The organism is Cellulosimicrobium composti (genome assembly GCF_009711085.1).
GTDB lineage: Bacteria > Actinomycetota > Actinomycetes > Actinomycetales > Cellulomonadaceae > Cellulosimicrobium > Cellulosimicrobium composti.
This window is the reverse complement of the sequence record NZ_WMKA01000026.1, coordinates 1-51,765: the sequence shown is the minus strand read 5'-3', so window position 1 is coordinate 51,765 and position 51,765 is coordinate 1. Positions and strand designations below refer to the sequence as shown.

45 protein-coding genes are annotated in these 51,765 nt (G+C 75.9%); 21 read left to right on the top strand and 24 right to left on the bottom strand.

Annotated features, from left to right (window positions below):
- The 3 genes from GJV82_RS11935 to GJV82_RS11925 form a co-directional block, all read right to left on the bottom strand.
- Positions 1 to 1,183 (bottom strand): ATP-binding protein (locus GJV82_RS11935; protein WP_155099381.1); only part of this gene is annotated, 1,183 nt, incomplete at its 3' end.
- Positions 1,183 to 1,899, bottom strand: a complete 717-nt coding sequence (locus GJV82_RS11930) for a DUF4194 domain-containing protein (RefSeq protein WP_024838936.1) — start codon at positions 1,897 to 1,899, stop codon at positions 1,183 to 1,185. The genes GJV82_RS11930 and GJV82_RS11935, both read right to left, overlap by 1 nt.
- The gene (locus GJV82_RS11925; protein ID WP_162290150.1) at positions 1,896 to 3,536 is read right to left on the bottom strand and encodes a DUF3375 domain-containing protein; all 1,641 of its coding nucleotides are present in this window, start codon (positions 3,534 to 3,536) and stop codon (positions 1,896 to 1,898) included. Before GJV82_RS11925 ends, GJV82_RS11930 begins: the two co-directional genes overlap by 4 nt.
- A 311-nt stretch (positions 3,537 to 3,847) precedes the next feature.
- On the opposite strand from GJV82_RS11925, the gene GJV82_RS11920 reads away from it, so the two are divergent.
- On the top strand, positions 3,848 to 4,546 hold the full coding sequence (locus GJV82_RS11920; protein WP_024838938.1) for a vitamin K epoxide reductase family protein: 699 nt from the start codon (positions 3,848 to 3,850) through the stop codon (positions 4,544 to 4,546).
- 64 nt (positions 4,547 to 4,610) lie between these two features.
- On the opposite strand, the gene GJV82_RS11915 is transcribed toward GJV82_RS11920, so the two are convergent.
- From GJV82_RS11915 to GJV82_RS11895, 5 genes are all read right to left on the bottom strand, one after another.
- Positions 4,611 to 6,104 carry a S1 family peptidase gene (locus GJV82_RS11915; protein ID WP_155099379.1) on the bottom strand — a complete coding sequence of 498 codons (1,494 nt, stop codon included), beginning with the start codon at positions 6,102 to 6,104 and terminating at the stop codon, positions 4,611 to 4,613.
- A gap of 117 nt (positions 6,105 to 6,221) precedes the next feature.
- Complete coding sequence (locus GJV82_RS11910) at positions 6,222 to 7,193, bottom strand: LysR family transcriptional regulator (RefSeq protein WP_155099378.1); 972 nt, start codon at positions 7,191 to 7,193, stop codon at positions 6,222 to 6,224.
- Between the two features lie 125 nt (positions 7,194 to 7,318).
- Positions 7,319 to 8,950, bottom strand: a complete 1,632-nt coding sequence (locus tag GJV82_RS11905; RefSeq protein ID WP_155099377.1) for a DUF7059 domain-containing protein — start codon at positions 8,948 to 8,950, stop codon at positions 7,319 to 7,321.
- A 155-nt stretch (positions 8,951 to 9,105) separates the two neighbouring features.
- The gene (locus GJV82_RS11900) at positions 9,106 to 9,630 is read right to left on the bottom strand and encodes a hypothetical protein (protein ID WP_155099376.1); all 525 of its coding nucleotides are present in this window, start codon (positions 9,628 to 9,630) and stop codon (positions 9,106 to 9,108) included.
- A gap of 119 nt (positions 9,631 to 9,749) precedes the next feature.
- Complete coding sequence (locus GJV82_RS11895; RefSeq protein WP_155099375.1) at positions 9,750 to 10,394, bottom strand: hypothetical protein; 645 nt, start codon at positions 10,392 to 10,394, stop codon at positions 9,750 to 9,752.
- Between the two features lie 225 nt (positions 10,395 to 10,619).
- Here GJV82_RS11895 and GJV82_RS11890 point away from each other — a divergent pair, with 225 nt between their 5' ends.
- The 3 genes from GJV82_RS11890 to GJV82_RS11880 all read left to right on the top strand — a co-directional run bounded on the left by GJV82_RS11890 (position 10,620) and on the right by GJV82_RS11880 (position 13,336).
- Positions 10,620 to 11,591 carry a hypothetical protein gene (locus GJV82_RS11890; RefSeq protein ID WP_024838944.1) on the top strand — a complete coding sequence of 324 codons (972 nt, stop codon included), beginning with the start codon at positions 10,620 to 10,622 and terminating at the stop codon, positions 11,589 to 11,591.
- On the top strand, positions 11,588 to 11,833 hold the full coding sequence (locus GJV82_RS11885; protein ID WP_024838945.1) for a hypothetical protein: 246 nt from the start codon (positions 11,588 to 11,590) through the stop codon (positions 11,831 to 11,833). The genes GJV82_RS11890 and GJV82_RS11885 overlap by 4 nt, the downstream gene beginning before the upstream one ends.
- Before the next feature lie 165 nt (positions 11,834 to 11,998).
- Positions 11,999 to 13,336, top strand: a complete 1,338-nt coding sequence (locus tag GJV82_RS11880; protein WP_155099374.1) for a hypothetical protein — start codon at positions 11,999 to 12,001, stop codon at positions 13,334 to 13,336.
- Positions 13,337 to 13,533: 197 nt separating this feature from the next.
- On the opposite strand, the gene GJV82_RS11875 is transcribed toward GJV82_RS11880, so the two are convergent.
- Positions 13,534 to 15,849 (bottom strand): sodium-translocating pyrophosphatase, encoded by a 2,316-nt coding sequence (locus tag GJV82_RS11875; RefSeq protein ID WP_155099373.1) that lies wholly within the window; start codon positions 15,847 to 15,849, stop codon positions 13,534 to 13,536.
- 249 nt (positions 15,850 to 16,098) lie between these two features.
- Here GJV82_RS11875 and GJV82_RS11870 point away from each other — a divergent pair, with 249 nt between their 5' ends.
- The 3 genes from GJV82_RS11870 to GJV82_RS11860 all read left to right on the top strand — a co-directional run bounded on the left by GJV82_RS11870 (position 16,099) and on the right by GJV82_RS11860 (position 19,128).
- Positions 16,099 to 16,716: a sigma-70 family RNA polymerase sigma factor gene (locus GJV82_RS11870; protein WP_155099372.1), complete on the top strand. Its 618-nt coding sequence runs from the start codon at positions 16,099 to 16,101 to the stop codon at positions 16,714 to 16,716.
- Positions 16,713 to 17,600: a hypothetical protein gene (locus GJV82_RS11865; RefSeq protein ID WP_155099371.1), complete on the top strand. Its 888-nt coding sequence runs from the start codon at positions 16,713 to 16,715 to the stop codon at positions 17,598 to 17,600. The genes GJV82_RS11870 and GJV82_RS11865 overlap by 4 nt, the downstream gene beginning before the upstream one ends.
- A 139-nt stretch (positions 17,601 to 17,739) precedes the next feature.
- On the top strand, positions 17,740 to 19,128 hold the full coding sequence (locus GJV82_RS11860; RefSeq protein ID WP_404812971.1) for a M18 family aminopeptidase: 1,389 nt from the start codon (positions 17,740 to 17,742) through the stop codon (positions 19,126 to 19,128).
- Between the two features lie 106 nt (positions 19,129 to 19,234).
- Here the strand turns inward: GJV82_RS11860 and GJV82_RS11855 are convergent, their stop codons facing one another.
- Positions 19,235 to 19,882, bottom strand: coding sequence for an SRPBCC family protein (locus GJV82_RS11855; RefSeq protein ID WP_115941937.1), 648 nt, complete (start codon positions 19,880 to 19,882; stop codon positions 19,235 to 19,237).
- A 103-nt stretch (positions 19,883 to 19,985) separates the two neighbouring features.
- Here GJV82_RS11855 and GJV82_RS11850 point away from each other — a divergent pair, with 103 nt between their 5' ends.
- On the top strand, positions 19,986 to 22,478 hold the full coding sequence (locus GJV82_RS11850; protein ID WP_318657574.1) for a DEAD/DEAH box helicase: 2,493 nt from the start codon (positions 19,986 to 19,988) through the stop codon (positions 22,476 to 22,478).
- A gap of 123 nt (positions 22,479 to 22,601) precedes the next feature.
- Here GJV82_RS11850 and GJV82_RS11845 read toward each other — a convergent pair whose 3' ends face one another.
- The 7 genes from GJV82_RS11845 to ssd form a co-directional block, all read right to left on the bottom strand.
- The gene (locus GJV82_RS11845; RefSeq protein ID WP_024838953.1) at positions 22,602 to 23,114 is read right to left on the bottom strand and encodes an Rv3654c family TadE-like protein; all 513 of its coding nucleotides are present in this window, start codon (positions 23,112 to 23,114) and stop codon (positions 22,602 to 22,604) included.
- Entirely contained in the window at positions 23,111 to 23,491 is a 381-nt protein-coding gene (locus tag GJV82_RS11840) for a TadE family type IV pilus minor pilin (protein ID WP_318657573.1), read from the bottom strand. Before GJV82_RS11840 ends, GJV82_RS11845 begins: the two co-directional genes overlap by 4 nt.
- 132 nt (positions 23,492 to 23,623) lie before the next feature.
- On the bottom strand, positions 23,624 to 23,830 hold the full coding sequence (locus GJV82_RS11835) for a DUF4244 domain-containing protein (RefSeq protein WP_024838955.1): 207 nt from the start codon (positions 23,828 to 23,830) through the stop codon (positions 23,624 to 23,626).
- A gap of 177 nt (positions 23,831 to 24,007) precedes the next feature.
- Positions 24,008 to 24,622, bottom strand: a complete 615-nt coding sequence (locus GJV82_RS11830) for a type II secretion system F family protein (RefSeq protein ID WP_155099369.1) — start codon at positions 24,620 to 24,622, stop codon at positions 24,008 to 24,010.
- Positions 24,619 to 25,269 carry a hypothetical protein gene (locus tag GJV82_RS11825; RefSeq protein WP_155099368.1) on the bottom strand — a complete coding sequence of 217 codons (651 nt, stop codon included), beginning with the start codon at positions 25,267 to 25,269 and terminating at the stop codon, positions 24,619 to 24,621. The genes GJV82_RS11830 and GJV82_RS11825 overlap by 4 nt, the downstream gene beginning before the upstream one ends.
- Positions 25,260 to 26,501 carry a TadA family conjugal transfer-associated ATPase gene (locus tag GJV82_RS11820; protein WP_318657572.1) on the bottom strand — a complete coding sequence of 414 codons (1,242 nt, stop codon included), beginning with the start codon at positions 26,499 to 26,501 and terminating at the stop codon, positions 25,260 to 25,262. Before GJV82_RS11820 ends, GJV82_RS11825 begins: the two co-directional genes overlap by 10 nt.
- The gene (gene ssd, locus GJV82_RS11815) at positions 26,498 to 27,214 is read right to left on the bottom strand and encodes a septum site-determining protein Ssd (RefSeq protein ID WP_155099367.1); all 717 of its coding nucleotides are present in this window, start codon (positions 27,212 to 27,214) and stop codon (positions 26,498 to 26,500) included. Before ssd ends, GJV82_RS11820 begins: the two co-directional genes overlap by 4 nt.
- A gap of 212 nt (positions 27,215 to 27,426) precedes the next feature.
- Here ssd and GJV82_RS11810 point away from each other — a divergent pair, with 212 nt between their 5' ends.
- The 5 genes from GJV82_RS11810 (at position 27,427) to GJV82_RS11790 (ending at position 34,216) form a co-directional block, all read left to right on the top strand.
- A complete protein-coding gene (locus tag GJV82_RS11810; RefSeq protein ID WP_231492759.1) occupies positions 27,427 to 28,245 on the top strand; it encodes an HAD family hydrolase in 819 nt (272 codons plus the stop codon).
- 383 nt (positions 28,246 to 28,628) lie between these two features.
- Entirely contained in the window at positions 28,629 to 30,086 is a 1,458-nt protein-coding gene (locus tag GJV82_RS11805) for an NAD-dependent malic enzyme (protein WP_155099366.1), read from the top strand.
- A gap of 11 nt (positions 30,087 to 30,097) precedes the next feature.
- A complete protein-coding gene (locus GJV82_RS11800; protein ID WP_318657571.1) occupies positions 30,098 to 30,913 on the top strand; it encodes a TrmH family RNA methyltransferase in 816 nt (271 codons plus the stop codon).
- A 241-nt stretch (positions 30,914 to 31,154) separates the two neighbouring features.
- The gene (acs, locus tag GJV82_RS11795; RefSeq protein WP_318657570.1) at positions 31,155 to 33,173 is read left to right on the top strand and encodes an acetate--CoA ligase; all 2,019 of its coding nucleotides are present in this window, start codon (positions 31,155 to 31,157) and stop codon (positions 33,171 to 33,173) included.
- A gap of 119 nt (positions 33,174 to 33,292) precedes the next feature.
- Positions 33,293 to 34,216: a pentapeptide repeat-containing protein gene (locus GJV82_RS11790; protein ID WP_318657569.1), complete on the top strand. Its 924-nt coding sequence runs from the start codon at positions 33,293 to 33,295 to the stop codon at positions 34,214 to 34,216.
- Positions 34,217 to 34,264: 48 nt separating this feature from the next.
- On the opposite strand, the gene GJV82_RS11785 is transcribed toward GJV82_RS11790, so the two are convergent.
- The 3 genes from GJV82_RS11785 to GJV82_RS11775 form a co-directional block, all read right to left on the bottom strand.
- Positions 34,265 to 35,677 (bottom strand): MFS transporter, encoded by a 1,413-nt coding sequence (locus tag GJV82_RS11785; protein ID WP_196217240.1) that lies wholly within the window; start codon positions 35,675 to 35,677, stop codon positions 34,265 to 34,267.
- A 40-nt stretch (positions 35,678 to 35,717) separates the two neighbouring features.
- Positions 35,718 to 36,938 (bottom strand): FAD-dependent oxidoreductase, encoded by a 1,221-nt coding sequence (locus GJV82_RS11780; RefSeq protein WP_318657568.1) that lies wholly within the window; start codon positions 36,936 to 36,938, stop codon positions 35,718 to 35,720.
- A 153-nt stretch (positions 36,939 to 37,091) separates the two neighbouring features.
- Positions 37,092 to 38,423: an MFS transporter gene (locus tag GJV82_RS11775; protein WP_155099364.1), complete on the bottom strand. Its 1,332-nt coding sequence runs from the start codon at positions 38,421 to 38,423 to the stop codon at positions 37,092 to 37,094.
- Between the two features lie 223 nt (positions 38,424 to 38,646).
- Between GJV82_RS11775 and mshD the strand changes: the two genes are divergently transcribed.
- Genes mshD through GJV82_RS11760 form a run of 3 tightly spaced genes read left to right on the top strand, consistent with a single transcriptional unit; the run spans position 38,647 to position 43,031 of the window.
- A complete protein-coding gene (mshD, locus tag GJV82_RS11770) occupies positions 38,647 to 39,666 on the top strand; it encodes a mycothiol synthase (protein WP_318657567.1) in 1,020 nt (339 codons plus the stop codon).
- Between the two features lie 59 nt (positions 39,667 to 39,725).
- Positions 39,726 to 41,990: an RNA degradosome polyphosphate kinase gene (locus tag GJV82_RS11765; RefSeq protein WP_155099363.1), complete on the top strand. Its 2,265-nt coding sequence runs from the start codon at positions 39,726 to 39,728 to the stop codon at positions 41,988 to 41,990.
- A 3-nt stretch (positions 41,991 to 41,993) separates the two neighbouring features.
- The gene (locus GJV82_RS11760) at positions 41,994 to 43,031 is read left to right on the top strand and encodes an NUDIX hydrolase (protein WP_155099362.1); all 1,038 of its coding nucleotides are present in this window, start codon (positions 41,994 to 41,996) and stop codon (positions 43,029 to 43,031) included.
- A 6-nt stretch (positions 43,032 to 43,037) separates the two neighbouring features.
- Here GJV82_RS11760 and GJV82_RS11755 read toward each other — a convergent pair whose 3' ends face one another.
- From GJV82_RS11755 to GJV82_RS11745, 3 genes are all read right to left on the bottom strand, one after another.
- Positions 43,038 to 44,039, bottom strand: a complete 1,002-nt coding sequence (locus tag GJV82_RS11755) for an inorganic phosphate transporter (RefSeq protein ID WP_024838969.1) — start codon at positions 44,037 to 44,039, stop codon at positions 43,038 to 43,040.
- 5 nt (positions 44,040 to 44,044) lie between these two features.
- Positions 44,045 to 44,665 (bottom strand): DUF47 domain-containing protein, encoded by a 621-nt coding sequence (locus tag GJV82_RS11750; RefSeq protein WP_021482999.1) that lies wholly within the window; start codon positions 44,663 to 44,665, stop codon positions 44,045 to 44,047.
- A gap of 548 nt (positions 44,666 to 45,213) precedes the next feature.
- Entirely contained in the window at positions 45,214 to 45,813 is a 600-nt protein-coding gene (locus GJV82_RS11745; RefSeq protein WP_024838970.1) for a hypothetical protein, read from the bottom strand.
- A gap of 226 nt (positions 45,814 to 46,039) precedes the next feature.
- On the opposite strand from GJV82_RS11745, the gene GJV82_RS11740 reads away from it, so the two are divergent.
- The 5 genes from GJV82_RS11740 (at position 46,040) to GJV82_RS11720 (ending at position 51,125) form a co-directional block, all read left to right on the top strand.
- Positions 46,040 to 47,488 carry a sugar porter family MFS transporter gene (locus tag GJV82_RS11740; protein ID WP_155099361.1) on the top strand — a complete coding sequence of 483 codons (1,449 nt, stop codon included), beginning with the start codon at positions 46,040 to 46,042 and terminating at the stop codon, positions 47,486 to 47,488.
- A 145-nt stretch (positions 47,489 to 47,633) separates the two neighbouring features.
- Entirely contained in the window at positions 47,634 to 48,134 is a 501-nt protein-coding gene (locus GJV82_RS11735; protein WP_187308621.1) for a MarR family winged helix-turn-helix transcriptional regulator, read from the top strand.
- Positions 48,135 to 48,266: 132 nt separating this feature from the next.
- On the top strand, positions 48,267 to 49,982 hold the full coding sequence (locus tag GJV82_RS11730) for an MDR family MFS transporter (RefSeq protein ID WP_225873303.1): 1,716 nt from the start codon (positions 48,267 to 48,269) through the stop codon (positions 49,980 to 49,982).
- Between the two features lie 148 nt (positions 49,983 to 50,130).
- Positions 50,131 to 50,631, top strand: a complete 501-nt coding sequence (locus GJV82_RS11725) for a MarR family winged helix-turn-helix transcriptional regulator (protein WP_162289034.1) — start codon at positions 50,131 to 50,133, stop codon at positions 50,629 to 50,631.
- Entirely contained in the window at positions 50,628 to 51,125 is a 498-nt protein-coding gene (locus GJV82_RS11720) for a DUF2809 domain-containing protein (RefSeq protein ID WP_196217238.1), read from the top strand. The genes GJV82_RS11725 and GJV82_RS11720 overlap by 4 nt, the downstream gene beginning before the upstream one ends.
- Here GJV82_RS11720 and msrB read toward each other — a convergent pair.
- A complete protein-coding gene (gene msrB / locus GJV82_RS11715) occupies positions 51,097 to 51,522 on the bottom strand; it encodes a peptide-methionine (R)-S-oxide reductase MsrB (protein WP_155099359.1) in 426 nt (141 codons plus the stop codon). The genes GJV82_RS11720 and msrB overlap by 29 nt on opposite strands.
- Positions 51,523 to 51,765 lie beyond the last annotated feature (243 nt).

Below are 51,765 nucleotides of genomic sequence, written 5' to 3'. Positions count from 1 at the left end.
TGAGGCCCGCCGCGGCGGCGTACCCCGCGAGCTGGGCGACGCGGCGCTCGCGCGCGGCCCGCTCGACCTCGCGGCGCGCGACCTCGCCCTCGATCGCGGCGAGCCGGTCGCCGCCGTGGCCCGCGCGCTCGAGCTCGAGCCGCTGCCGCTCGGCCGCGAGGACGCCGAGCTCGTCGCCCACCCGGCGGCGGCGTGCCTCGCCGTCGGCGACGCGCTCGTCGAGCGCGCCGATGAGCCCGTCGAGGTCCGCGACGCGACGCGACGCGGTGAAGGCGCGCAGGGCGTCACGGCGCGCGACGAGGGCTGCGGCCCGCTCCCCCAGCGCGTCGTGCGCGTCGCAGTCCGCGAGCAGCGGCGCGAGGCGCTCGATCTGCGCGGTCGCGCGCACGACGGCGTCGTGCGCGCTCGTGAGGTCGTCGAAGTGGGCGACGAGCCGGTCCGTCCAGCGGTCGGCGTCGAACGGCTCGAGCATGTGCTCGCGCACGAACTCGCCGAGGTCGCCGACGGACTTCATGGACACCGTCTGGTGGAACAGGTCCATCGCCTGCTCCGACGGGATGCCGAGGAGGCGGCGGAAGTCGCGCCCGTACTCGGGGAAGTGGTCGCGCACCTGCGCGCCGGACTCGCGCAGCCGCCGTCGCAGGGCCGCGACGTCGCCGCCGAAGCCCGCGAAGTCCTCGGTGATCGTGAGCGGCCGGTCGGCCGTGACGAAGAACCGGTCCGGCTGGCCCGCCTGGCCCTGCGCGAGCCAGAACACCTGCGCGAGCGTGACCTCCTGGTCGAACCCGCGGTTGGAGAACCGGCCGAGCACCACGGAGTACGTGCCGCGCTCGCGCAGCCCCACGTGGCGCGTCGTGCCGGTCGCCTCGTCGCGCTCGGACTTGTAGTGCCCCGCGACGTACGACCGCAGCGACCGCTCGCGCGCCCCGGCGCCGGCGGCCTTGTTGTAGGAGATGCGGTGCGACGGCACGAGCAGCGTCGTCACCGCGTCGACGATCGTGGACTTGCCCGAGCCGATGTCGCCCGTGAGGAGCGCGTTGCGCCCGTCGAGGTCGAACGCCCACACGCGCTGGTCGAACGTGCCCCAGTTGAGCACCTCGAGCCGTTCGAGCCGGAAGCCGGCCCGGGCGTCGTCGTCCGCCGCCGGGTCGTGCAGCTCGACCGCGCTGAACAGGCCCTCCATCACGCCACCGTCCTCGTCGTCGTGCCGGTCGTGGCGGGCGCGCCGAGGGTGCCGCGCGGCCCGCCCTCCGCGGCGAGCTCCAGGTACTGCGCGAGCCGCGCGTCGAGGTCCGCGAGCCACTGTGCGTCGACGAACGCCTTGAGGATGCGCCGCACCTCGTAGCGGCGGACGTCGCCGCCCGCGGGGTCGTCCGCCGCCGCGCCGTCGGGCGCGGCGTCGGGGTCGGGGCGGCCCGCGGGGCGCAGGAACCCGAGCTCGACGACGCGCCGCACGAGCCCGTCCACGCGGTCCACGAGACGCGCCTCGTTCGCGGCGGCGCCCGCGTCCTGGGCGAGGAAGACGCGCAGCAGGTCGACGATCTCCGCGCGCGTCAGCACGAGGCGCGTGTCCCCGCCCTCGGAGTCCGCCTGCGCGAGCCGTTTGCGCAGCAGCGCGAGGAGCAGGCTGACGTCGAACGGCAGCTCGCGGCGCGGGACGAGCCGCGGCACGCGCTCGTCGCGCTCGTGCTCGGGCTGCGAGCGCAGGTACGCGTAGCCGTCGCCCTCGTCGACGACGACCTGCAGCCCGAGCATCGCGACGGCGTCGCGCACCTGGGCCTCGCGCGCGAGCAGGTCGCGCCACAGCGCCTCGCCGGACTCGCGGTAGACGACGCCCTTGAGCAGCGACGTGACGACGACGGACAGCTCCGGGTCGCGCGCGGTGCGGGTCGTGCTCACGGGGTCTCCTCCGGGGCGTGGTCGGGGGCGGGTCGGTGGTCGGTGACGAGGTCGGGCGGCGCGGGCGGGCCGGGCGGTGCGCCGGACCCGGTCCGCCGCGCGTACGTCACGCGCGGCAGGCGCGCGACGCGCACCACGGGCTCGGGCGCGCCGTCGTCGACCACCGGGCCGGCGGGCGCCTCGCCCTCCCACCGGACCTCGTCGGTGCGCTCGTCGTCGTGCACGACGACGAACCGCGGGTCGTCGAGCGACAGGTACGTCACGAGCTCGGCGAGGCCGTGCTCCAGCGGGGCCTCGGCGAGCAGGTCGGCGAGCGCGACCTCGCCGGGCCCGCCCGGGGCCGAGAGCGTCGCGCGGACGGTGCGCGCGAGCCGCTCGGGGTCGACGTGCACCTGGTCGTAGAGCGCGTCGACCTCGAAGTCGTCGTCACCGACCTCGACGTGGTCGGAGTCCAGCCGCGCGGTGGGGCGGGGCGCGAAGAGCGGCCGCTCCGTGGGCAGCACGACCTCCGGAGCGACGGCGTCGACCGCCATGCCCGGCGGGTCGCCCGCCCCGGGACGCAGGGCGACGTCGCGTGCGGCGAGCGCCTTGGCCTCGACGCCGCGCAGGATGTCCATGACGCGCCGGTTCTCGAGCCAGACCTGGTCGTCGAGGAACCGGCGCAGCTGCTCCGAGAGCGTGCGCACCGTGGCCTGCGTGCGCTCGCCCGCGTCGAGCCAGTCGTAGTGCACGCGCCGCAGGCGCCGGTGCTCGTGCTCGGCCGTGCCCCGCGGGGCGCCCGGCACGACGTCGGGCGCGATCGCGTCGAGCGCCTGCACGCGCTCGACGAGCGCCGCGAACTCCTCCTGGCGGCGGCGGTCGAGCAGGAAGTCGTAGAACGCGTGGAAGGACCGGCCCTGGTCGGACTCGGCGATGGCGGTGCGCGACCGCACGACCTCCTCGAGCAGCTCGCCCTTCGCGCCGTCCCACCCGGTGATGCGCTCGCGCAGCTCGCGGTCGAGGGCGCGGAAGTTCGCCTCGACCTCGCGGAAGTCCGAGAGCAGGTCGGCCGCGGTCTGCGTGAGCTGCTGGTAGCGGTCGCGCTGCGCGGCGGCGTCGAGCACCGCGACGCGGCCCGCGCGCACCTGCGCGATCTCCTCGTCGATCGCGGCCCGGCGCTCCTCGAGCTCGCGCAGGCGCTCGGCCGGGTCGGTCTGCGTGCCCACGGCGAGCTGGCGTAGGAGCTCGAACACCGTGTTGAGCCGCGACTCGGTGCCCACGAACCCGCGCCCGCGCAGCGACGCGACCCAGCGCACCGCCTGCTCGACGGCGGGCGTCGCGTCGTAGTGCGGCTCGGCCGAGCCCGGCGGGTACCAGGCGCGCAGCCAGCCCTGGTCCGGGTGCGCCCAGTGGTCGACGTACGCCTGCGGCGCGCGCGGGTACCGCGGCTCGGTGCCGGCGCTGCGGGCGGCCCGGCCGTCGACCGCCCAGAGGTGGTCGTCGAGGCGCGCCACGAGGTCGCTCTCCGGGATCGCCCGGACGTTCTCCTCGACGAACAGCGTCCCGAGGAACGAGAGCACGAGCGGGGCCGTGTCCGCGCGCAGGAGCCGCCACGCCGCGCTCGACCGTCGCAGGGAGTCGACGTCGTCGTGCTGCACGCAGGTCCTCTCGGGCGGGTCGGGCGGGCGCCCGGGGTGCCCGGGCCGCGCCCCGGGGAGCGGGCGCCCCCAGATCTTAGGTCGGGCGACCCGCACCGCCCCCGCGACCCACCGGGCGGTGCTCTCCTCGCACCGGTCCGCGGGCCCCGGATCCGGGACCATGGTCCCTGTCGGCGCCGGTCCGGGCCTCCGTAGCCTGAGTGCGGCGCCGGGCCGGCAGCGCGCCCACCCTGCCGGGCCGGCGCCACCTTCTGCCCGCCCGCCGGCGCGGCCCCCGAGCCGGCGGGACCCCGCGGACCCGAGGACCGCCCGTGACCGGATCGACCACCGCCGTGGCGGACGACGCACGCCCGGGCGGGCGCCCGGCGTCGGGCACCGCGCAGGACACCGCGTACGACCCGTTCGCCCGGCCGACGGGGTGGTCGCACTCCCGCGGCCTGCTGTTCGGCGAGATGCTCGTGTTCGGGCTGCTCAGCCTCACCGCGGCGTTCGTGCTGTCCTACGACGCCGTGGTCCTCGCCGCGAACCCCGCCGCGGTGCTCTCGTGCGACGTCAGCACGGTGCTGTCGTGCGGGACCGTCGCGCAGTCGTGGCAGGCGCAGGTGTTCGGCTTCCCCAACGCGTTCCTGGGCCTCGTGGCGGAGCCCGTGGTCATCACGACGGCGGTCGCGGCCCTCGGCGGCACGCGCTTCCCCCGGTGGTTCCTCTTCGCCGCGCAGTGCGTGTACTTCCTCGGCGTCGTGTTCGCCTACTGGCTCTTCTACCAGTCGATGGTCGTCATCGGGGCCCTGTGCCCGTGGTGCCTGCTCATCACCGTCTCCACGACGCTCGTCTTCGCGTCGCTCCTGCACTGGAACGTGCTGGAGGACAACCTCTACCTGCCGCGCGGCGCGCAGGCGCGGCTGCTCGGGTTCGTGCGCTCGGGCGCGTACGGCTACCTCGTCGCGGCCTGGCTCGTGGGGCTCGCGGCCCTCGTCGTGCTGAGGTACGGCCCGGCGCTGCTCGCCTGACGGCCGAGCACGAGGCCGCCGGGGCGTCCGGGGACGACGGCGACCTCGTGCTCGACCGGACAGGTCAGGGCGTGGTGAGCCCCACCGAGTACGCGCCCGAGCCGGAGTACGCGTGCACGACGACCCGGTAGTACCCGGCCGAGCCGCTGTACGTCACCGACTCGTTCGCCCCCGGCGACGTCGACTGCGCGACCGTCGCCCACGACGCCCCGTTCCAGCGCTGGAGGTAGAGGTCGTAGTCGCTGCCGCTCGGTCCGGTCACGCACGCGCGGTGCGTCCCGGCCGACCCGGCCGTGTAGTACGAGCCGTTCGGCTGGACGGCGGTGCCGCCCGCCGAGAGCGAGCCCGAGTACGTCCGGGCGTACCCGGAGCAGCCCGTCGGCGGCTCGGGGTCCTGGCCCCCGCCGTCGCTCGTGACGAGCGTCAGCCCGTACGCGGAGAGGATCTCCCCGACCGGCTGGAAGTACGTCGTCCCGCCGGAGCGGCAGTTCCCGGACCCGCCCGACGTGACGCCCTGGGCCTGGTTGCCCGCGAGGAGCGAGCCGCCCGAGTCGCCGGGCTCGGCGCACACCGTCGTGCGGATGAGCCCCGTGACCGTGCCCTGCGGGTACGTGACCGACGCGTTGTACGCCTGCACGGTGCCGCAGTGCCAGCCCGTGGTCGAGCCCGAGCGGCACACGGACGCGCCGACCGGAGCCTGCGTGGCGCCCGCGACGGCGACGCGGCCACCGGCGTAGTTGTTCACCGCGCCCACGGGCGTGTTGCCGGCGTCCACCCGCACCCACGCGTAGTCGTTGCCGGGGAAGCTCGACCCGCGGAACGTGCCCGACGGTCCGGACGTGCGCGCGCCGGTCGAGCCGCAGTGCCCGGCCGTGACGAACCCGCCCTGGACCGCGAAGCCCACGGAGCACCGGCTGCTGCCGATCGTGTAGGCGTTGCCGCCGACGACGTCGATCAGCGGGCGCGGCGCCTCCGTCGTCTCCTCGTACGCGACCGCGTCGGCGGGCACGCCCGCGGCGGCGACGCGTGCGGCGACGTCGGCCTGGCCGCCGTCGCGCACTCCGACGACGACGCGGTTGCGCGTGACGTCCACGTACCAGCCCGGCAGCGCCGCCGGGTCGTCCGCGAGCGCGTCGTCGAGCGTCGCGCGCCAGGACTCGAGGTCGGCGAGCGTGTGGTCCACGTCGACCACGGTCGCGCCCTCGGCCCGCGCCGCGCGAGCACCGGCGGCGTCCGTGACGCCGGCGTAGAGGACGTTCGCGGACTCGTCGACCCACGTGCCGGCGAAGTCGTCGCCGAGACGGCGCTCGAGCGCCGCCTCGACGCCCGCCGCGTCGGACTGGAACGCGAGACGCACCTGGGCGTCGCGCGCGCTGAGGCCCAGGTCGCGCTGCAGCGCGCGCTGCAGGCCGGGGGCCGTCTTGGTGACCGCGCGCACCGTCGCGCGCTGGTCCTCGGGTGCGGGCGTGGCGGCGACGGCGTGCGCCTGGGCCGCGCCCACCAGGAGCGTCGCGGCGGCGGTGACCGCGGCGAGCCTCCTGCGGAGTGGTCGTGTCATGTCGTCCATTCCCTTCGCCGGGCCGGGCGGCCCGGTCGAGGGTCACGCTAGGGAGGCGTCCAGCGCGCGCCCAGATCACGATCAGGTCATACGCGGGCGCTATGTGCGGGTGGACCCCTACGCGGTCTCCACGGGGTGCTCGGCCCGCCAGCGCCGGTACCGCGGCGAGCGCTGCACCGCCGTGCGATGGGCGCTGCTCGCGGCGCGCGCGATGACGTCGACCGGGAGCCGGTCGGCCGCGTCGCGGCGCCAGCCCAGGTGGTGGGTCCAGCGCAGCGGGGCGCCGTCGAGCGCGACGGTGCGCACGCCCGGCGCGTCGAGCAGCACGGGCTGGACGAGCGCGACCGCGTGACCCCCGCGGACCTGGTCGATGCACGACGTGCGGTCCGACTCGCCCATCGCCCGCGGCGTGAACCCCGCCCGCGCGCACGCCCCCACGAAGCAGCGCTCGAAGCACCCGCTGCCCGGCGCCGTCAGCCACAGCGCGTCGGCGAGCTCCTCCAGCCCGACGGCCTCGCGCGCCGCCACCGGGTGGTACTCGTCGACCAGGACGAACACGGGGTCCGTCGACACCGGCGTCCACACGAGGCCGCCGTCGGCGGGCGGGGACGCGTCGTCGCACATCCCCACGAGCGCGACGTCGAGCGTCCCGCCGGCCAGCCGCTCCGCCGTCTCCTCGACGGACCACGACGTGGCCGTCGTGACGAGCAGGTCGTCCGCGCCGAGCGCGCCGGGCAGCGCCGAGTGCAGGCGGCTCGCGAACAGCCCGCCGATCGCGGAGCTCACCGTGCCCACCCGCACGACCCGCGCGGCGCCGCGGTCGCTCACGAGCCGCCGCGCGTCGTCGACGAGCGTCGCCATCGCGGGCAGCACGACGCGCGCGTGGCGCAGCACGAGCTCGCCGAGCTCTGTCGGGCGGGCGCCCTGGCGGTCGCGCGTGAAGACGCACCCGCCGAGCGCGCGGTCGATCCGGTTGAGCTGCGCGGTGAGGGCGGGCTGCGCGAGCCCGAGCGCCGCGGCCGCCTTGGTCACGCTGCCGGACTCGGCGACCGTGACGATCATGCGCAGGTGACGCACCTCGAGGTCCATGCCTCCCGAACGTATCGGTGCGGCCCCGCCGTGTCTTGCCGCGGTCCCCGCCCGTGCGCTGCCGTCGTGAGCGCGGACGACGACGCGGCCGGCGCCCGGCGCGGTGGCGGTCCGAGGGCCGCCGGTCAGGGCGCGGGCGCGAGGAAGCCGTCGCGCACGAGGCCCCGCACGGCCGGGAGGAGGTCGCCCGCGAGGTCGTCGGCCGGGACCTCGAAGAGCGCGGCGATCGCGCCCACGAGCTGCCCGACGGTGAGCTCGCCGTCGCTCGCGCCCACGAGCGCCGCGAGACCCGTCGACGCCTGGACGGCCCGGCCGAGCCCGTCGCCCTGCCGCAGCAGCACGACCCTCGGGTCCGGCGCGCCGGGGGCGTGGAACCGCTCCTCCGTCACGTCCGCCGCGACGGCGAGCCGCTCCGCCGCGAGCGCCGCGTCGTCGCGGGCCGCGAGCCAGTCGTGCGCCGCGAGCGAGGCCGCGAGGTGCCCGCCGAGCGGCTGCCGCACGGAGCCCGTGTGCTCCTCGAGCCGGCGCAGCGTCGGGCGGCCGCCGTCGAGCGGCCGGCGCAGGGTCACGATCCCGAACCCGACGCCCTCGACGTCGCGCGTCGCGAAGTCGTCGAGCCACGCGCCGTACGCGGCGGCCCACGCGTCGGGCTCGCGCTCCGGGGTCGTGCCCCCGTCGCGGATCCACGTCTCCGCGTACTGGGTCGGGTCCTGCACCTCGCGCTGCACGACCCACCCGTCGAGGCCCGCCTCGTCGAGCCACGCGCCCACGCGCTCGTCCCACGGCACGCCCCGGCGGTGCTCCCAGTTGCCGAGGAGCTGGGCCACGCCCCCGGGCGCGAGCACCGCCCCGACGCCCGTCACGAGGTCGCGGACGACGTCGTCGCCCGCGCGCCCGCCGTCGCGGTACTCGTACTCGGGCAGCGCGCCGCCCGCGGCGCGCGGCGTGATGACGAACGGCGGGTTGGAGACGACGAGGTCGAACCGCTCGCCCGCGACGGGCTCGAGCATCGACCCCTCACGCAGCTCGATCGCCGCGCCGTGCTCGCCGTCGGCCGGGGCGGGCGCGTCGAGCGCGGCGTTGAACGCGGCGAAGCCGAGCGCGCGGCGCGAGATGTCGGTCGCGACGACGGCGCGGGAGTGCCGGGCGGCGTGCAGCGCCTGGATGCCGCAGCCCGTCCCGAGGTCGAGCACGCGCCCGACCGGGGTGCGGACCGTCACCTGCGCGAGCGTGAGCGACGCCCCGCCCGCGCCGAGCACGTGGTCGGGCGCGAGCCGCCGCCCCGTCGCGAGCTCGCCGAGGTCGGACGAGAGCCACCACGTGACCGGCCCCGCCGCGTCGGACGCCGCGTAGGGGCGCAGGTCGACGACGGCCCGCACGGCGTCGTCGTCCCCCGCACCCGCGGCCTCGACGATCCCGAGGCGGTGCGCGCCGTCGGATCCCGTCCTCGCGAGCGCGGCGTCGAGCGCGCGCCGCGGGATCTCCCCGCCGAGGAGGAAGAGCGTCGCGAGCGCGGCCGCCGGGTCGCCGTGGCGGTCCCGCAGCGCACGGCGCGCGGGCACGGCCTGCTCGCGGTGGAGCGCGGCCGCGGCGACCGGGCCGAGCACGCGCTCGACGCCGTCGACCGTGAAGCCGGCCTCGGCGAGGTCGTCGCGGAGCGTCGCCGCCGCCGCCGCGAGGTCGGCGGGCGCGAGCCCGGCACCGGGCGGCGTCGGGCCGGCGGGCGGGGACGAGGTGGGGGCGGCGTCGGCAGGCATGGGTCCATCCTGGCCGATGCGCGCGGGTCGGGCCGGTCGGCGAGGAGGCGGGCGCGCTCGGTCGCGCGGGGCGCCCCGGACGGCACCGGACGGCACCGGACGCACCGGACCCCGGCGCGCCGAGGCGGGCCGGGGTCCGGGGTGCGGTCGGGACGTCAGCAGTTCTGCGTGCCGTACACCGCGACGTTCTGCGCCGAGGTCTGGAACTCCTCGTCGGTCATGATCGACGTGATCCCGGACATGTCGGCGTTCGCCGGGTCCTCCTGCGCCGCCTCCAGGGTGTCGGAGAGCTGGCGGAACGCGCCCGTCACCGTGTCCCAGTCGGCGCTGATCTCGGCCGGCGCCTCGGCGGCCTCGAGCGACGCGGTGAACGTCTCGAACTGGACGACGGCCGCGTCGGGGTCGCTCGTGTCGATCGCGCCCAGGGTGCTCTGCGCGTCGAGCAGCGCCTGGTAGGCGGTGCAGAAGTCGCCCGACGCCTCGACGTCGCCGGACTCCTCCTCGGTCGGCTCGTCGGACGCCGAGGACTCGTCCTCGGTCGGGGTCGACTCCTCGGTCGTGGTCTCGGTGTCGGTGCTCGCGTCGTCGCCCGAGCCGCCGCACGCGGCGAGGCCCAGCACGAGCAGGGCGCTCGTCGCCAGGGCGGTCGTGGTCTTCAGGGTCGTCAGTCGGTTGCTCATGACACCCATCGTTTCCTACCGCGGAGCCGCGCGCTCCCCCGAACCGCCCAGGTGGGGACCGCTCCCCATGTGTCGCACGCCACGGCGGCCCCGCGGCACGCGGGTGGTGGTCGGGCCGCTCAGCGCGTGCAGCCCGCCCGGAAGAAGTCCGTCACGGCCTGGGACGACGACGTCAGCGCGCCCGTGTCGATACGTCGCCCGACGCGGTCGATCGCCCGGGACAGCTCGTCCGTGTCGCCCGACCCGGTCGCCTCGACCTCGTCCGCGATCATCGTCAGGTAGGTCGTCACGACGGCCCAGTCCCGCGCGATCTCGTCGGGCGGCGACGCCCCGGCGAGCGTGTCGCGCGCCGTCGTGAACCCGTCCACGAGCGCCTCGGGGTGCTCGACGGTCAGGTTCACCTGCGCCTTGGCCGCGGCGCCCCACGCGACCTCGGCCTCGCGGCACCGAGGGTCGGGCTCCGTGGGGTCCGCCGCGCCGTCACCGTCGTCGTCCGCGGTGCCGTCGTCGACACCCGTGCCGTCGTCCGCGCCGGGGTCGCCCCCGGAGGTCCCGTCGTCCGCGCCGGCCTCGGTGTCCGGACCGGTGCCGGCCGGGGCGGCGTCGTCGCCCGGTCCCGCGCTCGGTGCGGGCGGCGCGGCGGCGGGCGCGGCCGCGGGGAGCGACACGACGTCGAACGCCCCGCTCGCGACGACGGCCAGGCACGTCCCCGCGACGACGGCGAGGACCGCGGCGTGGGCCACGACGCGCACCGGAGATCGCATGGTCCCCATGATGACGCCTCCGGCGCCCGGGACGAACCACCCGAACCGCACTTTCCGCCATACCGCCCTCGCCGACCATGCGGTTGTCTCCCGGCTCGCGGCCTGGTCGGGCTACCACGACATGCTCGGCACCGGGCGGGCGACCGTGATGCTACTTTTACGTAGCACGAACCGACGGGGGCACCAGCCCGGTGCCTCCGCACTCACGCACCCAGGGGGAAACACATGCCTGCTCGTCCTGCCACCTCCGTCGTCGCCGTCGGACTCAGTACCGCCCTGCTGCTCTCCGTCGGGGCGACGAGCGCCTCGGCGGGCGCGGTCCGGCCCGGACACCCCGCCCCGGACCGCACCGAGGCCACCGCCGACCTCATCGCGGACGTCGCGCCCGACCAGGGCCGGGTCCTGTCCGGGACGCGGGAGGACGCGACGGTCGTCGCCCGGGCCTCCAGCGTCGACGCCACCGTCCCGCTCGACGCGGACCGGCCCGTGCTCCTGGAGTCCGCGTCGGAGCCGTCGCCCGCGCTCGAGGTGTCGCTCCCGGCGGAGGTCACCACCGGCGACGGCGAGGTCGCCTCGGACGGCACGATCGTCTACCCCGCCGTCGACGGCGGGGCCCACGCCGCGGTGCAGGTCCTCGACGACGGCTCGGTCCGCATCCAGACCATCACGCCGGGCCCCGACGACCCGCACGAGTTCACCTACGCGTTCGGGGACGGCGTCACGCCGGTCCCGGGTCCGGACGGCACCGTCGAGCTCGTGCAGGAGGTCGCCCCGGGCGTCGCCGTGACCGTCGGCGAGGTCGGCGCGCCGTGGGCGACCGACGCCGACGGCGCACCGCTGAGCACGGCGTACACCGTCCGCGGGGACACGATCGTCCAGACGATCACGACCGGTCCCGGCACGACCTACCCCGTCGTCGCGGACCCGAAGGTGACCAAGACCTGGTGGAACACCACCGTGTACTTCAACCGCAACGAGACGCGCCGGCTCGCCGACGGAGCGCAGGTCGTGGCGCTCGTCGGAGGGCTGGTCCCGCACGCCGTCGCCAAGGCGATCGGCGCCATGGCGCAGGCGGGCTCGCTCTACGCGCGCCTCTGGTACAACGAGGGACGGTGCATCAAGTTCGTGTACTACGTCGACCGTGTGAACGTGTGGCAGCCGTACGCGGGCTCCGAGGCGGGGAGGTACTGCCGATGACCGAGACCAACCTGTGGCTCCTGCTGTGCGGCGCGCTCGGGATCCTCGTCGCGTGGTCGCAGCACGCGGCCGAGCAGCGGGAGGAGCCGAGGTCGGTCACGACCGTCACCACGTCCGGCGCCGTCGCCGCCGCGGCGCTGTGCGCCGCCGCGGAGGGGCAGTGGCTCGCCGCGGGAGGGGCCGTGCTCCTGCCGTACGTCGTCCTGCGCGTCCTCCTGGGGCGCCGGCGCGGGTCCTCGTAGCACCGGACCGACGCCGCACCGTCGGGGCTGCACCCCACGGTGGCGCAGCTGACAGCGACGCACCCGACGGCGGCGCACCCGACGGCCCCGGGAGCGACGACGGCCCTCGGGCGCGGGTCCCCGCCCCCGCGCCCGAGGGCCGTCGCCGTCTCGTAGGCTCGCGGGATGCGTACGCGAACCCCGAGGAAGCGCGCCGTCCCGGTCGGCGCGGCGGCGGCCGTCCTCGCGGGCTGCGCGGTCAACGCGGGCACCGCGAAGGCACGGCAGTTCGAGGCGGACTGGGAGGGCACGCCCGACGTGTCCGACGTCTCGGCGTCCGGCGCCAACAACCTGCCCTTCTCCGGGACCGCGGACGGGACGGTCGTCGTCGCGGCCGGCACGCCCGACGAGCGGGTCGCCGAGCTCCTCCACGCGCTCGGCGGGTACGTGCGCGAGCACGGCGGCGTCGACGCGACGCTCGAGGTCGGGCACGTGCGGCTCGGGGCGCGCCCGGACCGCGAGGCCAACGACGCGGTCCTCGACCTGTGGCACGGCCTGCGCGTCGAGCCCGGCCTCGTCTCGGCGGAGCTCGGCGTGCGCGGCGTGGACGTCGACCTGGACGACCCGACCCGTTTCGCGGACCTCGTCGAGGACCTCGCGACGCCCGGTGGTGACCTGGAGCCGCTCGCGGACGCGGCCGTCGACGTGCGGGCCGGGTCGTTCGCCGCCGTGGTCGGCGCGGGCGACGACCCGACGGACGCGCTCGCCGCGTTCCGTGCCGTCGACGAGCGGTTCGGCGTCACGGGGGCGCATCTCGAGACGACGCCCCCGCGCGTCGAGCTCCGCGTGGCGGACTCTGCCGACATCGCCGACGCGCGGGCCCTCGCGCGCCGCGCCGCGCCGCGTCTCGCGCGCGAGCTCGTGGTCGAGGGCGGCGGCGTCGCGGTCGACGGGACGGACGCGCAGACTTCCGCGCGCGTGCTCGACCTCGCGCGGACCCTCGAGGCGCGCCCCGACGTCGTGGCCGTCACGGTCGGCGCGGACGGGATCGAGGTCCGCACGCGCGACGTGGAGGCGGCCGCCGCGCTCGAGCACGACCTCGCCGACGACCCGGACGCCGCCGCCCTGGGGTCGGTCGTGGCGACGAGCGACGCCGCGGCACCCGCGGACGTGCCGGCCCCGCGCGTCTTCCGGGCGGTCGTCGCCGGGCACGAGACGGGCGCGCTCACCGCGGCCCAGGTGCGCGACCTCGGCGCCGCCGTGCCGGCCCTCGTGCGCCTCGCCACGCAGGACCGGGTCGACGCCGAGCTCGCCGAGTCGACGCTGACGGAGGACGACGTCGCGACGCTCGCGCGCGAGCTCGCCGTCCGGGTGCCCGCCGGGACGCCGGTGCAGGTCCGGGCGGGCGGCGCGTTCGCGGTGCGGTTCGCCGCGGGGCCGGACCCCGAGCCGGAGGAGATCACGTACCCGACCCGGATCGACGGCGACGTGTTCCTCGCCGCCTGGCGCGACGCCTGGCCCTGACCGGCGCGGCCGCGGTCGGCCGCGGTCAGGGCGAGGACGAGGACGAGGACGAGCGCTCACGCGGGGCGAGCGCGAGGACGAGCGCTGACGCGGGACGTATGCGAGGACGCGTGAGCGCGGGGCGTGTGCGAGGACGAGCGCGAGAGAGGGCGCCCGGGGTGTCCCGGGCGCCCTCCGTCGCGCAGGTCGGGGACCGGTCAGGCTCCCGTGACGACCCTCTCCGGCTCGACCGTCGTCTGCTCGCGGTCGACGCGCGCGGCGCGCAGCCGGGACATGACGACCGCGCCGAACGCGATCGCCGCCGCGACCACGGCGATGCCGATGCGCAGCGCGTGGTTCGCGTCCGCCGGGACGCTCATGAGCACCACGGCGGGCGCGATGAGCACGGACACGAGGTTCATCACCTTGATGAGCGGGTTGATCGCCGGGCCCGCGGTGTCCTTGAACGGGTCGCCCACGGTGTCGCCGATGACGGTCGCGGCGTGCGCCTCGGAGCCCTTGCCGCCGTACGCGCCGTCCTCGACGATCTTCTTCGCGTTGTCCCACGCACCGCCCGAGTTCGCGAGGAACACCGCCATGAGCACGCCTGCGCCGATCGCGCCCGCGAGGAACCCGGCGAGCGGCCCGACGCCGAGGCCGAAGCCCACGGCGATGGGCGCGAACGCGGCGAGCAGGCCCGGCGTGGCGAGCTCGCGCAGCGAGTCGCGCGTGCAGATGTCCACGACCTTGCCGTACTCGGGACGCTCCTGGAACGTCATGATGCCCGGGTGCTCGCGGAACTGGCGGCGCACCTCGAACACGATCGCGCCGGCCGCGCGCGTCACGGCGTCGATCGCGAGGCCCGAGAAGAGGAACACGGTCGCAGCGCCGAGGATCACGCCGACGAGGGTGATCGGCGAGATGATCTGGTAGTCGAGCATCGCCGTGACGAGGCCGCTGCCGCGCTCGGTGACGTCGGCGAGCGCGTGGCTCACGGCGTCGGCGTACGAGCCGAACAGCGCGGTCGCCGCGAGGACGGCGGTCGTGATCGCGATGCCCTTCGTGATCGCCTTCGTCGTGTTCCCGACGGCGTCGAGGTCGGTGAGGATCTGCGCGGCCTCCGCGTCGCCGTCGCCAGCCTCGCCCACCGACATCTCGTAGATGCCCTGCGCGTTGTCCGAGACGGGGCCGAACGTGTCCATCGCGACGATGACGCCGACCGTGGTGAGCAGGCCGCAGCCCGCGAGCGCCACGAGGAACAGCGCGAGCCACACCGAGCCCCCGGCGAGGAGGAACAGACCGCAGATCGCGGCGGCGATGACGCCCGCCGTGTACACCGCGGACTCGAACCCGACGCCGATGCCGGACAGGACGACGGTCGCCGCACCCGTGCGCGACGTGGCGGCGACGTGGAGGGTGGGCTTCGACGTCGTGCCGGTGAAGTAGCCCGTGATCCACAGGATGATGCCCGCGAGGACGATCCCGATGACGACCGCGAGACTCGCGACGACGCGCGGGTCGGCCGCGATCCCCGAGAGGTCGCCGAGGTCCGCGGTCCCGTCGAGCGCCGCGAACGACGACGGCAGGTAGACGAACGCGGCGACCGCCGCGAGGACCGCGCCGATGAGCGCCGAGAGGTAGAAGCCGCGGTAGATCGCCTTGAGCCCGTTCTCCTGGCCGCGCACGCGCGTGATGAAGACGCCGAGGACGGCGACGAGCGCGCCGAGCGCGGTGACGACGAGCGGGAAGACGAGGCCCTCCTCGCCCATCGCGGCCTTGCCGAGGATGAGCGCCGCGACGAGCGTCACGGCGTACGACTCGAAGAGGTCGGCCGCCATGCCCGCGCAGTCGCCGACGTTGTCGCCCACGTTGTCCGCGATCGTCGCGGCGTTGCGGGGGTCGTCCTCGGGGATGCCCTGCTCGACCTTGCCCACGAGGTCGGCGCCGACGTCGGCCGCCTTGGTGAAGATGCCGCCGCCGACGCGCATGAACATCGCGAGCAGCGCGGCGCCGAAGCCGAAGCCCTCGAGCACTGCCGGAGCGTCGCCCTTGTAGACGAGCACGACGCCTGCCGCGCCGAGCAGGCCGAGGCCCACGACCGACATGCCGACGACGCCGCCCGTGCGGAACGCGATGCGCGCGCCCTCGGTGCGGCCGCCCGGCCGGGTCGCGGCGGACGCGACGCGCACGTTGGCGCGGACCGCGAGCCACATGCCGAGGTAGCCGATCGCCGCGGAGAACCCCGCGCCCACGAGGAACGCGACCGAGCGCCCCACGCGGATCCCGCCGTCACCCGGCAGGAGGAACAGCAGACCGAACACGATGACGGCGAACAGCGCGAGCGTGCGGAACTGGCGGTTCAGGTAGGCCCCGGCGCCCTCCTGCACGGCGTGGGCGATGTCCTGCATCTTCGCCGTCCCGTCGTCCGCGGCGAGGACCTGTCTGCGCAGCACGAACGCGAAGACGAGAGCCACGAGCGCGATCACCGCGATGACGGCGACGATGGTGAGACTGTCCGAACCGAGCGTGAGCATCCGTCCTCCTTGACGACTGCGACGACCACCGCACCGGGCCCCTGCCGGAGCGATGGGGGTGAGTCTACGCACGTGTGAGACACGTCACGACCACTCGTGCGCGATGTCACAAGCGCGCCACTGGCGCGCGGTGCCGCGCGCGATCCGGGGCCCCGGGCGCACCGGGGTGGAGACTTCACCCCCAACCGGACCCGCGACCCGTTCGTTGAGACGGTCGAGAGCCGATCCACGAGCAGAGGGGCGGGCGCGATGGCGCACTGGGAAGAGGTGCTGGACGAGATCGTCCGCACACGGCGGCGAGCGCTCGTGGGGTACGCCTACCTGCTCACGGGGGACGTCCCGGCGGCGGAGGACCTGGTCCAGGACGCCCTCTACCGCACGTTCCGCACGGGTCGCGCGGCGACCGACTTCGCGCTCGCCGAGAGCTACGTGCGGCGCGCCGTCCTCACGGTCTTCCTCGACGGCACCCGCCGGCGCCGGCGCTGGGACGGGGTGCGGCACCTGCTCGCCGCGCCCGGAACGAGCGCCCCGGCCGAGCCCGCGGTCGAGGCGCGGGTCGACGTCGTCGAGGCGCTCGCGGTCCTGTCCCCCCGGGAGCGCGCGTGCGTCGTGCTCCGGTACTACTCCGACCTGCCCGTCCGGGACGTCGCGGAGCGCCTCGGGCTGAGCGAGGGCACCGTCAAGCGGTACCTCAGCGACGCGAACGCGAAGCTCGCGGCGCGCCTCGGCCCGCTCCGCGCGGACGAGGGCGACGACCTGCCCGTCGCACCGGTGCGACCGTCGACCGCACGGACCCGCGCGTCGTCGTCCCCGCCCGCACCGCCGTCGACCCCGCCAGCCCCGACGACCCCGCGAGGTGCGCGATGAACCGCCCCCAGACCTCCGGCCCCCTCGACCTCGACGTCCTGCTGCGCGCGGTCGCCGACGAGGTCACGCCCCGCACGGACGACGAGACGGCCGCGCGTCGCGTCGCGGGCGGGGTGCGCCACGCCCGACGCCGCCGCGCGGTCCTCGTCGGCACGGCCGCCGTGCTGGCCGTCGCCGCCGTCGGCGTCGGCGCGAGCGCGGTGCTCGCCGACGACGACGACCCGCGACCGGTCCTGCCCGCTCCGGCACCGAGCCCCGACCCGACGACGACCCCGGAGCCCGAGCCGAGCCCCGACCCGACGCACCGGGCGGCGTTCCCGAGCCCGGTCACCCGCGACTCGCTCCTGTGCCAGGCGCCCGCCCCGGCGGCCACGGGACCCGACCTGCTCGCGACGGTGAGCGTCGACGCCGCGGCGGTCTCGGTCGAGTCCCTGCGCCTCGTCGACGTCGCGGCGCACCTCACGGTCGCCGACGACGCACGGGCCGAGGTGCTGGACCCGGTCGCCCGCGCCGGGTACGTGATCCTCCAGGACGGCGTCGTCGTGTCGTCGACCGTGTCGTACCACCAGGAGCCCGTGGACCCGGTGCGGCTCGACGAGGGCCAGGTGCTGGACGTGGGGAGCGCGGTGGACTCGTTCGCCCTGTGCGACCCGGAGGGCGTCGCCTCGCACGCGCCGTCGCTGCTCCCCGGCGAGTACGAGCTCGCCGCCGTGGTCCCGTGGGTCGTGTCGTCCTACGCGCTGGAGCGCGACGGGGCCTGGGGCGAGCCCGTCACGTCGCCCGGCCCCGACGAGCCGCTGTTCGACGGCTGGCTCGTGTCGGAGACCGTCCCGTTCGTCGTCGAGCCCTCGTCCGAGGAGCCGGGCGGGGGCGACGGGGAGTAGGTCCCAGAGGTCCGACCGTCGTCCCGCCTCCGTCCCCGACGCGTTCCGCTGCGGCGCACCGTCCCGGGCTCGTCTCCGACCGAGTCCGGGACGGTGGCGCGACGACGCGCCGTTCCCGCGCGTGCGTAGGGTGGGGCACGTGTCGACGCCCAGCACCCCCGTGACCGACCCCGCCCTGCGCGACCGCGCCCTCGCGCACGCGCACGACCTCGCGACGTTCGTCGAGGCGTCGCCGTCGTCGTACCACGCGGCGCACGAGGTCGCGCGCCGCCTCGAGGCCGTGGGCTTCGAGCGGCTCGACGAGACCGCGGCGTGGCCGAGGGTGCGCGACGCCGAGGGCGACGGGCCTGCGGGCGGACGGTACGTCGTCGTGCGCGACGGCGCGGTGATCGCGTGGGCCGTGCCCGCGGGCGCGAGCCCGACGACGCCGTTCGCGGTCCTCGGCGCGCACACCGACTCCCCCGGGTTCAAGCTCAAGCCGCGCCCGAGCGTGGGCCGCGAGGGCTGGTGGCAGGCAGGTGTGGAGATCTACGGCGGGCCACTGCTCAACTCGTGGCTCGACCGCGAGCTCGAGCTCGCCGGTCGCCTCGTCACGGCCGACGGCGCCGAGCACCTCGTGCGCACGGGCCCCCTGCTGCGCATCCCGCAGCTCGCGATCCACCTCGACCGCGCCGCGAACGACGGGCTCACGCTCGACAAGCAGCAGCACACCCAGCCCGTGTGGGGGCTCGCCTCGGCGGACGGCCCCGCGGGCTCCGACACCGCCGGTGGGCCGAGCGGCGGGGACGTGCTCGCCGAGCTCGCGCACCACGCGGGCGTGCGCGCGAGCGACGTCACGGGCTACGACGTCGTGGTGGCCGACACCCAGTCGCCCCGCGTGTTCGGCGCGCACGACGCGTTCCTCGCGTCCGGGCGGCTCGACAACCTTCTGTCCGTCCACGCGGGGCTCGTCGCGCTCCTCGAGGTCGCCGGTTCGCCCGACCGGCCCGTCGAGGGCTCCGTGATCCCGGTGCTGGCCGCGTTCGACCACGAGGAGATCGGGTCGGAGTCGCGCTCGGGCGCGTCGGGCCCGTTCCTCGCCGACGTGCTCGCGCGCGTCGCGGCCGGCCTCGGCGGCACGGAGGAGGAGCGGCACCGGCAGCTCGCGTCGTCGCTGTGCGTGTCGAGCGACGTCGGGCACTCCGTGCACCCCAACTACCCCGAGCGGCACGACCCGGCGAACCGTCCCCTCGCGGGCGGCGGGCCGATCCTCAAGATCAACGCGAACCAGCGGTACACGACCGACGCGCACGGCGCCGCGGCGTGGGCCCGCGCGTGCGCCCGGGCCGGGGTGCCGAGCCAGGAGTTCGTGTCGAGGAACACCGTCCCGTGCGGTTCGACGATCGGTCCGCTCACCGCGACCCGCCTCGGCGTCCGCACGGTCGACGTCGGGGTCCCGATCCTCTCGATGCACTCCGCGCGCGAGCTCACCGCCGTCGTGGACCCGTGGTACCTCACGCGCGCCGTGGTCGAGGTCTTCCGCGGCTGACGGGCTCCCGCCCCCACCCGCCGACCATGCGGTTGTGACCCGTCCCGAGCACCGGACGGGCAAGAACCGCATGGTCGTGCGGCCACGACCGCGTGGTCGGCGGCCCTCACCTCCGCTCGGCACGGGCGCGGACCCCGCGCAGCATCCTCTGCGTCATGAGGAAGCTCACGGGCTGCACGGCCTCGACGACGGCGCGCCCCACGACCCCGCGCGGGGCGTAGCGCTCACGGACGATCAGCCGCGACCGGGCCCGGCCGTCGTCCCCCGGCGGGAGCGCACGCACCACGAACGCCCACGAGAACCGGAACGGCATCACCGCCGCCTTCCCCGGCTCCGGGGCACCGAGCAGCACGAGGTGCGACCCCGGCTCGAGCAGCGCGACGCGCAGCGCCACCTCGTCGGCGAGACGCACCTCGTCCCCGACCGCGAGCGCCTGCCACCGCTCCTCGACCGTGTCCGCGCTGCGGATCCCCAGCCCGACGAGGTTCTCGAGCACGTCGTACGAGTAGAAGCCGCCGCGGCCCTGGCCGATCTGCACGAGCCACGGCCACACCCGGGCGGGTGGCGCGTCCACCGTCACCGCCCGCGTCGCGACGACGGCGCCCGCCTCGGGCACGAGGTCGTCACCAGGGAGCACGCACTCGTGCTCGCCCACCCACGTGCCCCACGTCTGGGTCAGGCGGCGCGTGAGCAGGAGCGCGCCGACGGCGGACGCCGCCGTCGCCGCAGCCCGGAACCCGTGCCTCGTCCCCATGCCCCGATCGTGCGACGGGCCGTGAGCACGGCGCGAGGGCCGGAGGTCCCGCGCGGCACGGTCCTCGGCCGACGCGTGGGCCGGAGGTGGGAGACTCGGAGGCGTGCCGAACGCCCCCGCCCCCACCCTGCGACCGACGAGCGCGACGCTGCTCGACGTGCTGCGCGCGGGCGGGCGTCGCGACGAGCGCCTGCGGCACGTGCGCGAGCTGCCCGCGCGCCCCGGCACCCAGGGCGAGTGGCCCGCGTGGGCCGACGCGTCGCTCGTCGCGGGGTACCGCGCGCTCGGCGTGGAGCGCCCCTGGGAGCACCAGGTGGAGGCCGCCGACGCCGCGTGGTCGGGCCGGCACGTCGCGCTCGCGACCTCCACGGGCTCGGGCAAGTCGCTCGCGTTCTGGCTCCCGGCGCTCACGGCCGTCCGCGCCGACGCGGCGGCGCGCGTGCTCGACCCCGGTCGCATCGAGTCGGTCGCACGGCGCGGCGCTGTGCTCTACCTCTCGCCCACGAAGGCGCTCGCGGCCGACCAGCTCGCCGGGCTCCAGCGGCTCCTCGACGCCGCCGGCACGCGCGACGTGCGCGTCGCGACGTGCGACGGCGACACGGGCCAGGACGAGCGCCGGTGGGTCCGCGAGCACGCCGACGTCGTGCTGACCAACCCCGACTTCCTGCACTTTGCGCTCCTGCCGAACCACCGCGGCTGGGCGCGCCTCCTGCGGGACCTGCGCTACGTCGTCGTCGACGAGGGCCACGCGTACCGGGGCGTGTTCGGTGCGCACGTGTCGCTCGTGCTCCGGCGCCTGCGCCGCCTCGCCGCGCACTACGCGCGCGAGGGCGACCGCCCTCCCACGTTCGTCGTCGCGTCCGCGACGTCGGCCGACCCGGCGACGAGCGCCGCTCGGCTCGTCGGCGTCGAGCCCGACGACGTCGTGACCGTCGCGCGCGACACCTCGCCCGCGGGCCGCAAGACCTTCGCGCTGTGGGAGCCGCCCGAGGTCGTCGGCTTCGAGGCGGGGCCGGACCCGGCGGAGGACCGCGACGACGACCCCGCCGTCGCGGCCGAGGCGCCCGAGCACCCGCGGCGCAGCGCGACCGCCGAGGCCGCCGACCTGCTCGCGGACCTCGTCATCGCCGGCGCGCGCACGCTCGCGTTCACCCGGTCGCGGCGCGGCGCGGAGTCCGTCGCCGTGCAGACCCAGGACAGCGTGCGGGTCGTCGACCCGCGCCTCGTGCGGCGCGTCGCGGCGTACCGGGGCGGGTACCTGCCCGAGGAGCGGCGCGAGCTCGAGGACGCGGTACGCACGGGCGAGGTGCTGGGGCTCGCGACGACGAACGCGCTCGAGCTCGGGGTCGACATCTCCGGCCTGGACGCCGTGCTCATCGCGGGCTGGCCCGGGACGCGCATGTCCGTGTGGCAGCAGGCGGGCCGCGCCGGACGCGCGGGCGCGGACGGGCTCGTCGCGTTCGTCGCGCGCGAGGACCCGCTCGACACGTTCCTCGTGCACCACCCCGAGGCGGTCTTCGACGCACCGCTCGAGGCGACGGTCTTCGACCCCGCGAACCCCTACGTCCTCGCGCCCCACCTGTGCGCGGCCGCGGCCGAGGTCCCGCTGCGCACCGACGACCTGCGCGCGTTCGGCGACCCGCAGGCCGTCCGCGGGCTGCTCGACGTGCTCGTCGCGCGCGGCGCCCTGCGCCGCCGCGCGTCGGGCTGGTACTGGACGCACGCGCAGCCCGCGTCGGGCATGACGGACCTGCGCGGCTCGGGCGGCGCACCCGTGCGCGTGGCGGAGGCCGACACCGGTCGGCTCCTCGGCACGGTCGACGCCGCGTCTGCGGACGGGTCCGTGCACGACGGCGCCGTGTACGTGCACCAGGGCCGCACCTACGTCGTCGAGCACCTCGACCTCGCCGACCACGTCGCGCTCGTGCGCCGTCGGGACGTGGACTACGGCACGTGGTCGCGCTCGACGACGTCCATCACGATCGTCGACGACCCCGCGGACGGCGACGTCGCGGCGGGACGCGAGGTCGTCGAGCGCCGGTGGGGTCCGATCGGGTGGGGCTACGGGCCGGTCGACGTGTGCTCCCAGGTCGTGAGCTTCCAGCGCCGTCGCGTGCCCGACATGCAGGTGCTCGGGACGGAGCTCCTCGACCTGCCCGAGCGCACCCTCCCGACGATGGCGGTGTGGTGGACCGTGCCGGCGTCGGTGATCGAGGAGGCGGGCGTCGACGCGGACGAGCTCCCGGGCGCGCTGCACGCCGCCGAGCACGCCTCGATCGGCCTGCTCCCGCTCCTCGCGACGTGCGACCGCTGGGACCTCGGCGGCGTCTCCACCGCGCTGCACGCCGACACCGGCGAGGCCACCGTGTTCGTCCACGACGCCTACCCCGGCGGGGCCGGGTTCGCCGAGCGCGGGTTCGAGCTCGGCGCGACGTGGCTGCGCGCGACGCGCGACGCGATCGCCCGCTGCCCCTGCCACGACGGCTGCCCCGCGTGCGTGCAGTCGCCCAAGTGCGGGTCGTACAACGCCCCGCTGGAGAAGGCCGCCGCCGTGCGTCTGCTCGACGCCGTGCTCGCCCACGCCCCCACGGCATAGGCCCGGCACCGCACGTCTCCTCGACGCCGTGGCTCGCCCACGCCCGCACGGCACCGGCACCGGCACCGGCACGGCACGTCTCCTCGACGCCGTGGCCGCCCACACCCGTGCGGCGTAAGCCCGTCACCGCGCGCTCGCGGGTCCGGCGCGCGCGGCTGCGGCCGCGCGGCCCAGCGCGACGCCGAGCACGGTGACGCCCGCGCTCGACTCGACGTCGACGCGGACGACGCCCGCGCCCTGCTCGGCGCACGCCGTGACGACGACGCCGTTGCGCGGCGCGACCTCGCGCGCTCGTGCGCACGGGTCCCAGCCGTCCCGGGCGGCGGAGGCCGCCGCGAGCGCCGCGAGGTCGGCCCCGGTCTGCGCCGCCCCGCGTGCGGCCTGGGCGCGCGCGAGCGACGCGAGACCGAGCGCGAGCACGAGGACCACGGCGACGATCCCGAGCACGAGAACCGTGCCCGCTCCCCGCTCGGGATCACCGCTCCCGACGCGGCCACCTTTCCGCTCGGGGTCACCCCGCCGGACGCGGCCACCTCCCCGCTCAAGGTCACCCCGCCGGACGCGGCGTCCTCCTCGCTCGGGACCGTCCCCGGCTGCTCGGCCCCGGCCCGGGACCGTGACGGGCCGCGCGCTCACGGCTCGACCCAGGCGACGGCGTCACCGCTCGCGCGCAGCGGCGAGCCGGAGAGCCAGCCGCCGACGACGGGCGTCGTGACCCGCACCTCGACCCACGGGTCCCCGCGCGAGACGTCGACCGTCGCGCCGTCCCCCGCGACGCGCAGCGCGGTCGCCCGCACCGCCGCGTCGTCCTCGCCGATGGCCGCGGCCCGCGCGGCAGCCCTCGCCGCGTCGGCGGAGCGCATCTGGGCGCCCGCCGCCGCGGCGAGAGTGAGGACGACGACGAGGACGAGCACGACCGCGGGCAGGGCCACGGCGAGCTCGGCCGTGACCGCACCTCGCTCGCCGTCCGCGCCGTCCCGGCCGCGCGGTGCGCGCGTCCGGGCGCCGGTCACCGGGTGCGCGACTCGCCGGAGCGCCGACACCGGAGGTACCCGGTGCTGCCGACGGCCGGTGGAGCGCCCGAGCCGTCGCCCGGCCCGCGTGCGACGCCGAGCGTCGCGCGTCGCGTCGTCCCGTCGCACGGCTCAGCCCAGCGAGAGCGCGCTACGCACGATGCCGAGCAGGAGCTCGCGCACCTCGCCGCTCTTCAGCACGACGATGAGCAGCCCCGCGAAGCCCGCCGCCGCGACCGTCGCGATGGCGTACTCCGCGGTGGCCAGGCCCGCCTCGCCGTCCTGGCCGGTGCTCGTCCCCGTCAGGCGCGCGAGCGCGCGCCGAGCGTGTCCTGTCATCTCGCCTCTCCCCTCTCTCGGCCCGCGGTCGCGGGCGAACGGACCCACCGTGGCGGCTCGGGCGCCGCTCCCGCAGCCCCGCGCCGGCAGCCTGTGGAGCGGTCCGGTGTGCCTGCGGCATGTGGACGGGAACGGCGGCCGGGCGCACGACGCCGCCCGGGCTCGTGCCCGCGCCGCCTACCCGCCGAGCAGACCGGCGCCGAGGGACAGCAGGACGGGCACGAGCCCGACCAGCACGAAGGCCGGGAGGAAGCACGTGCCGAGCGGCAGGACGAGGTGCACGGCGAGCCGCGCCGCGGCGGCCTTCGCCGCCCCGGTCCGGTCCTGCCGCGACGCCTCGGCCGCCGCGCGCAGCGACGAGGCGGGCGCGGCGCCGTGCACCCACGCCGGGCGCAGCGCGCGCTGCACGACGCCGAGCCGGGCCGGGGCCCCAGCCCACGCGCCGTCCCACGACGCCCCGAGGAGCAGCGCGGCACCCGCCGCTCGCAGCGCGACGCCGTCGCGCCCGCCGACGCACGTCCCGACGACCTCGAGCGCACGCGGCACGGCGGCGCCCGACCCGACCGCCGCCGCGAGAAGCTCGAGGAGCACTCCCGTCTCGATCGCGGGCTCGGCGGTGCCCGTGGAGCGTCGCGACCCGTGCCCGGGTGCGCCCCCGTCCGTGAGCGCGGACCTGCCCGCCGCATCCGGGTTCCGCGCGACCAGGGCGGCCCGCCGCCCGACCGCGGAGCGCGCCGCCCACCACGGCAAGGTCGCTCCCAGGACGCACGCGGCCAGGAGGAGCGCGGTCATCGGTCGTCCCCCGCGGCGCGCGCCCGCTCGACGAGGCGCACCGACCAGGTTCGGCCCGCGAGGAGCAGCAGGAGCCCGAGCAGGACTCCCGCCGTGCCGAGGCCGCCGTCGGTCGCGGTCCCGAGCGGGTCGGCACCCAGCACGTAGCCGAGCAGGACCCCGACGCCCGGGAGCCACAGGAGCACGCGCGCGGTCGCACGGGGCCCCGCGAGCGCCGCCTCGCGCTCCGCTCGCGCCTCGGCGTCCGCGGCCACGGAACCGGCCACCTCGTCGAGCACCGGCGCGAGCGGGGCGCCGACCTCGACCGCGAGCCGGCACGCGGCCACGAGCGCCCGCGCGGTCCCGACGCCGCCGACGTGCGGTGCCAGGTCGGCGACCCGCGGCACGCCCTGGGCGTCGACCCGCACCCCGACGGCCCGCTGCCACGCGACCCCGGGTGCCGCGCCGGTCCGCAGGAGCGACCCGACCTGCGTCACGACGACGCGCACGAGCTCGGGCACCGCCCGGGCGCGCACCCTCCGGCGCAGGAACGGGCGACGGGCGTGCGGTGGAGCCGGGCCGACGACGGAGCGCGCCGACCGCCCGCCGCGGGCCGTCGCGCACCAGACCCCGACGGCGACGAGGACACCGACGACCGTCACGACCATCGGCCCACGAGCTCGCCCCACGCCGGCCCCGGCTCGGGACCCGACCCTTCGGGCGCGGTGCCGCCGTCCCACGACGCCGCGACGTCGACGTGCAGGCCGCCGCGCTCGTCGCCGCGCACGACCCCGATCCGCGCGAGGACCCGCCTCGTCGTGCCCTCGACTCGGACGCGGCGCAGGTGCAGCACCACGTCCAGACCGCCGACGGCCTGTGCGGCGACCGCGGCGCGGTCCATCCCGGCGAGCGCGGCGAGCGCCTCGAGCCGCGCGGGCACCACCTCGACGTCGTTCGCGTGGATCGTCGCGAGCCCTCCCTCGTGTCCCGTGTTGAGCGCCATGAGCACCTCCCGGACCTCGGCGCCGCGACACTCGCCGAGGACGATCCGGTCGGGCCGCATGCGCAGCGCGGCGCGCACGAGGTCGGCGAGGTCGACCCCGCCCGCGCCCTCGACGTTGGGCCTGCGGGCGGTGAGGGGCACGACGTGGGGGTGGTCCGGGTCGAGCTCACGCGCCTCCTCCACGCACACGATGCGCTCGTCGGGCGGGACGAGCGCGAGCAGCGCGGCGAGCAGCGTCGTCTTGCCGGTGCCGGTGCCGCCCGAGACGAGCACGCTCGCGCGGCGCGCGACGAGGCCGCGCAGGAGCCGTTCCCACGCGGGCGGGACGGTGCCGCCCGCGACGAGGTCCGCGATCCCGAACGTGCGGGTGCGCAGCACGCGCAACGAGATGACGGCGCCCGCCGCGCACACGGGCGCCACGACGGCGTGGAGCCGCGTGCCGTCGGGCAGGCGCGCGTCCACCACGGGTGCGGCGTCGTCGAGGCGCTGGCCCCCGGCTGCGGCGAGGCGGACCGCGAGGGCGCGCACGGCGTCGGGCCCGCCGAGCGGGACGTCGGCCCGTTCGAGCCCGGCGCCGCGGTCGACCCACACGTCGTCCGGCCCGTTGACGAGCACGTCGGTCACGCCCGGCTCGTCGAGGAACCGCTGGAGCGGCCCGGCGCCGAAGATCTCGGCGTGCGCCGTGCGGGTGAGCTCGCGCAGGGCCGTCGAGCCGAGCACGCGACCGGACGCGCGCAGGGCGTCGGCGACCGCCGTGTCGTCGGGCGTCTCCCCCGCGGTGGCGCCCGGTCCCGGGCCAGGACCGGCGGCCGCCCGCACGAGACGGTCGCGGACGCCGTCGAGCAGCGGTTCGCGTCCCCGCCCGGGCGGGCCGGGCGACGTCGCGCGCGGGCTCACCGTCCCCGCCCCGCGTAGCGGGCCGCGAGCTCCCGGCCCGCGCGCACGACGGCGCCGCGCCCCACGCACGGGCCCTGCCCGCGCTCGACCGCGCCGGCGAGCGTGCGGTCCCACCCCACGGTCGCGGCCACGTCGAGGCCCACCGCCTCGGCGACCTCGGCGGGCGCGAGCCGACCCGGCGCGGGCCGGCGCAGCACGAGCGCCGCCGGACCGGCGACGTGGTCGCGGACCGCGGCGGCACCTGCGACCCCGGTCACGTCGAGCGGGGTCACGACGAGCACCTCGTCGCACGCGTCGAGGAGCGCGGCGCCCGCCGCGCCCGTCCCGAGGGCCGCCCGGTCGACGTCGAGCACGAGCAGGCCCGACCGCGCGGCCGTGACCTCCGCGAGCGCCGCGACGACGTCCGCGAGCGCCGCGGGCTCGGGGCCGCCGCCGCGCTCGGTGCTCACGACCGGTACCGGGCCCCACCGCGGCAGCCGCGCGAGCAGGTCCTCGCCGTCGAGCCGGCCGCGCGCGTCGGCGAGGTCGGGCCACCGCACGCCCGGGTCCTGCTCGACGCCCAGGAGCACGTCGAGCCCGCCGCCCACGAGCGCGAGGTCCACGAGGCACAAGGGCGCGCGCCGCCGGGCGGCCGCCCGCGCGAGGGACGCCGCGACCACGCTCGCCCCGGCGCCGCCGCGCGCACCCACCACCGCCACGACCGCTCCGCCCATCGTGTCCGCCCCCTTCGTCCCCGCACGCACGCCCGCCGACGGCGGCCACGCCCGCTCCCGGCCGACCGCGCCACCCTGCCGCGCCCGTCCCCGACGACCGCCACCCTGCCGCGCCCGAACCACGAACCGGAACGACACCCGCGGAGGCTGGGGAGCGCGCCGTCGGCGAGCGCTCCTGTGGACGCCCCGGTTCCGCGGCTAGGCTCGCGATCGTGACCCCCCTCCCGGACTCGACGGACCAGCCCGCCGGACGGGTCGCCGCGTTCTTCGACCTCGACAAGACGATCATCGCGACGTCGTCGGCCGCGGCGTTCTCCCGGCCGTTCTTCGCGGGTGGGCTCATCAACCGCGGTGACGTGCTGCGCAGCGCCTACGCGCACTTCCTGTTCATGGTGGGCGGGGCCGACGCGGACCAGACCGAGCGCATGCGCGCGCACCTGTCGAACCTCGTGACGGGCTGGGACGTCGCCACCGTCTCCCGCATCGTCGAGGAGACCCTGCACGAGCACATCGACCCCGTCGTGTACGCGGAGGCGGTCGAGCTCATCGAGTCCCACCACGAGCACGGGCACGACGTCGTCATCGTGTCCGCCTCGGGCAGCGAGGTCGTCGAGCCCATCGCCGCCGTGCTCGGCGCCGACCACGCCATCTCGTCGCGCATGGCCGTCGAGGACGGCCGGTACACGGGCGCGATCGACTTCTACGCGTACGGCGAGAACAAGGCCGTCGCGATCCGCGAGCTCGCCGAGCGCGAGGGGTACGACCTCGAGGCGAGCTACGCCTACTCCGACTCCGTGACCGACGCCCCGATGCTCGGCGTCGTCGGGCACGCGTTCGTCGTCAACCCCGACCGGGCGCTGCGCCGGCTCGCCGCCGAGCACGGGTGGGGCGCCCTGACGTTCTCGCGCCCCGTCGCGCTGCGCTCGCACCTCGCGGCCCGGACGCCGGTGCTGGCCGCCGCGGGCGTCGTCGGTCTCGCGGTCGCGGGGTGGCTCGTGTGGCGCGCGCTGCGCCGTCGCCGACGCGCCTGAGGAGCCCGCGCCGGCGCGCCGGAGACGCCCGCCCGACCGACCCGCGGGACGTCGTCGTCCCCGTGCCGGGGTGCCCGATCCGGACCTCCCGGACCAACTGCACGGGACTGTTCGAACGCGCTAGAACACGCTGTGGAAGTACCCCGCGAGAGGTTGCGCGCGGCACGCACCGGGGCTGTCATGGAAGGACAACAGCATCGCGGCGGTACCCACGCGCCGGTGGTCCCCGTAGGGACTCGCTGACCGGGCGGGGACCCGGCCACGGCGGCCACCCCGCACCGTTGCAGCGGACACGTTGCACGCCTGATAACCGCCGCGATGCTGGCGGCACGGCGCTCCTCGCGGGGCGCCGTCGTCGTGCCCGGCGCGCGATACTGGTCCCCATGACCTCAGCGCCGAGCGTGTCCTCGTCCATCACCGTCCGACTGCAGGTCGAGGCCCGGCCGACCGCCGTCAGCGAGCTGACGACGGCGATCGAGCACACGGGCGGCATCGTCTCCGCGCTCGACGTCACGGCGTCGGGCCACGAGCGGATCACGGTCGACGTCACGGTCGCGACGCGCGGCGAGGAGCACGCCGGGCAGATCGTCGAGGCGCTGCGCGCGCTGCCGGGCGTCGTCGTGGACCGCGTCTCGGACCGCACGTTCCTGCTGCACCTGGGCGGCAAGCTGAAGATCGAGTCCAAGGTGCCGATCCGCAACCGCGACGACCTGTCGATGATCTACACCCCGGGCGTCGCGCGCGTGTGCGAGGCGATCGCGGCCACGCCCGACGACGCGCGGCGGCTCACGATCAAGCGCAACACCATCGCGGTGGTCACCGACGGGTCGGCCGTGCTCGGCCTCGGCGACATCGGCCCGCTCGCGTCGCTGCCCGTCATGGAGGGCAAGGCCGCGCTGTTCAAGCGGTTCGCGGACATCGACGCGTTCCCCATCGCGCTCGACACGACCGACGTCGACGAGATCGTGCGCACGGTCAAGGCGATCGCGCCCGTGTTCGCGGGCATCAACCTCGAGGACATCTCCGCGCCGCGCTGCTTCGAGATCGAGGCGCGGCTGCGGGCCGAGCTCGACATCCCCGTGTTCCACGACGACCAGCACGGCACCGCGATCGTCGCGCTCGCCGCGCTGACCAACGCGCTCAAGGTCGTGGGCAAGGAGCTGCCCGACGTGCGGATCGTCCTCTCGGGCGCGGGCGCCGCCGGGACCGCGGTGCTCAAGCTGCTCCTCGCCGCCGGCGCGCACGACGTCGTCGTCGCGGACGTCGAGGGCGTCGTGCACCCCGGCCGCCCGGGCCTGTCGCCGTCGCTCGCGTGGACCGCGGTCAACACCAACCCGCGCCGCGTGACGGGCACGCTGCGCGAGGCCGTCGTCGACGCGGACGTGTTCATCGGCGTCTCCGCGCCCGACGTCCTCACCGGCGACGACGTCGCGCGCATGGCGCCCGGCGCGATCGTGTTCGCGATGGCGAACCCGCGGCCCGAGGTGGACCCGGTCGAGGCCGCCGAGCACGCGGCGATCGTCGGCACCGGGCGGTCGGACTTCGCGAACCAGATCAACAACGTGCTCGCGTTCCCCGGCGTGTTCCGCGGCCTGCTCGACGCGCGCTCGCACCGGATCACCGACGGCATGCTCCTCGCGGCGGCACGGGCGCTCGCGTCCGCGATCCACGAGGACCAGCTCAACCCGACGTACATCATCCCGAGCGTGTTCAACCCGGAGGTGACGACGCTCGTCGCCGCCGCCGTCGAGGCGGCCGCGCGGGAGGCGGGCGCGGCCGAGCCCGCCCCGCCGACCGGCAGCCTGCCGCGCGTCGCGCCCACCACGACCCCGGAGGCCTGAGCGTGCAGCGCGTGACCACCCGCAACGCGGCGTTCCAGCAGTGGGAGGCGCTGCTGACCAACCGCACCAAGCGCCACCGCGCGGGCGAGATGGTCGTCCAGGGCGTCCGGCCGATCACGCTCGCCGTCGAGTCGGGCTGGACGGTGCGGACCTGGCTCGTCGACGCCGACCGGTCGCTGTCGTCGTGGGCGCACACCATGCTCGACCGGGTCCGGGCGAAGCGGTACGCCGTGTCCACCGACCTCATGCGCGAGCTCGGCGGCAAGGAGGACGAGGCGCCCGAGCTGCTCGCCGTCGTCGCGACGCCGCCCGACGACCTGCGCCGGATCGGCGGCGGCACCGTGGGCGCGGACTTCCTCGGCGTCGTGCTCGACCGTCCGACCAGCCCCGGCAACGTGGGGACGGTCGCGCGCTCGCTCGACGCGTTCGGCGGGGCGGGCCTCGTCGTCGCCGGCCACGCCGCGGACCCGTACGACCCGCGGGCCGTGCGCGCGAGCACGGGCTCGATCTTCTCCGTGCCGACGGTGCGCGTCCCCGCCGGGCGCGACGTGCTCGCGTGGGTCGACGCGCAGCGCTCCGCCGGGGTCCCGTTGACCCTGCTCGGGACGGACGAGCACGGCGACGTCGAGCTCGCCGAGCACGACCTCACCGGGCCGACGCTCGTCCTCACGGGCAACGAGACGACCGGGCTCAGCGCAGGCTGGCGCGAGGCGTGCGACGTCATGGTGAGCATCCCGATGCTCGGTTCGGCGAGCTCGCTCAACGCCGCGAGCGCGACGACCGTCGTGCTGTACGAGGCGGTCCGGCAGCGGCGCGCCCGCGCCTGACGGCCGCCCCCGCGGGCCCCCCGGCGTCGCTCGTGGTCGCCCCGGCCGCCCGTTTTGCGAGCGGTCCCTCCGAACTCCGGACGCGTGTGACGACCCTCACCGGGACGGGTCTACACTCGCCAGGTCGGGGGCCCCGGTCGTGAGGCCGCCCACCCCGTCGTACCGTCGAACCGTCACGTCGCCCCCGGGTGGCCCGCGGCCGGCGGGACCGCACCAGAGTCGATGCGCACCGGAGGTCAGCGTGCCAGAGAACGAGTCCACCACCGCTCAGACCGGGCTGGAGAACCTCCTCCACGAGACCCGGAGCTTCCCCCCGAGCCCGGAGTTCGCCGCGCAGGCGAACGCGAAGCCCGAGCTGTACGAGGAGGCGCGCGCCGACCGGCTCGCGTTCTGGGCGCGGCAGGCGAACGACCTCGTCACGTGGCGGACGCCCTTCACCGAGACGCTCGACTGGTCGCAGGCGCCCGTCGCGCGCTGGTTCGCCGACGGCACGCTCAACGCCGCGTACAACGCGGTCGACCGCCACGTCGCGGCCGGCCTCGGCGACCGCGTCGCGATCCACTTCGAGGGCGAGCCGGGCGACACGCGCACCGTGACCTACGCGGAGCTCCAGCGCGACGTCGCGCGCGCCGCGAACGCGCTCGCGGCGCTCGGCGTCGAGACGGGCGACCGCGTCGTCATCTACCTGCCGATGATCGTCGAGGCCGTCGTCGCGATGCTCGCGTGCGCGCGCATCGGCGCCCCGCACTCGGTCGTGTTCGGCGGCTTCTCCGCCGACGCGCTGCGCAGCCGCATCGCCGACGCCGAGGCGAAGGTCGTCATCACCGCCGACGGCGGCTACCGCCGCGGCGCGCCGTCCGCCCTCAAGCCCGCCGTCGACGAGGCGCTCGCCCCGAAGGAGGGCGCCGAGCCGACGACGGTCGAGCACGTGCTCGTCGTGCGCCGCACCGGCCAGGACACCGCGTGGACCGAGAGCCGCGACGTGTGGTGGCACGACGCGCTCGAGTCCGCCGACACGACGCACACGCCCGTGTGGGTCGAGGCCGAGCACCCGCTGTTCATCCTCTACACGTCCGGCACCACGGGGAAGCCCAAGGGCATCCTCCACACCACCGGCGGGTACCTCACGCAGGCCGCGTACACGCACCGCAACGTCTTCGACCTCAAGGCCGAGACCGACGTCTACTGGTGCACGGCCGACATCGGCTGGGTCACCGGCCACTCGTACGTCGTCTACGGCCCGCTGCTCAACGGCGCGACGCAGGTGATCTACGAGGGCACGCCCGACTCGCCGCACCAGGGCCGCTGGTGGGAGATCGTCGAGAAGTACAAGGTCTCGATCCTCTACACCGCGCCGACGGCGATCCGCGCGTGCATGAAGTGGGGCGAGGAGATCCCCGCGAAGTTCGACCTGTCGTCGCTGCGCGTGCTCGGCTCGGTGGGCGAGCCGATCAACCCCGAGGCGTGGATGTGGTACCGCCGCGTCATCGGCGGGGACCGCACGCCGATCGTCGACACGTGGTGGCAGACGGAGACGGGCGCGATCATGATCTCCCCGCTGCCCGGGGTCACGGCCGCGAAGCCGGGCTCGGCCCAGGTGCCGCTGCCGGGCATCGTCGCGGACGTCGTCGACGACGAGGCGCACGCCGTGCCGAACGGCGGCGGCGGGTACCTCGTGCTGTCCGAGCCGTGGCCGTCGATGCTGCGCGGCATCTGGGGCGACCTCCAGCGCTTCACGGACACGTACTGGTCCCGGTTCCCCGGCATCTACTTCGCGGGCGACGGCGCCAAGAAGGACGAGGACGGCGACATCTGGCTGCTCGGCCGCGTCGACGACGTCATGAACGTCTCCGGCCACCGCCTGTCCACGACGGAGATCGAGTCGGCGCTCGTCTCGCACGAGATCGTCGCCGAGGCCGCGGTCGTCGGCGCGAGCGACGACCTCACGGGCCAGGCCGTCGTCGCGTTCGTCATCCTGCGCGGCGAGCACGCGGACCGGGCGGCGGACGCCGACGGCGCCGCGGCCGTGCAGACCGAGCTGCGCAACCACGTCGCCAAGGAGATCGGCCCGATCGCCAAGCCGAAGCGGATCCTCGTGGTGCCCGAGCTGCCGAAGACGCGGTCCGGCAAGATCATGCGCCGCCTGCTGCGCGACGTCGCGGAGAACCGCACCGTCGGCGACGCGACGACGCTCGCGGACTCGTCCGTGATGGAGCTCATCTCGGCCGGGCTGCAGAAGCCGTCCTCCTCGGAGGACTGACCGGCCGCGCGTCGACCACGGGGTCGGCGACCGGTTCCTGCGGGAGCCGGTCGCCAGCCCCGTCCTCGTCGGACGCGGTCCTGGTGCCCGGGCGCGCGCGGAGGACGTAGCGTCGGGGGGTGCCCGTTCCTCCCGCGCCCGGCGCCCGCACCCTCCTGGTCGAGCAGCTCGACCTGCACAGCGACTGCGCGCGCTGCACCGCGCTGTGCTGCGTGGGCCTGCACCTCGTGCGGTCGGCCGACTTCGCGATCGACAAGCCCGCCGGTACGCCCTGCCCGAACCTGCGCGGCGACTTCGGCTGCGGCATCCACTCGCGGCTGCGCGAGTCCGGGTTCCCCGGCTGCGTCGCCTACGACTGCCTCGGGGCCGGGCAACGCGTCACCGCCGCCGTGCGCGCGGCCCACGACGGCGCCACCTGGCGTGACGACCCCGCCGCCGCGCGCGACGCGTTCGCCGCGCTGCCCGTCGTCACGCAGCTCCACGAGCTCCTGTGGTACCTCACCGAGGTGCTCGCCCTCGACGCGGCCGCGCCCATGCACGACGACGCCCGGCGGGCCCTCGACCGGACCGCGGCCCTCGCGGCCCTCGCCCCGGCGGACCTGCTCGCGCTCGACGTCGGTGCCGTGCGCCGCGAGGTCGGCCCGCTGATCGACCGCGCCGGCGCGCTGGTCCGCGACGCGGCGCGCTCCCGGCGGGGGTCCCGGGCGTCGGCCACCGCGGGCGGCCGTGCGTCCGCGCCCCGCCCCCGATCCCTCGTCGAGCCGTCGCCGGCCGTCCGCCGTCGGCTGCGGCCCGGCGCGGACCTCGTGGGGGCCGACCTGCGCGCGCTCGACCTGACGGGCGCCGACCTGCGCGGCGCGCTGCTCCTCGGCGCCGACCTGCGCGGGTCCCGGCTCGACGTCGTCGACCTGCTGGGCGCGGACCTGCGCGGCGCGGACGCGCGCGGCACCGACCTCTCGCAGGCGCTCTTCCTCACCCCGGCGCAGGCGGGCGCCGTCCGCCGGGACGAGCGCACGGCCCTCCCGGCGGCTCTCCGGCACTGAGCGTCCGAGATCGGCGCCGACCTCGGTCGGAGGTGCCGATCTCGCGCGTCAGCGCAGCGCGGCCCGCCGCGCGAGCGGGACGGCGGCGACCACGCAGGCGACGACGAGCACGGCGGCACCCCACGCGAGCGCGCCGTACGACGAGAACCCGATGATCGCGCCCGCGAGGATGCCGCCGACGGCACCGCCGGCGTTCATCGAGAGGTCGGACAGGCCCTGGACGGACGTGCGCGACGGCGCGGGCGTGGCGTCGACCAGCAGCGCGGACCCCGCGACGAGCCCGCACGACCAACCGAGCCCGAGGAGCACGAGGCCGACCGTGAGCCGCGCGGAGTCCTCGCCGGGCGCGCCCGCCACGACGACGGCGGCCGCGAGCAGCAGCGCCGCCCCGACGAACAGCATGCGCGCGTGCCCGACCCGGTCCGCGAGCCACCCGACGACGGGGCTCAGGGCGTACATGCCCGCGATGTGCGCGCTGATGACGAGCCCGACGACCTGGAGCGTCGCGCCGCCGTGGTTCATGTGCACGGGCGTCATGGACATGAGCCCGACCATGACGAGGTGGCTGAGCACGATCGCGCCGAGCGCGAGACGCGCGGTGGGGCTCGCCGTCACGACGGCCCAGCCCGCGCTCAGTCCCGCGCGCCACGACGCGGCCGGCGCGGGCGCGCCACCGGGCCCTGCCGTCGCGGTGCCGCGGTCCGGAGCGGTGGCGGTGCGGTCCGGGGTCGCCGTCGCGGTGCCGCGGTCGGGGACCGCCGTCGCCGCGCGGGACGCGAGCAGCGGGTCGGGTCGCAGCCACACCGCGACGACGGCCGCGGCGAGCACGAACGCGACGGACGCGAGCACGAAGGGGGCGGCGCTCGGCCCGGACGCCCCGTGCCCCGCGTGCGCGTCCTCGCCGAGGCGGAGCACGGGCCCGGCGACGCGGTCGGCCGCGCCGGCGAGGGTGGGCCCGACGACGGAGCCGACGGTCGTCGCCCACACGACGACCGACAGGTCACGAGCGCGCCGCTCGGGCGTCGCGAGGTCCGTGGCGGCGAAGCGCGACGCGAGCCCGGCGGCCGCGCCCGAGCCGAACAGCAGCATCGCGACGACGAGCAGGGGCCACGAGCCCACGAGCACGGCGACCGTCGCGAGGACCGCTCCTCCGGCCGCGACGCCGAACCCGAGCAGCAGCGACGGCCGTCGCCCGCGCCGACCGGCGACGTCCGCGAGCGGCAGGGCGACGAGCGCGGCACCGACGACGCCGGCGGTCGACGTGAGCCCGGCGATCGCGTCGGAGCCGGAGAGCGCGGACGCGACGAGCGGCGCGACGGCGATGCCGCTCGCGACGCCGACGCCCGAGAGGACCTGCGTCGCGGCGAGCGTGGTGAGGGTGCGGCGCTGGCTCGGGAGGCCGGGGACGTCGGACGGCCCGGGAGGGGCGGGGGACCGCTCGGCGGGGTGCTCGGTGCTCACCCCGGCACGGTAGGCCCGGGCGGACCGCCGTGACGAGCCCTTAGGCCGCCACCGGCCGTCGCGATCCTGCCGACGGCGGTCCGGCGGGTGCACCCTCGGCCTCCCGGCGAGGGTCCGTGCCGCGGCCCGGCGTCGCGCCGAGCGCGCGGAGCACGCCGCGCGCAGCCTCGCGACCGGCACGGTTGGCGCCGATCGTGGACGCGCTCGGCCCGTAGCCGACGAGCTGGACGCGGGGGTCGCGGGCCGCCGTCGTGCCGTCGAGGACGATCCCGCCGCCGGGCTCGCGCAGCCCGAGCGGGGCGAGGTGGTCGAGCGCCGCGCGGAAGCCCGTCGCCCAGAGGATGACGTCGGCCGGCTGGAACAGCAGCCCGTCGTCGTTCGCGCCCGGCTCCCACTCGACGCCCGTGGCCGTCACGCGCGCGAACATCGGCCGCCGCCGCAGGACCCCGCTCGCGATCCCCGCGCGGTACCGCGGCGTGAGGGGCAGTCCCGTCACGGAGACGACGCTCCCCGGCGGGAGCCCGGCGGACGTGCGCTCGGCGACCCGCGCGACGGCGGCGCGCCCGAGCTCCGGCGAGAACTCCTCCTCGACCCACACGGGCTCGCGCCGCGTCACCCACGTGGTCCCCGACGCGTGCGGGGCCACCTGCAGGAGCAGCTGCGTCGCGGACGCGCCGCCCCCGACGACCACGACGTGCTGCCCCGCGAAGTCCTCGGCGGCCCGGAAGTCGTGCGTGTGGAGCTGGCGCCCGCGGAACGTCTCCATCCCGGGGTAGCGCGGCCAGAACGGCCGTGTCCACGTGCCGGTCGCGTTGACGACGGTGCGCGTGCGCACGGTGCGCTCGCGCGCGTCGGGCCCGGTGCCGACCGTCGCCCGGACGCGCAGCAGCGCGGGGTCGTCGGGGTCCTGCGCCACCTCGTGCACGGTGACGGGCCGCACGACGCGCAGGTCGTTCTCCCGCTCGTACGCGGCGTAGTAGCGCGGGACTGCGACGTTCGCGCGCTCGTCCGGGTCACCGGCGGGCAGCGGGACGCCGGGCAGGTCGTGCACGGCGTGGGTCTCGGCCATCGTCAGCGAGTCCCAGCGGTCCTGCCACGCGCCGCCCGGTCCGCGTCCGCCGTCGAGCACGAGCGGGTCGAGCCCGACCCGCCGCAGGTGGTACGCCGCGGACAGCCCCGCCTGGCCGGCGCCGATCACCACGACGTCCCGCACGGCGTCGTCCGACCACGCGCGTCCGGTCCCCGTCTCTCGTCCGCTCACGCCCGGCACAACGACCCGGACCCCCGGAACCTTCCCCACCCCGGCAGCCGAACACGGGGTTGCTGTCGTTGTCGCCGCCATCACGACAGCAACCCCGTGCTCGACGGCACGCAACCCCGTGCTCGCCGCACGGGGTCCAGCGGCGGCTACGCGTCAGGTGCGGTCGGCGACGCGTTCGAGCGTGCGGATCGGGCGCACGGCAAGGAGCGCGACGACGGTGAGCGCGCCGACGACGGCGCCCACCACGAGCACCTGGTCCGTGCCGGTCGCGGCGACGGCCGGACCGGCGAGCGCTGCGCCGATCGGGTACATGCCGACGGACCCCGCGACCTCGTACGCGTGGACCCGGTTGAGGACCTCGCCCGGCACCTGGGTCTGCACGCTCGTCGCCCACATGACGCCCCACACGCCGACCCCGACGCCCACGAGCACCTGCGCGACGGCGAGCGCCCCCACCGGCCAGCCGAGCACCAGGCCGAGCGGGTACAGCGGGTAGGCGACGAGCGCGAGGGCGCCCGCGGCGAGCGGCCGCCGCGGCTTGACGCGGATCGCGAGCAGACCGCCCGCGACGGTGCCGACCCCGAGGGCGCTGCTGAGCACGCCGAACGCCCCGGCCCCGTGCTCCGGCACGACGACGCTCGCCGCGACGGGGAGCTGCGGCCCCCACGCGAGCACGGCGTACACCATCCACACGACGATGACGCCCCAGAGCCACGTGCGGGACCGGAACGCCTCCCACCCGTCCGCGAGGCTGCGCCACAGCCCCGTCCCGGCGGGCGGCGCGGGCACGACGCCGAGCCGCAGCGCGACCAGGCACAGCGCACTGGTCCCGTACGCGACCGCGGAGAGCACCATGACGGCACCCGTCGACCCGAACCCGACGAGCGCCCCCGCGAGCGCCGGACCGCCGAGCCCCGTGATGGCCTCGGCCGTGCGCAGCACGCCGTTCGCGCCCTGCACGTCCCGGGCGACGAGCGGGACCGTGGACGCCGCGCCGGGCTGGAACAGCGCGTTGGCCGTCCCGGCGACGGCGAGCAGGGCGTACAGGTGCCAGAGGTGGTCGATCCCCCGCACGAACAGCACGGCGAGGAGCACGTGCGCGACGAGGTTCGCGACGTCGGCGACGACCATCATGCGGCGGGCCGTGAACCGGTCCGCGAGGACGCCGCCGAACAGCACGAGGCCCGCGAACGGTGCGACGAGGAACGCCATCGCGTACCCCGCGACGGCGAGCCCGTACCCGGCGCTCACGAGGCCCGCGGCGACGGCGACCGGCAGCATCGCCCAGGAGAGCAGCCCCGCGCTGCGCGCCGTGAGGTAGTACCGGAAGTTGCGCGTCCAGATCGCCGGCTCCGTCGGCCCCGGCTTCTCGGCCGACCCCGGTGGCCCGGCCGGCACCGGGACGACGGGTGCCGCCGCGTCGTCCGGCGCGCCGTCCTCCCGCGTCGTCGCCTCGGTCGCGTCCCCCACCGCGCACGCGCTCATCGTCCCCGCCCTCCGTCGTCGTCACCGGCCGAGCGCCCGCGCGGTGCGGAGCGCGGGCAGACCGACGCGGTCCCCCGGTCCCGCGCCTCACGGCTGCTCGCTCACGGACGTGGCAACCGTCACGCGGCACCAGACCTTCCCGACCTGCCCGGATGCACCCTCGGCACGCCCCGTCGGCGCCCCGCCGTTCGGCGCGCCGGGCGGCCGGGGGCAAGATGGACGGGTGGAGACGGCGATCCTCTGGCACACCGGGCCCCTCATCGACGACGTCGAGATCGCGCAGGTCCACGACCTGGCCGCGGCGGCCGAGCGCGAGGACGGCGTCGCGCCCCTGTCCGAGCAGCCGCTGCTCAACCTGCGCGACGCGACGGACGACGTCGTGCACCTGCTCACGTGGCGCGCGGGCGAGCTCGCGGGGTACGCCCAGGTGGACAAGCGGGGGGACGCACCGAGCGCCGAGCTCGTGGTGCGGCCCGGGCACCGGCGCCGGGGGCTCGGGTTCCACCTGCTCGGCAGCGCCGCGGACCGGGCCGCCGAGCCGCCGCCCACGGCCGACGACGACGGGCACGACGGCCTCCCCGCGTCCCGCGCCGAGCACGACGGCGAGCCGGGCCCGGCGCCGCTGCGGGTGTGGGCGCACGGCGACCTCCCCGCGGCGCGCGGCCTGGCCGCCCGGGCGGGCTACGCCGTCGTGCGCGAGCTGCTCGTCCTGGAGCGCCCGCTCGGCGGGCCCGCGGACCACCCGGCCCCGACCCTGCCCGACGGGCTGCGGCTGCGCGCGTTCGTGCCCGGCCAGGACGACGACGCGTGGGTCCGGGCCAACGCGCTCGCCTTCGCCCAGCACCCCGAGCAGGGCCGGCTCACCGTCGCGGACCTGCACGCCCGCACGCGCGAGGACTGGTTCGACCCCGCGGGCCTGCTGCTCCTGGAGCGCGCGACGCCGGCGGGCCCGGCGGAGCTCGTCGGCTTCGTGTGGACCAAGGTCCCCACGGGTCAGCCCGACGGCGCGCGCGAGGGCGAGATCTACGTCGTCGGGGTCGTCCCCGCCGCGCAGGGCGAGGGCCTGGGCCGCCTGCTGACCGCCGCGGGGCTCGCGCACCTCGCCGCGCAGGGCGTCACGACGGCGGTCCTGTACGTCGACGGCGACAACGTGCCCGCGGTGCGCACCTACGAGCGCGCGGGCTTCACGCGCCGCGCGGTCCACGTCCAGTACGCGCGCACGACCCGCGGGACCGCGGCGTAGGCCGGCGTCCTCGTGACGCGTGTCACGCACCGTTCACCAACTGGTGCCACCATGAACCCATGACCGACACGTCCACCCAGCGCACGCTCGACCCCGATCTCGCGGCGCACATCGCCGAGCACATCGCGGAGGAGCCGGAGATCGAGCAGGTGGGCGCGGAGCTCGACCTCCGTCCGCTCCCCGACGACCGGTTCGCGGACCGCGAGCTGAGCTGGCTGGCGTTCAACCAGCGGGTGCTCGAGCTCGCGGAGGACCCGAGCCAGCCGCTCCTGGAGCGCGTCCGGTTCCTCGCGATCTTCGCGTCGAACCTGGACGAGTTCTTCATGGTCCGCGTCGCCGGCCTCAAGCGCCGCATGGCGACCGGCATCGCGGTCACCGCGGCCTCCGGGCTCTCGCCGCGCCAGGTGCTGGACGCGATCAGCGAGCGCGCGCACGACCTCATGGCGCGGCACGCGCGCGTGTTCGCCGAGGACGTGCAGCCGGCGCTCGCCGCCGAGGGCATCACGCTCGTCCACTGGGACGAGCTCGAGACGCGCGAGCAGGAGCGCCTGCACAAGTTCTTCCGCAAGCAGATCTTCCCGGTCCTCACGCCGCTCGCCGTGGACCCGGCGCACCCGTTCCCGTACATCTCGGGGCTCTCGCTCAACCTCGCGGTCGTCGTCGCGAACCCGACGACGGGCAAGGAGCACTTCGCGCGCGTCAAGGTGCCGCCGCTGCTGCCCCGGTTCATCGCGGTCGACGCGCGGGGCCGCCCGAGCGCCCCGACCTCGCAGACCGCCGCGCCCGACCGGGGGCCCACGTCGTTCGTCCCGATCGAGGAGGTCATCGCCCAGCACCTCGACCACCTCTTCCCGGGCATGGAGGTGCGCGAGCGCCACCTGTTCCGCGTGACGCGCAACGAGGACGTCGAGGTCGAGGAGGACGACGCGGAGAACCTGCTCCAGGCCATGGAGAAGGAGCTCCTGCGTCGCCGGTTCGGTCCCCCGGTGCGGCTCGAGCTCACGCCCGGGATCAGCCCGCGCATCCGCGCGCTGCTCGTGCGCGAGCTCGGCGTGATCGAGGAGGAGGTGTACGAGGTCCCGGAGCCGCTCGACCTCACGGGCCTCAACCTCATCGCGGACCTCGACCGCGCGGACCTGCACTTCCCGCCGTTCGTCCCGACGACGCACCGCCTCCTCGCGGAGGTCGAGAGCTCGACGCCGACCGACGTGTTCGCGGCGATCCGCGAGCGCGACGTGCTGCTGCACCACCCGTACGACTCGTTCTCGACGTCGGTCCAGACGTTCCTCGAGCAGGCCGCGGCCGACCCGGCGGTCCTCGCGATCAAGCAGACGCTGTACCGGACGTCGGGCGACTCGCCGATCGTCGACGCGCTCATCGACGCGGCGGAGGCGGGCAAGCAGGTGCTCGCGCTCGTCGAGATCAAGGCCCGGTTCGACGAGCAGGCCAACATCTCGTGGGCGCGCAAGCTCGAGCAGGCGGGCGTGCACGTCGTGTACGGGATCGTCGGGCTCAAGACGCACTGCAAGCTGTCGCTCGTCGTGCGCCAGGAGTCGGACGGCCTGCGGCGCTACTGCCACGTGGGCACGGGCAACTACCACCCCAAGACGGCGCGCCTGTACACCGACCACGGCCTGCTCACGTGCGACCCCGACGTCGGGCAGGACCTCACGCGCCTGTTCAACCAGCTCTCGGGCTACGCGCCGCAGTCCCGGTTCCACCGGCTCCTCGTCGCGCCGCGCACGGTCCGGTCCGGGCTCGTCGAGCGCATCGACCGCGAGGCGGTCGCCGCGCGCGAGGGCCGCGAGGCGTGGGTGAAGATCAAGGTCAACTCCGTCGTGGACGAGACGACGATCGACGCGCTGTACCGCGCGTCGCAGGCGGGCGTGAAGGTGGACCTCGTGGTGCGCGGCATCTGCGCCGTGCGCCCGGGCGTGCCCGGCCTCAGCGAGAACGTCCGCGTGCGCTCGATCCTCGGCCGGTTCCTCGAGCACTCGCGCATCTACGCGTTCGCGAACTCCGGCGGCCCGGCGATCGGCGAGGGCCCGGACAGCGGCCCGGAGGTGTTCATCGGGTCGGCCGACCTCATGCACCGCAACCTGGACCGCCGCGTCGAGGCGCTCGTGCGCATCACGGACCCCGACCAGGTGATGGAGCTGCTGGACCTGCTCGACGCGTCGATGTCCGAGCGCACCGCGTCGTGGCACCTCGACGCGGACGGCACGTGGCACCGCCCCGAGTCAGGCCCCGACGGCTCCCCGCTCGTCGACCTCCAGGCGAGCCTCGTGCAACGCCAGCGCCGTCGGCTCGCCGGGAGGCGGTAGCGGATGGGAGTCCCCTCCTCCGCCCTGCGCAGCGGCGTGCCGCTCGTGGACACGCTCGGCCCGACGCACGTGTCGCACGCACCGGTCATCGAGTCGGCCGGCGCGCTCGTGTGGCGCGTGCACGACGGCGAGCTCCAGGTCCGGCTCGTGCACCGGCCGCGCTACGACGACTGGTCGTGGCCCAAGGGCAAGCTCGACCCGGGCGAGACGTTCCAGGCCGCGGCCGCGCGCGAGGTCGCGGAGGAGACGGGCAAGCCCGTGATCCTCGGCGTCCCGCTGCCCGGGCTGCAGTACCTCACGCCCGAGGGCCGCGTGAAGCGGGTCCACTACTGGGCCGCGCGCAAGGCGTCACGCCGGTCCGACGCCGGCGCTCTCGCCGCGCGGGCCCCCGTGCCCCCGGTGTCACCGCAGGAGATCGACCGCGCGGCGTGGCTGTCGGTCGACGACGCCGCGCGCCGCCTCACGCGCGAGGCCGACCGCACGCCGCTCGACGCGCTCGTGCGCGAGCGTGCGGAGGGGCGGCTCGCGACGCACGTCGTGGTCATCGCGCGCCACGGGAAGGCCGTCGCGCGCTCGGCGTGGCACGGCGACGAGCAGGACCGTCCGCTCACGCCCGCGGGTCACGCCCAGGCCGTCGCGATGGTGCCGGTGCTCGCGGCGTACGGGGTCGAGGCCATGGTGACGAGCCGCTGGGACCGCTGCGCCCAGTCGATCGCGCCGTACGCGCGCGCCTCGGGGCTGGCGAGCCTGAGCAGCGACCACCTCACGGAGGCCCAGCACGAGCGCGCCCCCTCGCGCGTCGCGCGCACGGTGCGCGAGCTCCTCGAGTCCGAGCGGTCGTCGGTGCTGTGCACGCACCGCCCGGTGCTGCCGACGGTGCTCGACGTGCTGGGCCAGCACTCGCGCCGCGCGGTCGCGAACGCCCTGCCGGCGAACGACCCCTTCCTCGAGCCGGGCGAGATGCTCGTGGCGCACGTGGCGCGGACGTCCAAGGGTCCGCGCGTCGTCGCGGCGGAGAAGGTCGCCCCGCCGCTGCACTGACGGCCGTCAGATGAGGATCGGGCTGAGCACCCAGTAGACGACGGCCGCGACGAGGGCCGCGGCGGGGATCGTCAGCACCCACGCGGCGCCGATGTTCTTGGCGACGCCCCAGCGGACCGCGGAGAGCCGCTTGGTGGCGCCGACGCCCATGATCGCGGACGTGATGGTGTGGGTCGTGGAGACCGGCGCGTGGAAGATGAACGCGTTGGCGTACAGCACGACGGCGGACACCGACTCGGCCACGAAGCCGCGCGCGGGGTCGAGCTCGATGATCTTGCGCCCGAGCGTGCGCATGATGCGCCAGCCGCCCGCGTACGTGCCGAGCGAGATCGCGGTCGCCGCGGAGAGCTTGACCCACAGCGGGATCGTGTTGTCGTCCTGGAACCCGCCCGCGACGAGCGCGAGCACGATGACGCCCATCGTCTTCTGCGCGTCCTGGAGGCCGTGGCCGAGCGCCATCGCCGCGGCCGAGGCCGTCTGCGCGATGCGGAAGCGGCGGAAGGCCCGGGCGGGCGCGGCGTTCCGGAAGACCCACAGCACGAGGACCATGAGGGCGAACGCGAGGCCGAAGCCGATGAGCGGCGAGAACACCATCGGCAGCACGACCTTGTCGAGGATCGCGTCCCAGTGGACCGTGATGCCGGACGCGAGGCCCACGCCGGCGAGGCCGCCGATGATGGCGTGCGTCGACGACGACGGCAGGCCGAGCCACCACGTGATGAGGTTCCACGTGATCGCGCCGACGAGGCCGCACAGCACGATGACGAGGCCCTGGTGGGGTGGCACGTCGTTCACGGCGACGATGTCCTCGGCGATCGTCTGGGCGACCGCGGTGCCCAGGAGTGCGCCGATGAGGTTGAAGACCGCGGCCATGAGGAGCGCCGCGCGCGGGGTGAGGGCCCTGGTGGACACCGAGGTCGCGATGGCGTTCGCGGCGTCGTGGAACCCGTTGGTGTAGTCGAACGCCAGGGCGAACGCCACGACGACGACGACGAGCACTACCTCCACGGGGCTCAGGACTCCTTGAGCGCGATGGTCTCGACGGTGTTCGCGACCTTCTCGAAGGCGTCGGCCGCCTGCTCGAGGACCTCCACGATCTCCTTGAGCTTCATGAGGAGGACGGGGTCGGACACGTCGTCGAACAGCTCGGCGAGGAGCTTGCGGTGGACCTTGTCGGCCTGGTTCTCGAGCCGGTTGACCTCGACCCAGTACTCGGGGAGGTCGTCCATGGAGCGCAGGCGGGGCATCGCCTCGGCCGTGAGCTCGGACGCGCGCTGGAGCACCTGGACCTGCTCGGACACGCGCGCCGGGAGCTCGTCGACCTTGTACAGGACGATGAGGTCGGCGGCCTCCTCCATGTAGTCCATGCAGTCGTCGAGCGCCGACGCGAGGGCGTAGATGTCGTCGCGGTCGAACGGCGTGACGAACGTCTGGTTGAGGCGCCGCATGATCGAGTGCGTCGCGTCGTCCGCGAGGTGCTCGGTCTCGCTCAGCTGCTTCGCGAGCTGCTTGCGCGTGGGGCGGTCCGCCCCGAGCAGCTCGGCGAGGAGCGTTGATCCGGTGACCAGGTGCTGCGCCGAGGCGGCGAGGAGGTCGAAGAACGAGGTGTCGCGCGGTGTCAGGCGCAGGCGCACGGGGGGCTCCGGAAGGGACGCGGGGTCGGGGTCTGAGCTGGCGTCGGCCACGGGGGCCGCTCGGCTGCCGGACGGGCCGGACGGCCGGGGTGGTCACGATCTCGGTTCGGATGATCTCTCGATGAACGCACGTCGAACTCTCGTCAAATGTAGCCGACGAGCGGAGCGATGCTGGAATCGTCCGGGTGAAGTCCCCGGATCCGCAGGATGCTCACCGACCGTTCCCGGCGCCGTCGCCGGGGGGTCGTGGCCACCTCGCGCACCGCGCGGGGGAAGTAGTGACGCCGGACCGGGAGCGCCTCTCGGCGCGTGGCCGCTCGTAGCGGCTGAGTGTGGAGCCCGGGGCTACCGCGGCCCGACGTCGTCACCCATCGTACGTGCCGCGCCGTGCGTGCGGCACCGTCCGGGGCCCGTGTTCGCGCTCCGCGAGACGCGGCCCGCCCGCCGTGCGTGCGCGCGCCCGAGCCCGCACCCTGCGCACCCGCCGCACCGGCCGCGCCCGCCGCGCCCGCCGCGCCCGCCGCCCGGCCGCACGAGACGCGCGCCCGTCAGTCGAGGCGGTCGGCGCGCCAGAGCTCGGCCGCGTGCTCGAGCTCCTGGGCGGTCCGCAGCAGCGAGCCCGCACCGCGCGTCATGCGCAGCGCGCCGCCCGGGTCGGCGACCTCGCGCGCGTCCGCGTCGAACGCCGCGCCGGTCGCGAGGATCCGGCAGAACGACCCGGCGCGCTCGAGCGCGACCGCGAGGTCTCCGGTGAACACGCCCGACAGCACGGCGTCGGCGAGGTCGCGCACGTCCTGGGGCCCGGGCGGACGCGGGACGCCCGCGATCGCCTCGTGCACCGGAGCGGCGTCCACGCCGAGCCGGTAGCGCAGCGTGACGGTCTGCGGGTCGCGGCGCACCCACTCGCGCAGCACGTAGAGCCGCCACAGGGCACCGGGCAGCGAGTTCGGCGCGGCGTCCGACCACAGCGCGGCGACGACGTCGAGGCCCTCCGTCTCGACGAGGTGCACGAGCCGCTCGACGACCTGCGGGTCCTCGGTGTCGCGTGCGCGGTGCACGATCGCGTGCGCGGTCGTGTGCGCGACCTGGTCGCGCAGCGCGGGGTCGAGCTCTCCGGGGAGCTCCTCCGCGTCGCGCGGGTCGAGCATCGCGGGGCGGCGGGGTCGCTGGGTGCGGTCGGAGCGGCCGGGGTCGGGCCGGTCCGCGGGCGTGGCGGGGACGTCGTCGGGCACCCGCCCAGTCTCCACCCGGTGCGCGCCGGGTCGCACCGCCGGGCGCCGTGGGCGCCGACCCCGTTCGGCGCGCCGGGCAAACCGCCCCGACCTACAGTGACGGAAGGGGCCCACCCGGCTCCGGGACGGAGCGGAGGGCGACATGTCGAGCAGCGGGACCGCAGGTCAGACGACCGAACGCAGCGCGCACCGGAAGGCCGTCGGTCTCGCGGTCGCCGCCGCCGTCGGCGGCTTCCTCTTCGGCTTCGACAGCTCGGTCATCAACGGTGCGGTCGCCGCGATCGAGGGCCAGTTCGACCTCGACTCCGCGGTCACCGGCCTCGTCGTCGCGGTCGCCCTGCTCGGCTGCGCGCTCGGCGCGTGGTCCGGCGGCCGGCTCGCCGACCGGTGGGGCCGCACGCGCGTCATGGTGTTCGGCGCGGTGCTGTTCTTCGCGTCGTCGATCCTCTCCGCGATCGCGTGGACGGCGTTCGACCTCGCGATCTGGCGGTTCATGGCCGGCGTCGGCATCGGGATCGCGTCCGTCATCGCCCCCGCGTACATCGCGGAGATCGCGCCGGCCCGCCTGCGCGGCCGCATGGGCTCGCTGCAGCAGCTCGCGATCACCATCGGCATCTTCGCCGCGCTGCTGTCCGACCAGCTCCTCGCGGAGTCGGCGGGCGGCGCCGCCGAGGACCTGTGGTTCGGGTGGGAGGCCTGGCGGTGGATGTTCCTCGTGTGCGTGGTCCCGGCCGCCGTGTACGGGATCCTCGCGCTGCGGATCCCCGAGTCGCCGCGCTACCTCGTGGCCAAGGGGCGCGACGACGAGGCGCGCGCGGTGCTGGACTCCGTGCTCGGCCCGGACGAGGACGTCGACGACCGCATCGCGCAGATCCACCGCTCCATCGCGGTCGACGAGAAGAACGCCCAGGAGGGCTCGCTCAAGGGCTCCGCGTTCGGCCTCAAGCCGATCGTCTGGGTCGGCATCCTGCTGTCGGTCTTCCAGCAGTTCGTCGGGATCAACGTGATCTTCTACTACTCGACGACGCTCTGGCAGGCGGTCGGGTTCGACGAGAGCCAGTCGTTCCTCGTGTCGACGATCACGTCCGTGACGAACGTCGCCGTGACGTTCATCGCGATCGCGCTCGTCGACAAGGTCGGCCGCCGCCCGATCCTCCTCATCGGGTCCGCGGGCATGACGCTGTCGCTCGGCATCATGGCGCTCGCCTTCACGCAGGCGAGCGGCAGCGGCGACGAGATCAGCCTGCCGTCCCCGTGGGGGCCGATCGCCCTCGTCGCGGCCAACGCGTTCGTCGTGTTCTTCGGCGCGTCGTGGGGGCCGCTCGTGTGGGTCCTGCTCGGCGAGATGTTCCCGAACCGCATCCGCGCCGCGGCGCTCGGCGTCGCCGCGATGGCGCAGTGGCTCGCGAACTTCGCCATCACGCTGACCTTCCCGCCGATGCTCTCGGCGTTCGGCGCCTCGATCCCCTACCTCATGTACGCGATCTTCGCGGCCCTGTCGTTCGCGTTCGTGCTCGCCAAGGTCCCGGAGACCAAGGGCGTCGAGCTCGAGGACATGGGCGACGAGCGCGTCGGACGCGGCGCGGCCTGACACCTCCGCCAACGCGGGCGCCGCGACGACCCCGTCGGGCGCGCGCCCGGGCTCCGGCGCGCCCGCGGGAATTCCTTGCGACGAACAATGGTTGCTGAAAGCAACTTCACGGAGTATGCTTGCCTGCAGCAACCAAGGAGTCTCTGTGCCCGTCACCACCCCCGTCGCGCCGGCCCCCGCGCCGCCCGCCCCCGACCCGTCGCCCGCGGCGGGCCTCATCCGCGCGCTCGACGAGCTCGCCCGCGCCCAGCGCGAGTCGGCCGTCCGCATCGCGCGGGACCTCGACATCCCCCGCTCGTCCTTCGGGCTCCTGCGCACGCTCCAGCGGTGCGGCCCCGTCCCGCTCGGGGACGTCGCCGCCCGCCTCCGCGTGGACCTGTCCGTCGCGAGCCGCCAGGTGAGCCACCTGGTCGAGGCGGGCCTCGTGCGCCGCACCGTGGACGACGACGACCGGCGCGCCCGGACCGTCGAGCTCACCGACGCGGGCCGCCGGCTCGTCCTGCGGGCGTACGACCACATCGACGCCCTCGCCGCCACGACGTTCGCCGAGTGGCGCGAGGACGAGATCGTCGAGGCCACGCGCCAGATCGAGCGCGTCGCCGCCGCGGTGGTCGCCGTCCACGACGCACCCCGCACGGCCGGGTGACCGCGACGCCCGCCGGCACCGCGCCGCCGGGCACGCCCCCGCCGACAGCCCGCGCCCCCGCGGGCCGGCCCCGAACCCCCTGACACCGCCCACCGCGCGTGGGCCCGCTCGAGCAAGGAACGCCAGCGCCCTATGACCAGCACCTCCGCACGCACCGCACCGCCCGGCGGGACGCCCACCTCGGTCGCCATGACCCGGCGCGAGGTCATGGAGGCCCTCTCCGGGATCCTCCTCGGCATGTTCGTCGCGATCCTCGCGAGCTCGATCGTGTCGAGCTCCCTGCCGAAGATCGTCAGCGACCTCGACGGCTCGCAGTCGTCCTACACGTGGGTCGTCACGTCGACGCTCCTCGCCATGACGATCTCGACCCCGATCTGGGGCAAGCTCGCCGACCTCACCAACCGCAAGGTCCTCATCCAGATCGCGCTCGTCGTCGCGGTCGTGTCGTCCGCGCTCGCGGGGCTCTCGCAGAACGTCGGGACGCTCATCACGTTCCGCGCGTTCCAGGGCATCGGGGCCGGCGGTCTGACGGCGCTCGCGACCGTCCTGATGACCGACATCATCTCCCCGCGCGAGCGCGGGAAGTTCATGGGCCTCATGGGCGGGATCATGGCCGTGAGCCAGATCGGCGGACCGCTCCTCGGCGGCTTCCTCACCGACGCCGCGAGCTGGCGCCTGAACTTCTTCGTCGGGCTGCCGTTCGCGATCGCCGCGATCGTCGTGCTCCAGCGCACGCTGCACCTGCCGAAGGCCGCGCGGCGCGTCGTGCGGATCGACTACTGGGGCGCCGTGCTCATCAGCGTCGGCGTGTCCACGCTGCTGCTCTGGGTGACCTTCGCCGGGCAGAACTTCGCGTGGCTCTCGTGGCAGACCTTCCTCATGGTGGGCGGCGCGGTCGTCGCGCTCGTGGCCGCCGTGCTGGTCGAGCGCGTGACCCCCGAGCCGCTGATCCCCCTGCGCCTCTTCAGGAACCGCACGTTCGTCCTTGCGGTGGTCGCGTCGGTCGCGGTCGGCGTCGCGATGTTCGGCACCGCGGTCTTCCTCAGCCAGTACATGCAGGTCGCGCGCGGCAAGACGCCTACGGAGTCGGGCCTGCTGACGATCCCCATGATCATCGGCACGTTCGTCGCGTCGACCCTGTTCGGCCAGCTCATCACGCGCTTCGGCCGCTACAAGAACATCATGGTCGCCGGCGGCGTGGTCCTCGTCGGGTCGCTGTTCGCGCTGTCGACGATCGACTACCACACGAGCTTCGTGCTCATCAGCGTCTACCTGTTCCTCCTCGGCTCCAGCATGGGCATGCTCATGCAGAACCTCGTGCTCGCCGTGCAGAACACGCTCGCCGTGGAGGAGATGGGCGCCGGGACCTCCACCGTCGCGTTCTTCCGCAGCCTCGGCGGCGCGATCGGCGTGTCCGTGCTCGGCGCGGTGCTCGCGTCCACGGTCACGTCGTCGATCAGCGACGGGCTCGTGAAGCTCGGCATCCCGGCCGACTCCCTGGGCGGCAGCAACGCGGTGCCGGAGGTGTCGACGCTGCCCGCGCCGATCCGGGACCTCGTGGAGAAGTCCTACGGCGACGGCATCGCGGAGATCTTCCTCGTCGCCGTCCCGCTCGCGCTCGTCGCCCTGATCGCGGTCCTGTTCCTCAAGGAGGTGCCGCTCGGCACCAAGACGGGGCTGCAGCAGCGGCTCGAGCAGGAGGCCGCGCTCGCCGGCGAGGCGGACGAGGCCCCGGCCGACGAGACGCCCGGTCGCGTGTCGCTCGCCGAGGAGACGGAGTCCACGCTCCTGGAGGCGTTCGAGCCCGCGGGCGTCGTCGACGACCCGACAGCGCGTCCCGCGCGCTGACCCGGGCGGCGGGTGTTCACGGAGAATGCGGTCTCGAAACGCTTCGAGACCGCATTTTTCGTGTCGCCAACGTGTTGGTCGAGCGTCCAGCGGGTGAGTTTTCCACACGCGCGTGACCGCACGCCGCCCGGGGCGTCATGATGGGCGTGTGTCCGCCCAGACTGCCCCCGCCCAGCCCGCTCCCGACGTCGCGACCGCCGAGCCGGACCCCGCGTACGTCGACCTCGAGCGCGAGCTGCGGATCCTGCTGCGCCGCGCGGGAGCGGTGGCGACGGCGATGGCGCGCCGCATCCACCCCGGCCTCGAGGCGAGCGCGTACCCGCTGCTCGCGCACATCGCGGACCACCCGGGCGTCCGCGGGTCGGAGCTCGCGGCGCACTTCGGCGTCGGGCGCGCGACCATCTCCCGCCAGCTGAGCCGGCTCCACGCCCTGGGTCTCGTCGCGCGCGAGGTCGACCCGGACGACTCGCGCGGCCAGCTCATCACGCTCACCCCCGACGGCGAGGCCCGCCTCCACGCGGCCCACACCGGCCGCATCACGTCCATCACCGAGGCGCTCGAGGGCTGGGACCGGTCCGACGTCGCGACGCTCGCCACGCTCCTGCACCGCTACTCCGAGGACGTCGTGCGCTGGAACGCCAACCGGTGACCTCACCGGGGCGGCCGCGCGCGACCGCCCCCGACGACGCCGCGGCGTCCCGGTCCGCGTCCGCCGCGACGCAGCGGTCCCGGTCCGCGTCCGACGGGACGCGGGGCCGGCCCCGGAGCCGCCGCACCGTCGCGCTCGTGCTCGCCGCGACCGTCCTCGCGGGGCTCCTCGTCGCGACGCAGGTGCCCGACCCGTGGGGCGACGTCGGCGGTGACGTCCTGTACGCGGTCGCGACCTACGTCCTCGTGGTCCTCGTGCTCGCGCGCGTCCGCCCCGTCGTCGCGGGCGCCGTCGCGCTCGGGTGGTGCTGGGCCGTCGAGGCGGCCCAGGCGGCCGGTCTCGCGACGGCCGTGAACGACGCGGTCCCGCCCGCGGCGTGGCTGCTGGGCAGCACGTTCGCGGTGCGGGACCTGGTCTGCTGTCTCGTGGGCGTCGCCGCGACGTGCGCGGTCGACGCGGGGGCGGCTACTCGCCGGAGACGAACGTCAGGCTGACCGAGTTCATGCAGTACCGGTCGCCCGTCGGGGTCTGGGGCGCGTCGTCGAACACGTGGCCCAGGTGCGACCCGCAGCGCGCGCAGCGCACCTCGGTGCGGATCATCCCGTGACTGCGGTCGGTGAGGAGCTCGACGCGGTCGCCCGCGAGCGGGCTGAAGAAGCTCGGCCACCCGCAGTGCGCGTCGAACTTCGTGTCGGAGCGGAACAGCTCGTTGCCGCACGCGCGACACGCGTAGACGCCGACGCGCTTCTCGTCGAGCAGCTCGCCCGTCCAGGCGCGCTCGGTGCCCGCCTGCCGCAGGACGGCGTACTCCTGCGGGGACAGCTCGGCGCGCCACTCCTCGTCGGTCTTGACGACGTCGTAGCGCTGGTTCTCGTGGATCGGGTTGGTCATGGTCCACCTCCGACGGTCCCAACCTCGCGTACCGCGCCCGTGTTCCCGGCCCGTCCCCGGGGACGACGACGCCGCGGCCGATCGTGTCGGCCGCGGCGTCGTCGTGCTCCTGCTGAGCGGACGTCAGCGCGGGCTGGAGGTCGAGTAGACGGCGCTCGACCCGCCGGCCGGACGCTGCGCGCGGCCGCGGCCGCCCCGGCGACGGCCCGCGGGCTGGCCGCTCGCGCCGTTCCCGGCTCCGGC

Excerpts from the sequence above, each read along its gene's own strand:
- GJV82_RS11730 (WP_225873303.1), top strand. The coding sequence starts at position 48,267 with ATGACCAGCACCTCCGCACGCACCGCACCGCCCGGCGGGACGCCCACC.
- GJV82_RS11855 (WP_115941937.1), bottom strand. The coding sequence starts at position 19,882 with ATGGGGACGAGGCACGGGTTCCGGGCTGCGGCGACGGCGGCGTCCGCC.
- GJV82_RS11765 (WP_155099363.1), top strand. The coding sequence starts at position 39,726 with ATGACCGACACGTCCACCCAGCGCACGCTCGACCCCGATCTCGCGGCG.
- GJV82_RS11825 (WP_155099368.1), bottom strand. The coding sequence starts at position 25,269 with ATGGTCGTGACGGTCGTCGGTGTCCTCGTCGCCGTCGGGGTCTGGTGC.
- GJV82_RS11865 (WP_155099371.1), top strand. The coding sequence starts at position 16,713 with ATGAACCGCCCCCAGACCTCCGGCCCCCTCGACCTCGACGTCCTGCTG.
- GJV82_RS11910 (WP_155099378.1), bottom strand. The coding sequence starts at position 7,193 with ATGGACCTCGAGGTGCGTCACCTGCGCATGATCGTCACGGTCGCCGAG.
- GJV82_RS11745 (WP_024838970.1), bottom strand. The coding sequence starts at position 45,813 with ATGCTCGACCCGCGCGACGCGGAGGAGCTCCCCGGAGAGCTCGACCCC.
- GJV82_RS11870 (WP_155099372.1), top strand. The coding sequence starts at position 16,099 with ATGGCGCACTGGGAAGAGGTGCTGGACGAGATCGTCCGCACACGGCGG.
- GJV82_RS11900 (WP_155099376.1), bottom strand. The coding sequence starts at position 9,630 with ATGAGCAACCGACTGACGACCCTGAAGACCACGACCGCCCTGGCGACG.
- GJV82_RS11890 (WP_024838944.1), top strand. The coding sequence starts at position 10,620 with ATGCCTGCTCGTCCTGCCACCTCCGTCGTCGCCGTCGGACTCAGTACC.
- msrB (WP_155099359.1), bottom strand. The coding sequence starts at position 51,522 with ATGACCAACCCGATCCACGAGAACCAGCGCTACGACGTCGTCAAGACC.
- GJV82_RS11760 (WP_155099362.1), top strand. The coding sequence starts at position 41,994 with ATGGGAGTCCCCTCCTCCGCCCTGCGCAGCGGCGTGCCGCTCGTGGAC.
- GJV82_RS11775 (WP_155099364.1), bottom strand. The coding sequence starts at position 38,423 with ATGAGCGCGTGCGCGGTGGGGGACGCGACCGAGGCGACGACGCGGGAG.
- ssd (WP_155099367.1), bottom strand. The coding sequence starts at position 27,214 with ATGGGCGGAGCGGTCGTGGCGGTGGTGGGTGCGCGCGGCGGCGCCGGG.
- GJV82_RS11915 (WP_155099379.1), bottom strand. The coding sequence starts at position 6,104 with ATGACACGACCACTCCGCAGGAGGCTCGCCGCGGTCACCGCCGCCGCG.
- GJV82_RS11895 (WP_155099375.1), bottom strand. The coding sequence starts at position 10,394 with ATGCGATCTCCGGTGCGCGTCGTGGCCCACGCCGCGGTCCTCGCCGTC.
- GJV82_RS11830 (WP_155099369.1), bottom strand. The coding sequence starts at position 24,622 with ATGACCGCGCTCCTCCTGGCCGCGTGCGTCCTGGGAGCGACCTTGCCG.
- GJV82_RS11805 (WP_155099366.1), top strand. The coding sequence starts at position 28,629 with ATGACCTCAGCGCCGAGCGTGTCCTCGTCCATCACCGTCCGACTGCAG.
- GJV82_RS11880 (WP_155099374.1), top strand. The coding sequence starts at position 11,999 with ATGCGTACGCGAACCCCGAGGAAGCGCGCCGTCCCGGTCGGCGCGGCG.
- GJV82_RS11835 (WP_024838955.1), bottom strand. The coding sequence starts at position 23,830 with ATGACAGGACACGCTCGGCGCGCGCTCGCGCGCCTGACGGGGACGAGC.
- GJV82_RS11885 (WP_024838945.1), top strand. The coding sequence starts at position 11,588 with ATGACCGAGACCAACCTGTGGCTCCTGCTGTGCGGCGCGCTCGGGATC.
- GJV82_RS11875 (WP_155099373.1), bottom strand. The coding sequence starts at position 15,849 with ATGCTCACGCTCGGTTCGGACAGTCTCACCATCGTCGCCGTCATCGCG.
- GJV82_RS11905 (WP_155099377.1), bottom strand. The coding sequence starts at position 8,950 with ATGCCTGCCGACGCCGCCCCCACCTCGTCCCCGCCCGCCGGCCCGACG.
- GJV82_RS11740 (WP_155099361.1), top strand. The coding sequence starts at position 46,040 with ATGTCGAGCAGCGGGACCGCAGGTCAGACGACCGAACGCAGCGCGCAC.